At 59.7% G+C, this 57,671-nt stretch carries 52 protein-coding genes and 1 pseudogene (1 of these 53 running past the window's edge); 28 read left to right on the forward strand and 25 right to left on the reverse strand.

All coding sequences use genetic code 11. The features are described 5' to 3' along the window. The 5 genes from AC1DE4_RS21605 to AC1DE4_RS21625 all read left to right on the forward strand — a co-directional run. The coding region (locus AC1DE4_RS21605) for an aminotransferase class I/II-fold pyridoxal phosphate-dependent enzyme (protein WP_477882929.1) at positions 1–504 on the forward strand (504 nt) is incomplete at its 5' end. 359 nt (positions 505–863) lie between these two features. After that, positions 864–2,714: an ABC transporter transmembrane domain-containing protein gene (locus tag AC1DE4_RS21610; RefSeq protein WP_192303148.1), complete on the forward strand. Its 1,851-nt coding sequence runs from the start codon at positions 864–866 to the stop codon at positions 2,712–2,714. A gap of 283 nt (positions 2,715–2,997) precedes the next feature. Then, a complete protein-coding gene (locus AC1DE4_RS21615) occupies positions 2,998–4,026 on the forward strand; it encodes a class I SAM-dependent methyltransferase (protein WP_477882931.1) in 1,029 nt (342 codons plus the stop codon). A 254-nt stretch (positions 4,027–4,280) separates the two neighbouring features. Beyond that, positions 4,281–5,027 (forward strand): histidine phosphatase family protein, encoded by a 747-nt coding sequence (locus tag AC1DE4_RS21620; RefSeq protein ID WP_477882933.1) that lies wholly within the window; start codon positions 4,281–4,283, stop codon positions 5,025–5,027. A 395-nt stretch (positions 5,028–5,422) separates the two neighbouring features. Beyond that, the gene (locus AC1DE4_RS21625; RefSeq protein ID WP_477882935.1) at positions 5,423–6,136 is read left to right on the forward strand and encodes a DUF899 family protein; all 714 of its coding nucleotides are present in this window, start codon (positions 5,423–5,425) and stop codon (positions 6,134–6,136) included. A gap of 25 nt (positions 6,137–6,161) precedes the next feature. Here AC1DE4_RS21625 and AC1DE4_RS21630 read toward each other — a convergent pair whose 3' ends face one another. Further along, positions 6,162–7,052 carry an AraC family transcriptional regulator gene (locus AC1DE4_RS21630; protein ID WP_025661259.1) on the reverse strand — a complete coding sequence of 297 codons (891 nt, stop codon included), beginning with the start codon at positions 7,050–7,052 and terminating at the stop codon, positions 6,162–6,164. 203 nt (positions 7,053–7,255) lie between these two features. Here AC1DE4_RS21630 and melA (AC1DE4_RS21635) point away from each other — a divergent pair, with 203 nt between their 5' ends. From melA (AC1DE4_RS21635) to AC1DE4_RS21690, 12 genes are all read left to right on the forward strand, one after another. Beyond that, positions 7,256–8,722, forward strand: a complete 1,467-nt coding sequence (gene melA / locus AC1DE4_RS21635) for an alpha-galactosidase (RefSeq protein ID WP_477882937.1) — start codon at positions 7,256–7,258, stop codon at positions 8,720–8,722. 122 nt (positions 8,723–8,844) lie between these two features. Further along, a complete protein-coding gene (locus AC1DE4_RS21640; RefSeq protein WP_477882939.1) occupies positions 8,845–10,932 on the forward strand; it encodes an ABC transporter substrate-binding protein in 2,088 nt (695 codons plus the stop codon). 112 nt (positions 10,933–11,044) lie between these two features. After that, positions 11,045–12,052, forward strand: coding sequence for an ABC transporter permease (locus AC1DE4_RS21645; protein ID WP_018858448.1), 1,008 nt, complete (start codon positions 11,045–11,047; stop codon positions 12,050–12,052). A gap of 1 nt (position 12,053) precedes the next feature. Continuing rightward, positions 12,054–13,187, forward strand: coding sequence for an ABC transporter permease (locus tag AC1DE4_RS21650; RefSeq protein ID WP_018858447.1), 1,134 nt, complete (start codon positions 12,054–12,056; stop codon positions 13,185–13,187). Between the two features lie 10 nt (positions 13,188–13,197). After that, on the forward strand, positions 13,198–14,865 hold the full coding sequence (locus AC1DE4_RS21655; RefSeq protein ID WP_025661263.1) for an ABC transporter ATP-binding protein: 1,668 nt from the start codon (positions 13,198–13,200) through the stop codon (positions 14,863–14,865). Between the two features lie 21 nt (positions 14,866–14,886). Further along, positions 14,887–16,257 carry an alpha-galactosidase gene (gene melA / locus AC1DE4_RS21660; RefSeq protein WP_477882942.1) on the forward strand — a complete coding sequence of 457 codons (1,371 nt, stop codon included), beginning with the start codon at positions 14,887–14,889 and terminating at the stop codon, positions 16,255–16,257. A gap of 154 nt (positions 16,258–16,411) precedes the next feature. After that, a complete protein-coding gene (locus AC1DE4_RS21665; RefSeq protein WP_025661264.1) occupies positions 16,412–17,338 on the forward strand; it encodes an ArsR/SmtB family transcription factor in 927 nt (308 codons plus the stop codon). 106 nt (positions 17,339–17,444) lie between these two features. Next, complete coding sequence (gene arfA / locus AC1DE4_RS21670; protein ID WP_477882944.1) at positions 17,445–18,956, forward strand: arabinosylfuranosidase ArfA; 1,512 nt, start codon at positions 17,445–17,447, stop codon at positions 18,954–18,956. A gap of 245 nt (positions 18,957–19,201) precedes the next feature. Next, positions 19,202–20,302, forward strand: coding sequence for an ABC transporter ATP-binding protein (locus AC1DE4_RS21675; RefSeq protein WP_477882946.1), 1,101 nt, complete (start codon positions 19,202–19,204; stop codon positions 20,300–20,302). Then, positions 20,295–21,230: a carbohydrate ABC transporter permease gene (locus tag AC1DE4_RS21680; protein ID WP_169683416.1), complete on the forward strand. Its 936-nt coding sequence runs from the start codon at positions 20,295–20,297 to the stop codon at positions 21,228–21,230. Before AC1DE4_RS21675 ends, AC1DE4_RS21680 begins: the two co-directional genes overlap by 8 nt. After that, entirely contained in the window at positions 21,227–22,078 is an 852-nt protein-coding gene (locus tag AC1DE4_RS21685) for a carbohydrate ABC transporter permease (protein WP_025661268.1), read from the forward strand. Before AC1DE4_RS21680 ends, AC1DE4_RS21685 begins: the two co-directional genes overlap by 4 nt. Before the next feature lie 93 nt (positions 22,079–22,171). Continuing rightward, positions 22,172–23,497 carry an extracellular solute-binding protein gene (locus tag AC1DE4_RS21690; RefSeq protein WP_062376168.1) on the forward strand — a complete coding sequence of 442 codons (1,326 nt, stop codon included), beginning with the start codon at positions 22,172–22,174 and terminating at the stop codon, positions 23,495–23,497. A 93-nt stretch (positions 23,498–23,590) separates the two neighbouring features. Here AC1DE4_RS21690 and AC1DE4_RS21695 read toward each other — a convergent pair whose 3' ends face one another. From AC1DE4_RS21695 to AC1DE4_RS21720, 6 genes are all read right to left on the reverse strand, one after another. Continuing rightward, positions 23,591–24,790: an MFS transporter gene (locus AC1DE4_RS21695; RefSeq protein ID WP_477882948.1), complete on the reverse strand. Its 1,200-nt coding sequence runs from the start codon at positions 24,788–24,790 to the stop codon at positions 23,591–23,593. An 89-nt stretch (positions 24,791–24,879) separates the two neighbouring features. Then, positions 24,880–26,316, reverse strand: coding sequence for a M81 family metallopeptidase (locus AC1DE4_RS21700; protein ID WP_477882950.1), 1,437 nt, complete (start codon positions 26,314–26,316; stop codon positions 24,880–24,882). 8 nt (positions 26,317–26,324) lie between these two features. Further along, complete coding sequence (locus AC1DE4_RS21705; RefSeq protein ID WP_477882952.1) at positions 26,325–28,244, reverse strand: beta-N-acetylhexosaminidase; 1,920 nt, start codon at positions 28,242–28,244, stop codon at positions 26,325–26,327. Between the two features lie 25 nt (positions 28,245–28,269). Then, positions 28,270–29,046 carry an SDR family oxidoreductase gene (locus AC1DE4_RS21710; RefSeq protein ID WP_477882954.1) on the reverse strand — a complete coding sequence of 259 codons (777 nt, stop codon included), beginning with the start codon at positions 29,044–29,046 and terminating at the stop codon, positions 28,270–28,272. Positions 29,047–29,073: 27 nt separating this feature from the next. Next, the gene (locus AC1DE4_RS21715) at positions 29,074–29,937 is read right to left on the reverse strand and encodes a MurR/RpiR family transcriptional regulator (RefSeq protein ID WP_169683425.1); all 864 of its coding nucleotides are present in this window, start codon (positions 29,935–29,937) and stop codon (positions 29,074–29,076) included. Positions 29,938–29,959: 22 nt separating this feature from the next. Then, positions 29,960–30,349 (reverse strand): RidA family protein, encoded by a 390-nt coding sequence (locus tag AC1DE4_RS21720; RefSeq protein WP_169683428.1) that lies wholly within the window; start codon positions 30,347–30,349, stop codon positions 29,960–29,962. A 112-nt stretch (positions 30,350–30,461) separates the two neighbouring features. Between AC1DE4_RS21720 and AC1DE4_RS21725 the strand changes: the two genes are divergently transcribed. The 4 genes from AC1DE4_RS21725 to AC1DE4_RS21740 all read left to right on the forward strand — a co-directional run bounded on the left by AC1DE4_RS21725 (position 30,462) and on the right by AC1DE4_RS21740 (position 34,153). After that, on the forward strand, positions 30,462–30,947 hold the full coding sequence (locus tag AC1DE4_RS21725; protein ID WP_062376155.1) for a hypothetical protein: 486 nt from the start codon (positions 30,462–30,464) through the stop codon (positions 30,945–30,947). A gap of 19 nt (positions 30,948–30,966) precedes the next feature. Further along, positions 30,967–32,427 carry a M81 family metallopeptidase gene (locus tag AC1DE4_RS21730; protein ID WP_477882957.1) on the forward strand — a complete coding sequence of 487 codons (1,461 nt, stop codon included), beginning with the start codon at positions 30,967–30,969 and terminating at the stop codon, positions 32,425–32,427. 16 nt (positions 32,428–32,443) lie between these two features. Further along, the gene (locus AC1DE4_RS21735; protein ID WP_477882959.1) at positions 32,444–33,544 is read left to right on the forward strand and encodes a D-TA family PLP-dependent enzyme; all 1,101 of its coding nucleotides are present in this window, start codon (positions 32,444–32,446) and stop codon (positions 33,542–33,544) included. 312 nt (positions 33,545–33,856) lie between these two features. Next, positions 33,857–34,153 carry a hypothetical protein gene (locus AC1DE4_RS21740; protein ID WP_477882961.1) on the forward strand — a complete coding sequence of 99 codons (297 nt, stop codon included), beginning with the start codon at positions 33,857–33,859 and terminating at the stop codon, positions 34,151–34,153. Positions 34,154–34,180: 27 nt separating this feature from the next. Here the strand turns inward: AC1DE4_RS21740 and AC1DE4_RS21745 are convergent, their stop codons facing one another. The 6 genes from AC1DE4_RS21745 to scpA form a co-directional block, all read right to left on the reverse strand. Next, positions 34,181–35,314 (reverse strand): ABC transporter ATP-binding protein, encoded by a 1,134-nt coding sequence (locus tag AC1DE4_RS21745; RefSeq protein WP_477882963.1) that lies wholly within the window; start codon positions 35,312–35,314, stop codon positions 34,181–34,183. Positions 35,315–35,400: 86 nt separating this feature from the next. Next, a complete protein-coding gene (locus AC1DE4_RS21750) occupies positions 35,401–36,603 on the reverse strand; it encodes an ABC transporter substrate-binding protein (protein WP_210258366.1) in 1,203 nt (400 codons plus the stop codon). Positions 36,604–36,664: 61 nt separating this feature from the next. Continuing rightward, complete coding sequence (locus AC1DE4_RS21755; RefSeq protein ID WP_025661281.1) at positions 36,665–37,525, reverse strand: carbohydrate ABC transporter permease; 861 nt, start codon at positions 37,523–37,525, stop codon at positions 36,665–36,667. Next, a complete protein-coding gene (locus AC1DE4_RS21760; RefSeq protein ID WP_018858423.1) occupies positions 37,522–38,406 on the reverse strand; it encodes a carbohydrate ABC transporter permease in 885 nt (294 codons plus the stop codon). The genes AC1DE4_RS21755 and AC1DE4_RS21760 overlap by 4 nt, the downstream gene beginning before the upstream one ends. A gap of 13 nt (positions 38,407–38,419) precedes the next feature. Next, positions 38,420–39,577 carry a Gfo/Idh/MocA family protein gene (locus tag AC1DE4_RS21765; RefSeq protein ID WP_477882965.1) on the reverse strand — a complete coding sequence of 386 codons (1,158 nt, stop codon included), beginning with the start codon at positions 39,575–39,577 and terminating at the stop codon, positions 38,420–38,422. A 249-nt stretch (positions 39,578–39,826) separates the two neighbouring features. Further along, complete coding sequence (gene scpA / locus AC1DE4_RS21770) at positions 39,827–41,965, reverse strand: methylmalonyl-CoA mutase (RefSeq protein ID WP_477882967.1); 2,139 nt, start codon at positions 41,963–41,965, stop codon at positions 39,827–39,829. A 246-nt stretch (positions 41,966–42,211) separates the two neighbouring features. On the opposite strand from scpA, the gene AC1DE4_RS21775 reads away from it, so the two are divergent. Both AC1DE4_RS21775 and AC1DE4_RS21780 read left to right on the forward strand, forming a co-directional pair. Next, positions 42,212–43,237 carry a hydroxyacid dehydrogenase gene (locus tag AC1DE4_RS21775; RefSeq protein WP_169683445.1) on the forward strand — a complete coding sequence of 342 codons (1,026 nt, stop codon included), beginning with the start codon at positions 42,212–42,214 and terminating at the stop codon, positions 43,235–43,237. Positions 43,238–43,363: 126 nt separating this feature from the next. Then, positions 43,364–43,587: pseudogene (locus tag AC1DE4_RS21780) on the forward strand (IS630 family transposase); the annotation flags it as partial. A gap of 54 nt (positions 43,588–43,641) precedes the next feature. Here the strand turns inward: AC1DE4_RS21780 and AC1DE4_RS21785 are convergent. Further along, complete coding sequence (locus AC1DE4_RS21785) at positions 43,642–44,475, reverse strand: universal stress protein (protein ID WP_192241298.1); 834 nt, start codon at positions 44,473–44,475, stop codon at positions 43,642–43,644. Positions 44,476–44,628: 153 nt separating this feature from the next. Here AC1DE4_RS21785 and AC1DE4_RS21790 point away from each other — a divergent pair, with 153 nt between their 5' ends. After that, on the forward strand, positions 44,629–44,883 hold the full coding sequence (locus AC1DE4_RS21790; RefSeq protein WP_169683449.1) for a hypothetical protein: 255 nt from the start codon (positions 44,629–44,631) through the stop codon (positions 44,881–44,883). 19 nt (positions 44,884–44,902) lie between these two features. On the opposite strand, the gene AC1DE4_RS21795 is transcribed toward AC1DE4_RS21790, so the two are convergent. The 5 genes from AC1DE4_RS21795 to AC1DE4_RS21815 form a co-directional block, all read right to left on the reverse strand. Continuing rightward, on the reverse strand, positions 44,903–46,273 hold the full coding sequence (locus tag AC1DE4_RS21795) for an ATP-binding protein (protein WP_477882971.1): 1,371 nt from the start codon (positions 46,271–46,273) through the stop codon (positions 44,903–44,905). Continuing rightward, on the reverse strand, positions 46,270–46,947 hold the full coding sequence (locus tag AC1DE4_RS21800) for a response regulator (RefSeq protein WP_477882973.1): 678 nt from the start codon (positions 46,945–46,947) through the stop codon (positions 46,270–46,272). The genes AC1DE4_RS21795 and AC1DE4_RS21800 overlap by 4 nt, the downstream gene beginning before the upstream one ends. Continuing rightward, entirely contained in the window at positions 46,944–47,510 is a 567-nt protein-coding gene (locus AC1DE4_RS21805; protein ID WP_477882975.1) for a cytochrome b/b6 domain-containing protein, read from the reverse strand. The genes AC1DE4_RS21800 and AC1DE4_RS21805 overlap by 4 nt, the downstream gene beginning before the upstream one ends. 1 nt (position 47,511) lies before the next feature. After that, positions 47,512–47,778 (reverse strand): PepSY domain-containing protein, encoded by a 267-nt coding sequence (locus AC1DE4_RS21810; protein ID WP_192241294.1) that lies wholly within the window; start codon positions 47,776–47,778, stop codon positions 47,512–47,514. 453 nt (positions 47,779–48,231) lie between these two features. Further along, positions 48,232–49,131 carry a LysR family transcriptional regulator gene (locus AC1DE4_RS21815; RefSeq protein WP_192241293.1) on the reverse strand — a complete coding sequence of 300 codons (900 nt, stop codon included), beginning with the start codon at positions 49,129–49,131 and terminating at the stop codon, positions 48,232–48,234. A gap of 126 nt (positions 49,132–49,257) precedes the next feature. Between AC1DE4_RS21815 and AC1DE4_RS21820 the strand changes: the two genes are divergently transcribed. The 4 genes from AC1DE4_RS21820 (at position 49,258) to AC1DE4_RS21835 (ending at position 52,093) form a co-directional block, all read left to right on the forward strand. Beyond that, on the forward strand, positions 49,258–49,737 hold the full coding sequence (locus tag AC1DE4_RS21820; protein WP_192303062.1) for a carboxymuconolactone decarboxylase family protein: 480 nt from the start codon (positions 49,258–49,260) through the stop codon (positions 49,735–49,737). A 75-nt stretch (positions 49,738–49,812) separates the two neighbouring features. After that, positions 49,813–50,565 (forward strand): SDR family oxidoreductase, encoded by a 753-nt coding sequence (locus AC1DE4_RS21825; RefSeq protein ID WP_477882978.1) that lies wholly within the window; start codon positions 49,813–49,815, stop codon positions 50,563–50,565. Between the two features lie 23 nt (positions 50,566–50,588). Then, entirely contained in the window at positions 50,589–51,008 is a 420-nt protein-coding gene (locus AC1DE4_RS21830) for a cupin domain-containing protein (RefSeq protein ID WP_169683461.1), read from the forward strand. Between the two features lie 74 nt (positions 51,009–51,082). Further along, on the forward strand, positions 51,083–52,093 hold the full coding sequence (locus AC1DE4_RS21835) for a mechanosensitive ion channel family protein (RefSeq protein ID WP_477882981.1): 1,011 nt from the start codon (positions 51,083–51,085) through the stop codon (positions 52,091–52,093). On the opposite strand, the gene AC1DE4_RS21840 is transcribed toward AC1DE4_RS21835, so the two are convergent. The 6 genes from AC1DE4_RS21840 to AC1DE4_RS21865 all read right to left on the reverse strand — a co-directional run. Further along, the gene (locus tag AC1DE4_RS21840) at positions 52,076–52,564 is read right to left on the reverse strand and encodes an RrF2 family transcriptional regulator (protein ID WP_477883011.1); all 489 of its coding nucleotides are present in this window, start codon (positions 52,562–52,564) and stop codon (positions 52,076–52,078) included. The genes AC1DE4_RS21835 and AC1DE4_RS21840 overlap by 18 nt on opposite strands. Before the next feature lie 214 nt (positions 52,565–52,778). Then, complete coding sequence (locus tag AC1DE4_RS21845) at positions 52,779–54,398, reverse strand: FGGY-family carbohydrate kinase (protein ID WP_477882983.1); 1,620 nt, start codon at positions 54,396–54,398, stop codon at positions 52,779–52,781. A 2-nt stretch (positions 54,399–54,400) separates the two neighbouring features. After that, on the reverse strand, positions 54,401–55,129 hold the full coding sequence (locus tag AC1DE4_RS21850) for an SDR family oxidoreductase (protein ID WP_169683468.1): 729 nt from the start codon (positions 55,127–55,129) through the stop codon (positions 54,401–54,403). A 54-nt stretch (positions 55,130–55,183) separates the two neighbouring features. Continuing rightward, positions 55,184–56,443 (reverse strand): sugar ABC transporter permease, encoded by a 1,260-nt coding sequence (locus AC1DE4_RS21855; protein WP_018858412.1) that lies wholly within the window; start codon positions 56,441–56,443, stop codon positions 55,184–55,186. Further along, positions 56,440–57,261, reverse strand: coding sequence for an ATP-binding cassette domain-containing protein (locus tag AC1DE4_RS21860; protein ID WP_062376113.1), 822 nt, complete (start codon positions 57,259–57,261; stop codon positions 56,440–56,442). The genes AC1DE4_RS21855 and AC1DE4_RS21860 overlap by 4 nt, the downstream gene beginning before the upstream one ends. Before the next feature lie 84 nt (positions 57,262–57,345). Beyond that, positions 57,346–57,671, reverse strand: the end of a protein-coding gene (locus tag AC1DE4_RS21865; RefSeq protein WP_112643212.1) for an ABC transporter substrate-binding protein. It continues 760 nt past the right edge of the window; only the last 326 of its 1,086 coding nucleotides appear in the window; the start codon falls outside the window, past its right edge — the gene reads right to left on this strand; its stop codon occupies positions 57,346–57,348.

The raw sequence follows: 57,671 nt of genomic DNA on the forward strand, positions 1-57,671 counted from the left end.
CTGACGGTCATCGAAGGCACGCTCGGCAAGGCATTCGGCGTCATGGGCGGCTACATCGCCGCCTCGACGGCGCTGTGCGACTTCATCCGCTCGTTTGCCTCTGGTTTCATCTTCACGACGGCGCTGCCGCCGGCGCTGGCTGCCGGTGCGGTTGCCTCGATCCAGCATCTGAAGGTCAGCCCGTTCGAGCGCGCACGCCACCAGGATCGGGTCCGCAAGCTGAGGGCGCTGCTCGATCAGCGCGGCATTCCGCACATGCCGAACCCGAGCCACATCGTGCCGGTCATGGTCGGCGATGCGGCCAAGTGCAAGTGGATCTCCGACCTGCTGCTCGACAATTGCGGTGTCTACGTGCAGCCGATCAACTACCCGACGGTGCCGAAGAAGACGGAGCGGCTGCGCATCACTCCGACGCCGCTGCACAGCGACGCCGACATCGAACATCTCGTCGAGGCGCTGCATTCGCTCTGGGCGCGCTGCGCGCTGGCGCGCCACGTTGCCTAGCCAGCGCTATTCGGACTGGCAATTGCGAGCGATGGTGCTCGTCATTGCCCGTGGATGATCAAGGATTTCGCTCATTCGAAATGAGCCATACGCTACGGAAACCAAAACGCAACCCGCGACGGACAAGGCTCTGCCAGGGCGGGGATGCTTGGAGATACTATTGGCGACTGTTCCCGGCCCTGTCGACTGCCTCCTGCCAACCTGAAGAGGGTGTCAGTCGCCGGCGGGCGAGGAAACCACACCCGTTCGGCAGCCCCGGCATGGCCAGAAGGCCCGCCAATAATTGATCGCGATCAAAGACGTCTTGGTCCTTCCGGTGGACAAGACGTTATCGAATTCCTCAGGAGAAGACGGCCTTGATGATAGCTCAACACGACCGGCAAGCTGCCATCGCGCAGAATGATCAAGCAGATGGAAAGGAAGGTCCGGCGCCGTCGAGGCGGCAAGCCCTGGCACACCTGCGGCGGCTTGTTCCTCTTCTTGGAAGCCACCGACGATTGACAATCGGCGCGACGCTTGCCCTCACCGCCGCAGCCTTGATTTCACTTGCGCTACCGATGGCCGTTCGGCGCATGATTGACAACGGCTTCGGGCAGGGCGATGGCGAATTCATAAACCGCTACTTCCTGATGGCAATGGCTCTGGCAGTGGCTTTGGCAATTGCCAGCGCTCTTCGATACTATTTCGTGACGGCACTGGGAGAACGCCTGGTAGCCGATCTCCGGAAGAAGGTCTTTGGCCACGTCCTGTCACTTCCCGCCCAGTTTTTCGATTCGAACCACTCCGGCGAAATTGCCTCGCGTCTCACCGGTGACACTGCCCAGATCAAGACGGCGGTCAGTCTGACAGCTTCGGTGGCGTTGAGAAACTCAATCCTGTGCGCGGGCGCCCTCGGCATGATGTTCGTGACAAGCCCTGGCCTGTCATCGATCGCCCTCGCGGTGATCCCGTTGATCCTCGCACCGCTGATTGTCTTCGGCCGCTCAGTCAGGAAAAAGTCCCGAGCGGCCCAGGACTCGCTTGCAGGCGCCTCCGCCTATGCCAGCGAAATCATCGCGGCAAACCGGACGGTGCAGTCTTTCAACGCCGAAGATACTGCCCGTCAACGGTATGTCTGCGACGTCGAAATGTCCTATGGCAAATCCGTTGCGGCGGCACGCTCGCGCGCTTGCCTGACAGGCTTTGCCATCGCACTCATATTCGGCAGTGTGGTCGGCGTCCTCTGGCTTGGGGCGCACAGAGTCCTCGCCGGCACGCTCTCGCCAGGAAGTCTCAGTCAGTTTCTGATCTACTCGGTGATTGCAGCCGGCTCCTTGGGCTCTCTATCGGAAGTCTGGGGTGAGCTGGCGCAGGCAGCAGGAGCCGCCGGTCGGCTTTTCGAGCTGCTGAATGAACAAACCTATGATCGCGAGCCTGAGGCAAGCATGCCGCTTCGCGGCCCCGTCCGCGGTGGCATCGAGGTATCAGATCTGCATTTCTCCTATCCCAACACCCCGCAGAAAGAAATCCTCGCCGGACTTTCCATGACGGTCTCTCCGGGAGAGACGGTCGCTCTCGTCGGGCCATCGGGTGCCGGAAAGAGCACGGTCTTTTCGCTTCTGCTCGGATTCTATGACGGCAGCGCCGGACGCCTTTCCATCGATGGACGAGACGTGCGCTCCATCGCCCCGCGAGACCTCCGCAAGGAGATTTCGATCGTGCCACAAGAGGTGACGATTTTCGCGACCACCATTTTCGAAAACATCGCGTTCGGAAGACCCGAAGCAACGCGGGACGAGGTCGTCGCAGCCGCGATCAAGGCCCAGGCGCATGGTTTCATCACCGGCCTTGAGAATGGATACGACACTGTCGTTGGCGAAAGGGGTCTGACCCTTTCTGGAGGACAGCGGCAGCGGTTGGCGATTGCCCGCGCTATACTGAAGGACGCCCCTGTCCTCCTGCTCGACGAGGCAACCGCGTCGCTTGACGCCGAGAACGAGCAGCTCGTACAGGAGGGCTTGGAACAGCTCATGGACAATCGATCGACCATCGTGATCGCTCACAGACTTGCGACCGTTCTCAAGGCCGACAGGATCCTTGTGGTCGACGCGGGCCGGATCGTCGAGCAAGGAACGCACGCCTCTCTAATGCGCAACGGCGGCCTCTACAAACGGCTGGCCGAACTCCAGTTCAAGGGGCCCGCCACCGACTCCGAGCTGGACGCAGCGTGAGGCGCCATCCAAACCGCACAACGGTCGATGCAGCTATGCGAGCCAGTTCGACTGCGAGCGAGGGTGGAATGACGAACCAAACCTTGTGACCGGCGCAGGGAAGTGGTGCGCCGAGGTCGTGGTGACGCGCAGGACGTGGGATGAAGGCGTTTCTGTGTTGGCAAAGCCTTCAGCCACTGTTTGGGGATTGGCTCGCCATTTTGGGGTCGGTTTGTTAAGCTGCCGCTAAGCCAAGCGAGGCTCGGACATGCCAAACGATCCACCGCGATCTCATCTGGCGGCAATGAAAGGAGACGGCTTCTACAACCGTCATTCCTCAATGCAGGCCACTGGCATTTCAGCACTCCTTTCATTGTGGGAAACGGCGTGCCGGACAATCGCCGCGGGCGAGGGTCCCTTCACCATCGTCGATTATGGTTCCTCACAAGGCCGCAATTCGATGACCCCCATGCGCGTGGCGATTAGGGCGTTGAGGCTCCGGTCGGGACCGTCCGTGCCAATCGAAGTCGTCCACACTGACCTTCCCACGAATGATTTTTCGGCTCTGTTTGAAGCGCTTTCTTCAAGCCCTGACAGCTACATGAATGAAGCTTCTGACGTTTTTCCCTCTGCGATCGGCAGGTCGTATTTCGAGCCATTGTTCCCACGTCAACGCGTGGATCTCGGATGGTCGACGTGGTCATTACAGTGGATGAGTACCGGAATGATCGAAGCGCCTGATCACATTCTCGCCGGAATGAGTGCCACGCCTGAAGTGATTTCTGCGGTAAAGCGACAACAGGCGAAAGATTGGGAGCGCTTTCTGGTCCTACGGTCACGGGAAATGCGCCCTGGCGGGAAACTCGTGGCGGGCTTTACGGCCCGCACAGCCGACATCACGGGTTGGGAATGGCTCCTTGGCGAACTCTGGTCGGCATTGTGTGACATGAGGACGGATGGCTGGCTTTCGGAACGAGAGCAGACCCGCATCACAATACCGATCGGCATACGGACCTTGGATGAGATCAGGAAACCGTTCTTGAAAGTCGAAAATTTCGCCGATCTAGAACTCGAGCATCTGGATCTCGTCAGGCTTGCGGATCCTTGTTGGGAGCAATTCGAAAGGAACGGCGATGTGTTGGCGTTTGCCAAGCGTCACACGGCAATGATGCAAGCCTGGTGCGAGCCGACAATCGCGAGCTTGATCGAGCCATCTCGCAATCCGGCCGCATTTGTCACTGAACTGTTCAACCGGTTTGAGCGTAGACTGGTTGAAGGTCCCCGGCCTCACGAACCCTACATGGCAGCCGTGGTGTTATCCAAACGAGCCTAGCCAGAGAATTGGCGCGCGGCGGAAATTTGACATTCTCGATGATCCTTATGCCGACAAATCTCTTTGTGCCAATACGGGGATGTTCCATCCGGGCAGCCCTCTTGCGAGAGGCTCTGGAGGTCTTTTCCGTCCCGTCTTCCCCGAAATCCGGCCCGGTGAATGGCGGGCGCACATGAGCTTGCTGCGTCTTCTACATTGCAGCCAGCCGGCTCTCACTTCATGATAAGCGCATCGGATATCGAAAGCGGCGGCTAATGCATATCTTCCTCGTTCGACACGGCGAATCGCTAGGCAATATCAATGAACAAGCCTACCGTCAGTTCGGCGACCATAATGTTCCGTTGACGCAGTGGGGGTATCGGCAAGCACTGGCGGCCGGGCGAGCGATCGCAGCCTATCTTGCCGAATTGCCGCGCGGACAGATACGACAACTTGACGTCTGGTATTCTCCCTATATGCGGACGCGGCAAAGCAAGGACGCCTTGCTGGAGGCGCTGCCTCCCGGATTGGTCAGAAGCGTTCGTGAGGACTACCTGTTGCGCGAGCAGGATTTCGGTCTCTTCACCGAAATCTATGACCACGCGGAGCGAAGACAGAAATTTCCTGATGAGTTCGAGAAATGGGCGAGATTGCGGAGCAACAGCGGGAAGTTCTATGCAAGGCCACCGGATGGCGAGAGCAGGGCGGATGTGGCCCAGCGGCTTCGTCTATTCCTTCAAACCGTGACGAGCGACGTGCGCGACGGCAACAACGACCTGATCATCGTCGGCCATGGTGTCACCAACAGGGCGTTCGAAATGAACTTTCTCCAGCATGCCGTCGATTGGTTCGAGCACTCCGACAATCCGGGAAATTCCGACGTGACCTTGATCGCCGGGACACACGCGCGCGGCTTCAGATCAACCCTGTTGCACAAGGCCGAAGACCGCCGAACCGGAGATGAAGAGTTGCGCGATGCCTATGGATCCGAACTGACGATCACGCCGAAAGCCACGCCATAGCTCAGTGCCGCAAACCCGCCGCTATCGCATGAGCCAGAAAAGTGCGACTGCTTCGAGCCAGCGCATGAAGGGCCTCCATTGGAGGGAGGGTTCGAAGCACCGGTTGCCACGATGCCTCGAAGCCTCCCTCGTCCTTCCAGGAGATGAAGGACAAGAAGGACATAGGTCGCAAATCGGAGCGGGGAAGGGGGCCAAAGCCTGAGACAAGCGAATATGGTCCATCTGCAAGGCGGATAGTAGGCTAGCAAAATCAAGCACCTGGCAAATGAACCCTTGCGGGACCATCAAAAAGTCAGAACGTGTTGTCGATTTTTGCCGTCCCCAAACGTTCCTTGTTGGACGGCGGTTTCGAAATCCGCCCAGTCGTCCTTTCAATGTCAGGAGGAGTTGATGTGATGGATGCGAACAATCTTGTTTCCGCGCGGGAGCTGGCCAGAAGAAACGGCCTCAGTTTTCCGAACGAAAGCCCCGAGTATCGGCAGGCCCGCGATGAATTGCTCGCCGAGGAAATCGAGTTGCGCCGACATATCGAACGCGTTGCCGAGCAACGCCGCGCGCTGCCTCCAGGCGGTCAGGTCCGGAAGGACTACCGCTTCCAGGGGCCCGATGGCCAGGTTACCTTGAGAGACCTGTTCGCGGACAAATCCACATTGGTGATTTACAGCTACATGTATGGGCCGCAACGCGAACGACCATGCCCGATGTGCACGTCCATGCTGTCGGCGTTCGACGGAGAAGTCCCCGATATTTGCCAGCAGGTCGCCTTTGCCGTCGTCGCACGCTCGCCGATTGAACGTTTATTGGCGTTCAAGAAGGAGCGCGGCTGGCATCACTTGCCGCTCTACTCCGACACGACGGACGAATTCAGTCGCGACTATCATGCCATTGGTCCTGATGGCGGCGATGGCGCTGCCTATAACGTCTTCACGATCAAGGATGGCGTCATCCGTCACTTCTGGAACCCGGAAATGGGCTTCGCAACTGCCGATCCCGGCCAGGATCCGCGCGGCGCGCCGGATTTCATGCCGCTGTGGACCGTGCTCGACACAACGCCGGATGGGCGGCCGCCGAGCTGGTATCCGAGCCTTACCTATAGCAGTGGGCCGTAGGGCAGGGCCGTCAGTAGGGCGGGCGTCAGCCTTGCCTGCCGACGCTCGCATACATGCCCGTGGTACGAAACTCGGTCGGGTTCGTGCCATAGATGCGCCGAAAGACCTTGGAAAAATAGTTCGCGTCCTCGAAGCCTGAGCGGATTGCGACCTCCTTGACGGGCATGTTCGCGGTCTTGGTCAACAGTTTGACGGCCCGCTTCAGTCGTTTCTGCAGGACGAACTCGGCCGGCGGCAGGCCCTCGTTGGCTGCGAACATTCGCGAGAAATGTGCCCGGCTGAGGCCTGCGACCCGCGCAAGATCCTCGACAGGCAGAGGACGTTCCAAATTCGCCATGATGTAGTCAATGACATGCTGCATCGTCCGGTATTCTTCACTGAAAACAGGATGCGAACCGAAGACATCGTCGTACAGCGCCATGGCCGCCTCATAGGCGATTGCCGAAGCCAGGCCTGGCGTCTCCGCGCCATTGATCAGCCGGAGACTGCAATCTGCCAGATGCTCGATCGTTTGCGGTTGCAGTTTCAGGATCGGTCCGGTCACCGCGAGGATCGAGCGGTGGATGCGCAGCGCCTCCTCGCCGTTCATCGAAATCCAGAAAAATTCCCAGCGGTCCCCATCTTCAAGCCAATAGCGGTGATTGTGCGGGACGAGCACGAGCAGTGTCTCGCCTTCTTTCACCCGAAGCTGGCGATTCTCGTAACGCAGGTTGCCCGCGCCTTTGATCGTGTGCTGCAGGACGGTGAACGGTGTTTGGCCCCGCTTTCTGCCATCCCAGTCGTAGGTCGCATTCTCCCGGATCTCGTAGCCTGTGCTGGTCGGCATTGTGTGCAGGCTCTGGCGGCCACGCGGCAGCGACACGGTCCTCATGACCGGCCCGTTGTCAATCAATTTTTGCAGCACAAAATTACCCATGAAAGCATAATCCTTCTCTGGCGGCCCCGCCGAATATGCGCATAATCCGCCCCCAAGAGAGAGAACACCGCCTGCACCGAGGAGCGGCAGGGAGGAGAATAAGCCGGATTTCTGGCCTTTTTTGGCTTCGGGCGCAAGTCCGGGTCCATTTCTTCTTCTCATCGTTCAGCGCCGGCAAATTTGATCGCATTGAGGCAAGGATCATGAGTTTCAAAATCGCTATCATCGGCGCAGGCAGCGTCGGCTTCACAAAAAAACTGTTTACCGACATCCTCTGTGTGCCGGAATTCCAGGACGTCGAGTTCGCGCTTACCGACATGAGCGAACATAATCTGCAGATGATCAAGCAGATCCTCGACACGATCGTTTCGTCCAACAAGCTGCCAACCAGGGTTACGGCGACGACGAACCGCCGCGAGGCACTGACGGGTGCGCGCTATATCATCAGCTGCGTGCGCGTCGGCGGCCTGGAAGCCTACGCCGACGACATCCGCATTCCGCTGAAGTACGGCATCGACCAGTGCGTCGGCGATACGATATGCGCCGGCGGCATTCTCTACGGCCAGCGCAATATTCCTGTCATTCTGGATTTCTGCAAAGACATCCGTGAAGTCGCAGAGCCGGGTGCGAAGTTCCTGAACTACGCAAACCCGATGGCAATGAATACCTGGGCCGCCATTGAATACGGCAAGGTCGATACGGTCGGTCTCTGCCATGGGGTCCAGCATGGCGCCGAACAGATCGCTGAGGTGCTCGGCGCGAAATCGCCTTCCGAACTCGACTACATCTGCTCTGGCATCAACCACCAGACCTGGTTTGTCGATCTCAAACTCAACGGTCGCAAGATCGGCAAGGACGAGCTGGTTGCCGCCTTCGAAGCCCATCCCGTCTTCTCGCAGCAGGAAAAGCTGCGCATCGACGTGCTGAAGCGGTTCGGGGTCTATTCCACGGAAAGCAACGGCCATCTGTCCGAGTATCTTCCCTGGTACCGCAAGCGCCCCGACGAGATCACCAAGTGGATCGACATGTCCGACTGGATCCATGGCGAAACCGGTGGATATCTGCGTCACTCCACCGAGACCCGCAACTGGTTCGAAACCGAATTCCCGCAATTCCTGGAGTCGGCATCGAAACCGATCGATCGGGCCAAGCGTTCGAACGAGCATGCGAGCCATATTCTTGAAGCCCTCGAAACCGGACGTGTCTACCGCGGCCACTTCAACCTCAAGAACAACGGGGTCATCACGAACCTGCCAGCCGATGCGATTATCGAGTCCCCCGGCTTCGTCGACCGCTTCGGCATCAACATGGTTTCCGGTATCACGATCCCCGAAGCATGTGCGGCCACCTGCATTGCGTCGATCAACGTTCAACGCATGTCGGTTCATGCCGCCGTCAGCGGCGATATCGACCTTTTGAAGCTCGCCGTTCTGCACGATCCGCTGGTCGGTGCCGTCGCGACGCCGGAGGAGGTCTGGCAGATGGTCGACGAGATGGTCGTCGCCCAGGCGAGCTGGTTGCCGCAATATGCGGATGCAATCCCGGCTGCCAAGGAACGTCTGGCGAAATCGACTGTCAAGACCCGCGACTGGGCAGGTGCCGCCCGCCGCAATGTCCGTTCCATCGACGAGCTGCGTGCCGAAAAGGCTGCACTCAAGCAGGCCGTCTAAAGCTTCCGGACACGGGTGGCGATGGGGCTCCGGGAGGGAACTCATCGCCGAAGGCCCGTCGCCGGATCGTTTGAGGAGAAGCGGGGCTGCCACAAGCACCCCGAAAAACAAAGGGAGAGACGATGAGTAATATCCGCAACCTTGGCATTCTTGCCGGACTGGCGCTGAGCGTCTCGGTCTCGGCATTGAACGCCTATGCTTCCGAGCCGACGACACCGCCTGTTCCGCCGCAGTTTCCGGCGGAAGGCAAGATCAAATACGTATCGAGAGACTCCATCGAGGAATTCAAGGCTCTTCCGGAGTATCACGAGCCGGACTGGGTCACGAAGAACTTCGTCGACAGCGGCAAGCTGCCGCCCGTCAAGGATCGACTGCCAAAGGAACCTCTCGTCTTCAAGACCGACAACATGGTCGACGGCATCGGCGTTTATGGCGACACGATGCGCCATGTCATCGGCGGCCGGCCGGAAGGCTGGAACTATGGCGCCGGCCAGACACAGGGTTGGGGCGGCATCGATATCGGCCTGTCGGAGTGCCTGACGCGCACCGCGCCGCTCTTCCAGGTCGAAGCAAAGGATACCGAGCCGCTTCCCAACCTCGCCAAGAGCTGGGACTGGTCGCCGGATGGCCACAAGCTGACCATGCATCTGGTTGAAGGTGCCAAGTGGTCGGACGGCGCGCCGTTCAACGCCGACGACATCATGTTCTACTGGGACGACGAAGTCATCGATCCGAACGTTTCGCCGCTTGGAGGCGGCGCATCGCCTGAGGCCTTCGGCGAGGGAACGACGCTCAAGAAGATCGACGATTACACCGTCGAATGGACCTTCAAGGATGCTTTCCCGAAGCAGTATCTCTACACCATGGCCTATCCGAGCTTCTGCCCGGGCCCGTCGCATATCCTGAAGCCGCAGCATCCGAAGTATTCGAAGAACACTTACGACCAGTTCAAGAATGCCTTCCCGCCGGAATTCATGAACATGCCGGTCATGGGTGCCTGGGTGCCGGTCGAATACCGTCCCGACGACATTATCGTCATGCGCCGCAACCCCTACTACTGGAAGGTCGACGAAAAGGGCAACCAGCTGCCCTATCTCAACGAGTTGCACTACAAGCTGTCCACCTGGGCTGATCGTGACGTGCAGGCCGTTGCCGGTTCCGGCGACTTCTCCAATCTTGAGCAGCCCGAAAATTTCGTGGCTTCGCTGAAGCGCGCAGCCGAAAAGACGGCACCGGCACGTTTGGCCTTCGGCCCACGCCTGATCGGCTACAACATGCGCATGAACCTCTCCGCAAACGGATGGGGCGACCCTGATGCCCGCGGCCAGGCCATCCGTGAACTCAACCGGAACGAAGACTTCCGCAAGGCAGTCACCATGGGTCTCGACCGCAAGGCAATCGGCGACTCGCTGGTCAAGGGTCCATTCACGGCGATCTATCCCGGCGGCCTCTCATCGGGCACGAGCTTCTATGATCGCAACTCCGTGGTCTATTATCCGTTCGACCTCAAGGGTGCGAAGGAACTGCTCGCCAAGGCCGGCCTGAAAGACACCGATGGCGATGGCTTCCTGAACTTCCCGGCGGGAACGGAAGGCGGCAAGAACATCGAAATCGTGCTTCTGGTCAACAATGGCTACGCCACGGACAAGAGCCTTGCCGAGGGTGTCATCGGCCAGATGGAAAAGCTCGGCCTGAAGGTCATTCTCAATGCGTTGGATGGCCCGAAGCGTGACGACGCCCATTACGCCGGACGCTTCGACTGGTTGATCCAGCGCAGCTCGCCCGAGCTTGCCTCGGTCGTCCAGAACACCGAACAGCTGGCGCCTGTCGGTCCGCGGACGAGCTGGCAACATCGTGCCGGCAAGGACGGCAAGGTTGACCTGATGCCTTACGAACAGAAGATGGTCGATATCATCACGAAGTTCCAGAGCAGTCAGGACAACAACGAGAAGGTCGAGCTGATGAAGCAGTACCAGAAGGTTGCGACCGAGAATGTCGATACGGTTGGCCTCACGGAATATCCGGGTGCCCTGATCGTCAACAAGCGCTTCTCGAACGTCCCTGCGGGTACTCCGATCTTCATGTTCAACTGGGCCGAGGATTCCGTCATCCGCGAGCGTCTGTGGGTGGCCGCCGACAAGCAGGGCAAATACGAGCTGTTCCCCGAACAGCTGCCTGGCAAGCCTGGCGACAAAGGTCCGAACAACTAAGAGCTCCCCTCCCAACGAGGACTCCGGTCGCGCGTGAAGCGCGGCCGGGCAATATCAACAAGCCAGCCGCACCGACAGGCGCGACCGGCGGCAAGGAGAAGCGAACCGTCCGATGTTACGATTCCTGCTCGTGCGCATAGCCTCTGCGATTCCCGTCCTCATCATTTTGAGCATCGTGACATTCGCGATCATCCAGGCTCCGCCCGGTGACTATGCCGACTACATCCGTTCGCAGCTGATCAATCAGAGTGGTGCCTCATTCGCGCAGGCGGATGAACAGGCCCAGGCATACCGGATCGCCCACGGCCTCGACCAACCGATGGTCATCCAGTACGTCAACTGGATCAAGGGCATCATTACCCGCGGCGATTTCGGCTACAGCATGTTCTACAACAAGCCTGTTGCCGATGTCGTGGCCGAACGCCTGCCGCGCACGCTGGCGCTGGCCCTCGTCTGCCACATCTTCGCATCCGTGCTCGGCATTGGCTTCGGCATCTGGGCCGCAACCCGCCAGTATAGCTGGATCGACAGCCTTCTTTCCGGCATCTCCTTCCTTGGCATGACGGTGCCGCGCTTCCTGATGGCGCTGATCATCGTCTACCTCCTGGTCTTCCAGTTCAACGTCTCGGAAATCGGCAGCTTCTTCTCGCCGCAATTTGGCGGGGCGCCGTGGTCCTGGGCAAAGTTCGTCGATCTCGTCAGCCATGTCTGGCCGGTCGTCGCCATCGCCACCTTCGGCGGGCTCGCCTACAACATGCGTGTCATGCGCGGCAATCTGCTCGATACGCTGAACGCGCAATATGTTGAAACGGCTCGCGCCAAGGGCCTCTCCGGCAGTGCTGTTGTCATGCGCCACGCGGTGCCGAACGCGCTGCATCCGCTCGTTATGTATCAGGGCGTCGTGCTTCCCTACATGCTGACCGGCGAGATCGAGACCGCGATCATCTTCTCGCTGCCGACCGTTGGACCGGCGATCGTCGGCTCCATGGCAATCGGCGACGTCTATGTCACGGCCACCTTCATGATGGTGCTTTCCGCCACGCTGATCGTCGGCAACATCATCGCCGACATGCTGCTTGCCATGCTGGACCCGCGCGTCCGCCAGTACGGAGGAGCCTGACATGCTCGCCTTCGATTCAGCTCCTCCGCCACCGCACGAGGAAATCACCAAGCACCCGCATAACGGCAATGAAAGCTATCTTTCGCTCGTCTGGCGCCGGCTGCGGCGTTCCTGGACAGGCATGATGGGCCTAATCCTCGTCGGCCTGCTGCTCTTCATGGCAATCTTTGCGGATTTCTTCGCGCCGATGGATCCAAAGGCGACCGATGTTGGCTTCGCCCCGCCTCAGCTTGTCAGCCTGCGCGACAAGGACGGCAACTTCGCCTTTCCGCCGCGCGTCTATGCGCTCGGCGAATCCGAGGAACTCGATCCGGTCACGTTCCAGCCAATCGTCGGGCCGGACTACAACAACCCGCGCTATCTCGGCTTCTTCGTGAGAGGCGCTGAATACAGGCTCCTCGGCCTCATTCCTGCCGACCGCCACTTCTTCGGATCGGTCGATGGCCAACCGGTCCATTTCCTCGGAACCGACAAGTTTGGTCGTGACATCCTCTCGCGTGCCATCATCGGCTCACGCATCTCGCTGATGATCGCGCTGACCGTGGTCTTCATCGTCACCATTGTCGGAACAACCGTTGGCATGGTCTCGGGCTATTTCGGCGGAACCTTCGATGCCTGGGTGCAGCGCTTCGTGGAAATCGTCCTGGCCTTCCCGCAGTTGCCGCTTTATCTGGCCCTGACGTCGCTGATCCCGGTCACCGCACCAACCAATGTGTTCCTGGCATTTGTCATTGTCGTCATGTCGGCACTCGGTTGGGCGCAAATGTCGCGCGAAGTTCGCGGCAAGACGCTGGCACTCGCCCGTATAGACTATGTGCGCGCCGCCATGGCGGTTGGTGCCACTGACCGGCGCATCATCTTCCAGCACATTTTCCCGAACGTGATGAGCCACGTGATCGTTGCGGTCACCCTGCATATCCCGAGCGTCGTGTTGCTGGAATCGTTCCTCGGCTTCCTCGGCTTCGCCGTAAAGCCACCGCTGATTTCCTGGGGCCTGATGCTTCAGGATACCGCAAATTACTCCGTGATCGGGACCTACCCCTGGATCCTGGCGCCTGTCGGCTTCGTGCTGGTCACCGTCTTCGCCTTCAATGCACTGGGCGACGGTCTGCGCGACGCGGTCGATCCTTATTGAGGTGATGAAGATGGCTCTCTCACTCGTCAATTCCTTCGCTCCGCCCGTGCGCCACGACCACGAGGCGCATCAGGAAAAACCCGTCATCGACGCCCGCAATATCGGCGTCAAGTTCAAGGTCGAGCACGGCATCGTCGACGCGGTGAAGGATATATCCTTTCAGCTCTACCGCGGCGAAACGATCGCCATTGTCGGCGAGTCGGGTTCCGGCAAGTCTGTGACTGCCCGCACGGTCATGGGCCTTTTGTCCAAGCGTGCAACCGTCTCGGACAAGTCGAGCGTCCACTATGACGGCAACAACATACTGACATTTTCGGAACGTCAGCGTCGCAAACTGCGGGGCGACCGGATCTCGATGATCTTCCAGGAGCCGATGAGTTCACTGAACCCGATCTACACGATTGGCAGCCAGATCATCGAAGCGATCCGTGTCCACCGCAAGATCAGCCGCAAACAAGCCGAGGCACGGGCCCTGGAGCTGTTGAACCATGTACAGATTCCCGATCCGGAAGCGCGGCTGAAGCAGTATCCACATCAGCTGTCGGGCGGGCAGCGCCAGCGTGTGATGATCGCCATGGCTCTTGCCAACGATCCTGATGTGCTGATTGCAGACGAACCGACGACGGCGCTTGACGTCACCGTGCAGGCCCAGATCCTCAATCTCATTCGCAGCCTCCAGACGGAACTGCGAATGGCGGTGATCCTCATCACTCACGACCTCACGGTGGTGCAGAAGTTCTCCGACTATGTCTACGTCATGCAGCATGGTGAAATGCGCGAGCACAACACGACGGAGCGCCTCTTTGCCAATCCGCAGCACGCCTATACCAGGCATCTTCTTGGCTCCGAGCCGCGTGGGCAGGCCAATCCGTTGCCCGAAGGATCTGACATTATCCTCGAGGCGCGCGACGTGAGGGTCTCGTTCATGATGCGCCACGGCAGTTTCTTCAAACCGCAATTGAAGGAACTGGTCGCCGTCGACAGCCTGAACCTGACGCTACGACGTCACGAAACGCTGGGTCTCGTCGGCGAGTCCGGCTCCGGCAAGACGACCTTCGGACAGGCGCTGCTGCGACTGAACGACCCTGATGGCGGAGAGATCTTCTTCGACAAGCTGCCGATCCATGGCAAATCCCGCGCCGAGATGCGGCCGCTTCGCTCACGCATGCAGGTCGTCTTTCAGGATCCTTTCTCCTCGCTCAACCCGCGCATGACGATCGGCCAGATCATCGAGGAAGGGTTGGTCGTCAACCAACTGGGCGCGACCAGGGCAGAGCGGCTCGATCGTGTTCGCGAGGCGCTGATTGCGGCAGGCATGCCGGGCAATATCCTGTCGCGTTTCCCGCATGAATTTTCCGGCGGTCAACGCCAGCGTATCGCGATCGCTCGCGCCATCGCGCTCGAGCCGGAGTTCATCCTGCTCGATGAACCGACCTCGGCGCTCGACCTTTCCGTCCAGGCCCAGATCATCGAACTGCTTCGCAAGCTGCAGGACGAGCGCGGCCTCAGCTACCTCTTCATCTCGCACGATCTCAAGGTCGTGCGCGCCCTCTGCCACCGTGTGATCGTCATGCAGCATGGCAAGATCATGGAAGAGGGCCCCGTCAACGAAGTTCTCACCAATCCCAAGACCGCCTACACGGAACGGCTCGTCAAAGCCGCTTTCGAAGTCGCCTGATTGCACATGCCGGAGGTTATAATGGCAAGAAATCCAAAGATTACGTTCATCGGAGCTGGCTCCACCGTCTTCATGAAGAACATCGTCGGCGACGTGCTGCAGCGCCCGGCGCTGTCGGGTGCGACCATCGCCTTGATGGACATCAACCCGCAGCGGCTTGAAGAAAGCGCCGTCGTTGTCAACAAGCTGATCTCGACTCTTGGCGTCAAGGCCAAGGCGGAGACCTATTCAGACCAGCGCAAGGCCCTGGCTGGCGCCGACTTCGTCGTCGTCGCCTTCCAGATCGGCGGCTACGAGCCCTGCACAGTGACCGACTTCGAAGTTCCGAAGAAATACGGTCTGCGCCAGACGATTGCCGATACACTTGGCGTCGGCGGCATCATGCGGGGCCTGCGAACAGTGCCGCATCTCTGGAAGATCTGCGAGGACATGCTCGCTGTCTGCCCCGAGGCGATCATGCTGCAATATGTCAACCCGATGGCGATCAATACCTGGGCGATCGCGGAAAAATATCCCACGATCAGGCAGGTCGGTCTCTGCCACTCCGTGCAGGGCACGGCAATGGAACTGGCCCACGACCTCGACATTCCCTACGAGGATATCCGTTACCGTTCGGCCGGCATCAATCACATGGCCTTCTATCTGAAATTCGAACATCGCCAGCCAGATGGCTCCTACAAGGATCTCTATCCGGATCTCGTGCGCGCCTATCGCGAAGGCCGTGCGCCGAAGCCCGGCTGGAACCCGCGTTGCCCGAACAAGGTCCGTTACGAGATGCTGACCCGTCTCGGCTACTTTGTCACTGAAAGCTCGGAGCATTTTGCCGAATATACGCCTTACTTCATCAAGGAGGGCCGCGAGGATCTGATCGAGAAGTTCGGCATTCCGCTCGACGAATATCCGAAGCGCTGCATCGAACAGATCGAGCGCTGGAAGGGGCAGGCCGAGGCCTACCGTTCGGCCGACAAGATCGAGGTCAAGCAGTCGAAGGAATACGCGTCCTCGATCATCAATTCGGTATGGACGGGTGAGCCGTCCGTCATCTACGGCAACGTCCGCAACAATGGCTGCATCACGTCGCTGCCGTCCAATTGCGCCGCCGAAGTGCCGTGCCTCGTTGATGCATCCGGCATCCAGCCGACGTTCATTGGCAACCTGCCGCCGCAGCTCACAGCACTCATGCGCACCAACATCAATGTCCAGGAGCTGACGGTCCAGGCGCTGATGACGGAAAATCGCGAGCACATCTACCATGCCGCCATGATGGACCCTCATACGGCGGCCGAACTCGACCTCGACCAGATCTGGTCGATGGTGGACGAACTGCTGGCCGCCCACGGTGACTGGTTGCCCGCATGGGCGCGCACCGGCCGCAAGGTTCAGGCCGCCTGACCATCTCTCTCCCGGTCACGGCCCCAAGAGGTCCCGCGGCATCGCCGCGGGACTTTTGCTATCGGGCACATAAAATCGACGGCCCGATTGATTAAATCAATATCTCTGATATAGAACCAATTGCGTAATCTTGTCCTGTGCCGATCGGAGCCCCATGAGCCGCAGCTTCCTTGTCGTCGACCCCGAAGAGGGTATGCCTATCCTCAAGGGACTGGCATCGCCGGCTCGCGTGGCGGTGTTGAAGCTTCTGCACGAGAAGGGCGCGCTCAACGTCAACGAAATAGCTGATATCCTTGATCTGCCGCAATCCAGCGTGTCGACCAACGTCCAGATGTTGGAAGAGGCGGGGCTTATCCACACGGAAACCCAGAAGGCCCGCAAGGGCAATCAGAAGGTCTGCCGCAGCGTTTATGACGAGATCCTTGTGGTCTTCAAGAATGAAATCAAGGAAACTGAACCAGACGCGATCGAGGTATCGATGCCGCTTGGTCTCTATACGAGCTTCGAGGTGACGGCGCCTTGCGGACTTTGCTCGGCCGACGGCATCATCGGGTTGCTCGATGTGCCCAATACCTTCCTTGATCCCGACCGCATGAAGGCGGGGCTCATCTGGTTCACACGCGGCCATGTTGAATATCAGTTTCCCAACAATGCGCGATTGACGAATACCAGCATCCGCGAAATCGAGTTCCTGATGGAGCTAAGCTCCGAGGTTCCCGGTACCAGCGCCGACTGGCCCTCCGACATAACCCTGACGGTCAACGGGGTCGATATCGGAACCTGGACGTCTCCGGGTGATTTTGGCGACAAACGCGGTGTATTCACCCCGGATTGGTGGAAGCTGAAGGGATCTCAGTACGGCAAGTTGAAGAACTTCCGCATCAATGACGACGGCGCCTTTGTCGATGGACTGCGCATTTCCGAGATCACGCTCGCTGACCTGAAGCTCGACGAACATCATTCGATCCGCTTGCGCATCGGTGTGCGCGACAACGCCAAGCATCCTGGCGGCATCAACATCTTCGGGCGCGGATTCGGCAATTACGACCAGGACATTCTGCTGCGTCTCAAGACTCGGTAAGTCTGTCCGATTTTCTGCATTTTGGTCTTGACCACGCCCCGGGCTTCCGCTTTATTCATCTCAAATTGTGATACAAATCACAAATGACGATACAGTGGAGGATCTCATGAAGGCCGCGGTTACAGCACACAGCAAATACACGATCTCGGACATCGACCCGCGCCTTTACGGCTCGTTCATCGAGCATCTCGGTCGGGCCGTCTATACGGGCATCTATGAGCCGGATCATGCGACCGCCGACGAGAACGGCATGCGCAGGGACGTCATCGATCTCGTCAAGGAATTGAATGTTCCGATCGTACGCTATCCCGGCGGCAATTTCGTCTCGGCCTACAATTGGGAAGACGGTATCGGCCCCAAGGAAGACCGTCCGACTCGCCTCGACCTTGCCTGGCATACATCCGAAAGCAACCAGGTCGGCATCCACGAATTCGCGGAGTGGTGTGTCTCGGCGAATACGGAGATGATGCTGGCCGTCAACCTCGGTTCGCGTGGCCTCGACGAGGCGCGCAACTTCCTCGAATATGTCAATCATTCTGGCGGCAGCGAGTGGAGTGACAAGCGCATTGCCAACGGAAGAAAGGAGCCCTGGGACGTCAAGCTCTGGTGCCTCGGCAACGAAATGGACGGACCCTGGCAGATCGGCCACAAGACGGCGGACGAATATGGCCGTCTGGCACATGAAACCGCCAAGGCCATGCGCGCCTTTGACAGCTCCCTCGAACTCGTCGTCTGCGGCTCGTCCAACGCACACATGCCGACCTATCCGGAGTGGGAGGCAACCGTCCTCGACCACACCTACAATGAGGTCGACTACATCTCGCTGCACATGTACTTCGAAAACCGCGCAAAGAACACGGCCAACTATCTCGCCCGCAGCATCGAGCTGGACAATTACATCGGCACGGTCGCAGGCGTCATCGATTACGTCAAGGCGAAGAAGCGCTCGGCAAAGAACGTCTATATCTCCTTCGACGAGTGGAACGTCTGGTACCACTCCAAGGAGCGCGACAAGGCAACGCTTGCCGGCGCCAATGGCTGGCCGCATGCGCCGGCCCTTCTGGAAGATGACTACAACTTCGAGGACGTGCTCCAGGTTGGCTGCATTCTCAACACCTTCATCAATCGCGCCGATGTCGTCAAGATTGCCTGCCTGGCGCAGCTCATCAACGTCATTGCACCCATCATGACGGTCCCGGGCGGCCCGGCGTGGCGTCAGACAATCTTCTATCCCTACTATTTCGCTTCCGTCTACGGGCGTGGAACTGCGCTGAAACTGATGGTCGACAGCCCGAGCTACAAGGTCGACGACCTTGGAGATGTGCCCTACCTCGACGTATCGGCGGTCCATGATGCGGACAAGAAGACGGTGACCTTCTTCATCGTCAACCGCCACGGAACCGAGACGCTCGATCTCGATGCGAGCCTGCTCGAATTCGGCGCCTTGCGGGTCATCGACGATCAGGTCGTGGCCCATGCGGATCTCAACATCACCAATACCGCCGACAAGCCCGACAACGTCGTGGCGAAGGCCGTCACGGGCACGAGCTTTGCCGATGGCAAGCTCAGCGCCAGGATCGCGCCGCTCTCCTACAGGATGATCCGCCTGCAGGCATAATATAAATCCGCTTTGCTGATACATATCAAACGATGTGTTGACAAAGCAATTGTATGATTTAACGTCAGCGCACCGGTTTTGACGTGCCACTGGGAGGAAGAGATGGGAGCGACAGCTTCTGTTCTGGCACTATCACTGACTGAGGGACATTCGCCGATAAAAGCGGATGCATACTCGCTCTCAGCACGCCTGCCATGTGTCCATATCGGTTTTTCGGGTTCTGACTGCAATCCAGGAGCAGCCGGATGACCGCGAATATCGAAATTCAGAATGTCACCAAGCGCTACGGCTCGATGACCGTCCTCGACGGATTGTCACTGTCGATCAAGGCCAACGAGTTCCTGGTCTTCCTGGGGCCGTCGGGCTGCGGAAAATCGACGCTGTTGCGCATGATCGCTGGGCTGGAAAGCGTGGATGACGGCACGATCTCCATCAATGGCGAGCGCATCGACACGTTGCCGCCCGGTCAACGCGACATCGCCATGGTGTTCCAGTCCTATGCGCTTTACCCGCACATGACGGTGGCCGACAACATGGCCTTCGGACTGCGCAACATCAACTTATCGAGCGATGTGATCTCGAAGCGAATTGCCGAAGCAGCCCGCATGCTCGAGATCGGCCACCTCCTGGAGCGCAAGCCCGGCCAGCTGTCCGGCGGCCAGCGCCAGCGCGTCGCCATTGGCCGCGCCATCGTCAAGGAACCGAAGGCGTTCCTCTTCGACGAGCCGCTGTCCAACCTCGATGCGGCGTTGCGCGTTCGCACCCGCGTCGAACTCGCCCAGCTGCGCAATCGGGTGAGATCGACGATGATCTTCGTGACGCATGATCAGATCGAGGCAATGACGCTCGCCGACCGCATTGTCGTCATGAACAATCGCAAGATCGAGCAGATCGGCACGCCGATGGAGATCTACTCGCGTCCGGCCAGCCGTTTCGTCGCCACTTTTGTCGGCTCTCCGACCATGAACTTCCTGAGCGTCGCCCTGTCGGAAGAAAACGGTTTCCTGCGCGCAAAGCTTCCCGACGGCACGCAACTCAAGACCGCCATCCGCGCAGCTGGGGTCAAGGGTGGCGAGTACTCGCTGGGCATTCGTGCTGAGGCCGTCAAGCTCGCCAACGGCGTTGCTGCGACGACGACGGGCAAGGTGGATGTCCTCGAGCGTCTTGGTGATCGCACCCTTCTTTATACGCGCCTCAAGGATGGCAGCGTCGTCATTGCCGAGGACATCGGCAACAGCCGCGTGGCAATCGGCGACGAGGTGGGGCTGACGCTCGACGGGACGCGCACGCATCTCTTCGATGATGCCGGTCACGCCTGGCACAATGAGGAGGCCGGTCATGGCTGAGGCCGCACTCGATCGTGCCGAGGCGACGGCTGCGGCCGCCGAACGGCGCAACATCCAGAACATCAATGCGCCGCAATGGCGCAATGCCCTCTTCGTCGCGCCCTATCTCCTCGTCTTCGTGGCCCTTCTCGTCGTGCCGCTCTTCTGGGGCATCTGGCTGAGCCTGCACAAGGCGGACGCCTTCGGCGTCGGCAAGTTTGTCGGCCTGACCAACTATATCCGCCTCTATAACGACCGTATCTTCCTGCAGGCGATCGGCAACACCTTCTATTTCGTCTTCCTGACGGTGCCGGCGCTGGCGATCATCGGCCTGCTTCTGGCGCTGGCTCTGAACCGCCGCACCCGCACCGCCGCCGTGCTGCGCGCCTTCTATTTTTCCTCTTCGGTCCTGTCGGTGACGATCGTGACGCTGATCTGGCGTATCGTCTTCATCGGCAATTTCGGTTTGCTGGCGACGATCTATGGCTGGTTCGGAGCGACTGCGCCCGCTTTTCTCTCTGATCCGCGGATTGCCATGATCGGCATTGCGATCGCCACCGTCTGGTGGTGCATCGGCCTGCCGATGATGCTCTTCCTTTCGGCTCTGCAGCAGGTGCCTGGCGAGATCTACGAGGCGGCAGCTCTCGACAATGCCAGCCGCTGGCGCACGCTCTGGTACATCACGCTGCCCTCGATCAAGCGCACCTTCGTGCTCGTCGTCATCATCCAGATCGTCTTGCAGTTCCAGCTCTTCGGCCAGGCGCGGCTGATGACGAACGGTGGCCCCAACAACGTCTCCAAGCCGGTCGTCCTCTACATTTACGAGGCCGCTTTCACCAAGTGGGACCTCGGGCTCGGTGCTGCCGCTTCCGAAGTCCTGTTCATGATGATCCTGATTGCCGCCATGGCGCAGTACATCGCCACGCGGCGCAAGGGAGAAGAGGGATGAGCGGATCTGTCTCGGGCAATATCGTCGGCCGCACCTTGGGTGACCGCATCATCCTCGGCCTGGTGATCGCGCTGGCCCTCGTCATGGTGGCGCCGGTCGTCTGGGTGGTGGCGCTCTCCGTGAAGGACAACAAGGAACTCATGCTGGACATGAACTCCGTCTTCCGCGCGCCCTACACGATCAAGAACTATATCGATGTCATCGGCACCTCCTCGGTTTTCCGCTGGGTGTTAAACAGCACCATCGTTTCGGGCGGCCTGACGCTCGCGACGCTGGTCCTTTCCTCGCTTGCCGGCTATGGCTTCGCGCGGCTGAACTTTCCTTACCGCAACGTGCTTTTCGTCATCGTGCTGCTCGGCCTTGCCGTGCCGGAACAGGCCGTGCTGATTGCCCGCCAGCAGATCTTTGGCTGGCTGAAGCTCCACAACACCTATCCGGGGCTGATCCTGCCGGGGCTTTCGGCACCCTTCGGCGTCTTCCTGATGACGCAGTATTTTCGCGCCATCCCCAAGGAGCTGGACGAGGCGGCCCTGCTCGACAACGCCAGCCGCTTCAAGATCTTCTGGAAGGTGCTCCTGCCGCTCACCATTCCGGCACAGGCAACGCTTGGCATCTTCACCTTCTTCAGCGCCTGGAATGACTATCTCTGGCCGCTGATTTCAGGCACCCGCAAGGAGATGTTTACGCTGACCGTCGGGATCGCCTCGACCCAGATGAATTTCGCGCAGTCTCAAGGTCTCGGCTTCCTGATGTCCCAGGCAGTCTTCGCCAGCGCGCCGATCCTTATCCTTTACCTGTTCTTCCAGAAATACATCGTGACGGCCGTATCCGGCACCGCCGTGCGCTAGGGCTGGCGACAGAGACCACGTTTTAAGTGCAACCGGCTCCCGAGGAGGGGGCTCACGTCAAGGGGTGGGGAACCCCAAAGAGGAGGAGTTGGAATGACGCATACTTTCAGAAAATACATGCTTGCGGCGGCCTCGGTGATTGCCCTTGCCGGCGCAAGCCCGGCCTTTGCCGCCACCGAACTGACGGTTCAGCGCTTCTTCGGCGCGTGCGATGCCGACTTCGGCACCAATACCGATGTCAGCAAGGCTGTCGGGGAATGCGGTATCATCACCTCGCTTATCAACAAGTTCAACGCGGACAATCCGGATGTGCATGTGACGGTGACGACCGTCGAATGGCCGGGTTATGACCAGCTGACGGCACAGTTCGCTGCCGGCGACCCGCCGGATATCGTTACTATCCACCAGTCGGTACTGGCTGACTATCAGTCCAAGGGCCTGCTGATGCCGCTGGACGACGTCCTGAAGTCCGTTGGCGTTGCGTCTTCCGACTTCACCGATGCCAGCTTGAACGGCGTGACCAAGGACGGCAAGATCTACGGTCTGCCGATCGACAACTGGACCATGCTGTACCACATCAACTTGGACCTTTTCAAAAAGGCCGATCTCCTCAACGCCGACGGCACGCCGAAGTTGCCGACCAGCGTTGATGAACTCATGGCTCAGGCCAAGCAGTTCAAGGAAAAGACCGGCAAGCCATACTTTGTCCAGAACCTGGCGAACGAAGTCGCGCTTTATACCCGCAATCTTTATACCTACCTGTTCCAGCAGGATTCGAACTTCTTTGCCGATCCGAAGCAGGTGAAGATCAATACGCCCGAGGCCAAGAAAGTCCTCGAGATGTACAAGGCGATCTACGACAACGGTTATACCACCAAGGATCTTGACTATGCGGCCGGCATCAACGCCTTCCTCGCAGGCGAGGGCGGCGTTCACCTGAACGGCACCTGGGTCATCGGCGACTATACGGCATCCTCCGAAAAGGCAGGTACCGCGCTGAACGCCGGCGGCTATGCCGTTTATCCCTATCCGCAGCTCTTCCCGGGCAAGAAGGCGCAATATGCCGACGGCCACAGCTGGGCAGTGTCGCAGAAGGACCGCAGCGACGAGCAGACAGCTGCCATCGGCAAGTTCCTGAAGTTCTTCCACGACAACGACTTCGACTGGTCGCGGACCGGCCACCTGCCAGCTGTCAAGGCGGTTCTGGCTTCCGATCAGTTCAAGGCTCTGCCGCATCGTGACACGATTTCAGCAATCGCCACGCTCGGCACTCCGCTGCCGTCGACCGTCCAGCGCCAGTTTGCGATCCAGGACATTATCGGCCAGGAAATGAGTGCTGCGATCACCGGTCAGAAGGAGATCGATGCAGCGCTCACCGATATGGAACAGCGCATCAACGAGTTGCTCGCCAACATCTGAGGCTTATTCTCCCAAGCCAAGAGAGCAAATGCCCGCCGCGCTCCGCGGCGGGCATTTGCAGTTGAAGGGGGGCTGGTTGGAGATTTTCCGGTCTCAGCGCCGTTTGTCCCCGTCAAAGAAAAGCAGCAGGAAAAGCCCGCAAAGCCCTGCTGCAGCACCGATGATTGCCGTACCGGAATAGCCGCTGACGCCAGTGCCGATCGCAAAGAGAAGGGCGCTCAGCCCCGCGCTGACAAAGATGTTGACGGATATCAGCGCACTGCCAAGGCCCGGCCGCTCTGCGATCAGATCCTGCAGGTAGGTGATCGGAATGCTGATGAGTGCTGCCGCGCCGACACCACTGATGAGGGTCAAGGCGTAAACATGCCATGGCGCAGAGGCAAAGCCGAGCAACAGAAGGTACACGACATAGATGATCGTGCCGATCGCCAGCGCCGTAACGTGGCTCATGATCCGTTGGGCACGGCCCCAGACGACGATGAAGACCACCTCGAGCAGGGCAACGATGCCAACCAGGATCCCGATATCGCCGACCGTCCCGTGTGCGGGGCCCGTAACGATCAGTGGCAGGATGGCACCGTTCACGTGAAGGGTGCTGCTGATCAGYGCCACCGCGATCACGCGGACGAAGACGCGAGGTGAGATGACTTCTGCGAGTGCAGCAAGATAGGAAAGATGATGCGTGGCTGCATTGTCGGTTCCGCTCTGGCGTGGCAGGAACGCGGCGATCAGGCAGAGGCACACCAGGCAGGCAAGGCTTGCGAAGAGATAGGCGGGCAGCATGCTTGTTGACCGCGACAGGAGTATACCGACAAGCCCTGGGACCAGCACCCAGGAGAGTGAAATCATCGCTCTCACGCCGGAGTTTACCGTCGCCACGTCACCGCGTGGCATACCGTTGGTGGTGGCGCGCACATTGGCAAAGAGCAGGGAATTGAGCGCGTTGTAGATTGGCAGGAGCAACAGCGCACTGAGGACAAAGGTTGCCGGTGCCGGAAAGACGTAGACCGCGCCATAGCCGAAGATGCCGAACACGGCGACCGACAGCATCAGCCTGCGGAACTCACCAAGTCTGTCCGCAAGATTGCCGAGCAGGATGCTGACGGTGACATTGACGGCTGCTGCAGCAAAGATCAGCGCCGAGTAGAGGCCATTGCTCAGGCCAAGCTCGCGGATCGCGATGACCGCTTGATATGGCGAGGTCGCCGCGCCGGCAAAGCCAAAGGCGAAGATCGCAAGCATGCTGACCCGAACTGTCGGGTTGCGGAATACATCAGGCAGAAAACGGGTCATGATGGGTCGAGGGAAGGAAATCAACCGGCGATGCGGATCGAGACGCCTTAACAGGTTCGACGCGAGGCCGAAACCTGCCAGGAAAAAAATCAGTCTTTCCACCGCGCCGAAAGGCGTGCCTGCGGCGTATAGGCAAAGTCGCGGTCAAAGGGAAAGACCGGCCGGATGCGTCGTTTGCTCACCAGAGCTTCGATGTCCTGGTTCACCACCCCCTCAGTCAGCGCCATCAGGTTTGGGTTGGCGATCGGCGCAAGTTCTGGAGAAAGGTAGCCCGACTTCACCACCAGCATGCGCACTGACTTTGGATCGAGCCCAAGGCGCGTGAAATCGGCGATGTTGTGATAGGGCCGCCGGCGGCCAGCAAGCACGACCGTAATCCCTCCCGTCCGCACCACCGCCTGACGCTCGTCAAAGGCGCCGGGATCATCGAGGAAGACAACCTCTGCTTCCACGTGGACAGGCGAGCTCGACGGGTCAAGCGTCGCACCGATATCGAGCCCGATCCTTGCGCCCTTGCCGGCGGCAAAGCACGCCTCGACAGCCGGCCGATCCGTAATGCCGGCAAGCAGCGCCCCGTCGAACCGCCGCTCCAGCAAAGCCTTGAGCACATCAGCGCGATCCCCGACACCGCCCCCTGTCGGATTGTCGGCTGAATCCGCTAGGATCACAGGCGCTGTAGAGGCTTCCTCCGCCAATTCAAGCATCTGTTCGAGCGGCCCGGTCATCGGCCCAAAAACAAAGTTTTCCCGCGCATTCCAATAGGATGCGGCGATCTCTTCAGCTGCTCGTGCCGCCGCCTGTCTGTCGGTCGCTGTGACAACCGCGCAGGCGCTCGCCCGCGGTTCGTCCGCCCAGACATAGCCGATCATCAGATTTGCATCGAGAATGCCGGCGCGCCGGTCGATGTCAGGCAGAGCCTTGTAAAGGCTTCTTGCAGGCTCGTCCTCGGTCGAGGTTCGCTCGCCCGGCCAGAGCACCGGCACCGGTGTCCAGGCCACACCGGGTCGTCTGCCGGATCTCAAGGCGTCCACAAGCATCGACCAGGCACGTATCATTGTGTCCCTGACGTCGATGTGCGGTGCGGTTTGATAGGCCGCGAAAATGTCGAGTTGGTCGACGATCTTCTGACTGACATTGCCATGCAAATCATAGCTTGCAGCGACCACGCAGTCCGGACCGACGACGGAGCGGGCCGCCGCGATCCAGTCGCCTTCGGCATCCTCCATGCCCTCGACATTCATGGCGCCATGCATTGCAAGGTAAAGCCCGTCGACCGGCAGGACAGCCTTCAATCGATCAAGGAACTCCGCCTTGAACGCCTCATATGCAACAGTGGAAACCGGGCCACCGGGCACGGCGCGTGCGTGAAGTAGCGGGAGATGTTCAACCCTTTCAGCATCGAGAAAACTGAAATAGTCGGAAGCAAGGAGATCGGCCGCACGCAGGACGCGAAAATCGTCGACCGCCATCAGCACCGGCGAATAGGTGCTGCATTCCGTATGAATTCCGCCAACCGCAATCCGCATCGCCGGCCTCACAGTTTTGGGCTAAGGGGAACGATCGCGGCGAAGCGATGCCAGTCCTTCATCGCCCGCGGCGTCCACGCGGCCTCGGCAATTGCCGGCAACCGTGGGAAGACCAGCCGGTTGAAATAGCCGCGCGACAGAAAGTGTTCCGACCAGATACAGGCCTGAACGCCCTTCATCCTGTCCTTCAGTTCTTCCGGAAATTCACCTTCTGCCTCATAGGCATAGGTGTGGGCCGGCGGCACTGTCCCGGCCCAGCTTGCACCGGGCTCCTGAAAGGCCTCCGCCTGCACCATGTCGAGATAGTAGGCCTGGCCAGGGGTCATGACGACCTCGTAGCCTTGCCTGGCGAGATCGATCCCGACCTGCGGGTTCTCCCAAGCCATCAGCAACGTGTCTGCGGCGGCGACACCGCCGCCATGAGCCACTTCGTTCCAACCGGCCAGTTTGCGACCACGCGCGCTCAGCATGTCCTTCACGCGCTTGAGGAAATAGGATTGTAGCGCAAACGTTCCTGAAATCCCCTCCTTCTCCATCAGCGCCTTGGCAAGCGGGGAGGCAAGCCACGAGCCGTTCGCCACCTCGTCACCACCGATGTGGAGATAGGAAGAGGGGAAAAGCTCGACCATCTCGTCGAGCACGTTCTCGAGGAATTCGTAGGTCCCGGGCACGGCTGGATTGAGCGCGTTGTTCGGATAGCCCTGCACGGAGTGATAGCTGTCCGGCGCCTCCTGTCCGTCGGACAGATCAGGCAGCGCCGTCAAGGTGGCCGTGCTGTGGCCCGGAATATCGATTTCGGGGATGATCTCGACGTTCAAGCTCGCGGCGTGAGCGACAATGTCGCGAACGTCCTCCTGGGAATAAAAGCCGCCAACCGGTTCGGCACTGTTGCCGAGTTGAGGCAGGAGCGGCTCATCCGGCCCTCGCAAGACGCCCGTCGTCGTCAGTTCCGGATAGGCCTTGATCTCAAGCCGCCATGCCTCATCGTCAGTCAGATGCCAATGGAAGATGTTGACCTTCAACCAGGCAAGGATGTCGATCAGGCGTTTGATATCAGCGACCGGATAGAACTGCCGCGAAACGTCGAGATGGCACCCCCGCCAACCGTATCGCGGCTTGTCGGAAATTGTCCCGGAGACGGGAAAGCGGAAGGTCTGTGGATGGCTGCGGGCGCCATGCAGGAGTTGCGAAAGCGAAGTCAGCCCGTATTGACGTCCGGCAGCGTCGGCAAAGGATAGCGTGATCGTCGCAGGCGAGAAGGCAAGCTTGTAGCCTTCCGGAGCTATCGTCGGATCAACCGAAAACTGCAGGGCCCGGCCCTGCGGCGAGGCCACGAGATTGTAAGGTGCGTGGTCGCTCTCAAAGAGGCGCCGGAAGAGCGAAAGGGCAGTTGAGACGGCGCGCACGTCGTCAGCCGAGGATCCTTCGGCGGGATAGAGAACGACAGGAAAGCCATCGCCGGGCCTGGCGTCGATTTCTGCCGGCCATGGCTGCAACGAGAATGGAAGCGTGAGCCTGCCTTCCGGGAGAAGCATCGGCGGCGGTTCATTGACGCGACCTTCAAGCAGCAGATCGGACACTCCAACCGTGACATGCTTGCCATCAGCCAGCGTCACATAGGCGGACTTGGCGCCATCGGTGCAGTGGCGCGCGGGCCTGTGCAGGCCACTGACGGTGAAAGTCCAGCTCTTGCCCGGTTCGAGGGCGAAGTCGGTTGGCGGTGCAAACTCGTGAAAATTGGCATTGCGGCGCACAAAGGTGGCATTTTCGCAGGCCTTGGCATCGATGACACGCGTCAGCGAGGTGTAGACCAGCGTGAAGCCGGAAAGCGCAACATCGGAAAGATTGAAAAGGGAAAAGGTAAAGCGGCCGTTCGGGCCACCATCCGGCTGCCACGAACTTTCCAGGCGGTAGGGCGCCACAGTCATATCTGTTCCTCTCTTGCTATGTCTTTCAGTAGTGCTCGGATTGCGAAAAGGTACGGGCAAGTTCCGCCTGACCGGCGGTCAGGCCGCAGTCCACCGGCAGGCAGACGCCGGTGATGGCGGCGGCCTGCGGGCCAGCCAGGAATGCAACGGCATTGGCGACATCCCGGGGATCGACAACCCGCTGTAGCGGGTACCAGCGGCGCGCTTCCTCAAAGACATTAGGATTGGCGGCAGCACGCGCCTCCCAGGCCTGCGTACGCACGGTGCCGGGCGCAACCGAATTCGAGCGGATCCCGAGCTTTCCATATTCCACCGCAATCAGTTTGGTCAGATGCAGCAGTCCGGCTTTCGCTGCGCTGTAGGCAGGATGGCCGAAGACGTTCATGCCGTTGACGGATGCAATGTTGACAACCGAGCCCTTCGTCGCTTCGAGCTGTCCCTCGACGGCGCGGAAGCAGAGGAACGCCGCCTCCAGATTGAGGGCATTGTCCATCCGCCAGATCTCGGCCGTGGTATCGTGCAGGCTGACGGCGCGCGCAGCACCGGCATTGTTGACCAGCGTCCTGACGGCACCGAGCGTCGCGGCACGCTTCGCCATCTCGGCAACACTTGCCTCATTCGTTACATCACAGCCACACGCGATGAAGCGTTCGGCCGCGCCCAGCGTGCGGGCGGCCCTCTCGGCGGCGGCAAAGTCGATGTCGACCATCAGGATGGTATCGTGATCCTCGGCAAGCCGCTCGGCAATCGCACGGCCTATGTCACCCGCAGCACCGGTCACGATTGCTACCGTCTTTGTCATTCTCTACCCCTCTTTGGCATGGAATGGTCAGTCCCCGAGCAGTTGCCGGTCATCGCCATCGCGGTGGGCAACGAGCTGCTGCTTGATGCGGCGCAGCGCCACTGCCGCCTTTGGCTGGATGGCATAGGCGACGAGGCTGGCGAGAATATCGACCGCCGCCAGATAGGCGATGCGCGTGGAGGTGGGCCGGAAGATATTGTTGCCCTCTTGCAAATCGATCGGCACGACGATTTCGGCTGCTTGCGCGACCGGGCTATTGCTCTGGGTGAGCGCGATCGTCGTCACCTTCGACTCGCGCGCAAGAGCGAAGGCACGCACGAGCTCGGTGTTGCGCCCGGTGAAGGACGAGCCGATCAGCACGTCGGTCTGCTTGGCGGCGGCGGCCATCATCAATTGCATGCCGTGATCGGAGCTTGCGGTGACATGCAGGCCGAAGCGAAACAGGCGGTTTTGCAATTCACTGGCAATCATTGATGAATTGCCACCAGAGCCGAAGGCATAAATCATGTCGGCGCGTGCAAGTCGCCCGGCGGCAAGCTCGATGGCAGCAAGATCAAGTGAACGATGAAGCAGGAAGAGAGCGTTCTGGGCCTTTGTTATGATGTCTTGCGCGACATCGCCCGGATTGGTGCTTTTCGGCTCAGGTTTCAGGTACCGCATCCCGACATAGGCTGTTCGGGCAAGCTGGACCTTGAAATCGGAGAAGCTTTCGCAGCCAAGCCGCCGGCAGAAGCGCGTGACCGTCGGCGGCGATACGTCAGCCTTTTCGGCAAGCTCGATGATCGAGGCGTTCACCGCGAACTCGAAGTCATTGAGAAGGATATCCGCGATACGGTTTTCCGAGGGCGAAAGCCGGGGCTTCTCTTCCTGCAATGTAGAGAAAATGTCCAACCGAGCTCTCCCGTCGTTTGCGCTATTGATCCTTCGGCTTATACGCTACGCAGTCGATTTCAACCTTGCAGTCGACCATCATCGATGACTGGACGCAGGCGCGCGCCGGCGGGTGGTCGCCGAAATATTGCTGATAGATGGCGTTGAAGGTCCAAAAGTCGCGAGGGTCGTCGAGCCAGACGCCGCACCGCACCACATGCTCGACGCCGTAGCCGGCTTCGTTGAGAATCGCGATCACGTTCTCGATCGTCTTGTGCGTCTGCGCGACGATGTTTCCATCAATGATCTCGCCATTGTCCATGGCAACCTGGCCGGAAACATAGAGCCATCCGTCTGCTTCGACGGCGCGGGCAAAGGGGAGGGGCTTGCCGCCGGCACCTTTTTGAACCGTGCCATAACGCTTGATGGACATTGGTCGATCCTTGCAAATTATTTTCGTATTAAGTTGACAAGTCACCATAGAAAGCGGAATTTGACCAGCGAAAAACAGCATTCATGAAAAGAATTTCAATGCGGGGGAGATAATGCGCGATCCTTTCAAAAATCCGTTTCCTGCTTCGGACGCTGCCCGCCACTCGATCTGGGAGATGCTGGTAGCGCGCGATATCGACGCATTCCTGGCTGCCGACTGGTCGATGGTCGAGCATGATTTCGTCGAGGAAGGCTTCCTCGGCATCGACGGACGCAAGCAAGTCAGCCCCGACAAGTGGCGCCTGGCGTTTCCGACTTTGTCGGCCTACCGTGACGAGTGGCTGCGTCAGGCACGAGACTTTGCAACACAATCCTTCTCTGAGGACACCCGTAGCGCCATCTTCACGACCACCACGCTTGAGGACATCGAGATCGAAGGTGAAATGGCGCTGGTGCGCAAGAAGTTCGATGGCGGCCTTACCAAGGCCGATGGTACGCGTGATGTGATGCAGTGGCAGACGCTCTATTATTGCCGCCTGCATGAAGGCCGCTGGAAGATATGCGGCTTCACCGGCTACCTGCCGAACCCGATGGGCTGATCAACACAAAGGCAAACCCTTGCGCATTTTTACGGCGGCGCTCGCAACCGAGACCAATACGTTTTCCCCGATCTGCGTCGATCGGCGGGCGTTCGAGGCGTCCCTTTATGCGCCTCCAGGGCAGCACCCGGAAACCCCGACCCTCTGCACGGCGCCAATCACCGTAGGGCGGCGTGTTTGCGCCGAGAAGGGATGGGAGCTGATCGAGGGTACGGCGGCGTGGGCGGACCCGGCCGGACTGGTGAACCGCTCGACCTATGAGGGGCTTCGCGATGAGGTGCTGACCCAGCTTGAGGCCGCGATGCCGGTCGACGCCGTTATCCTCGGCCTGCACGGCGCCATGGTCGCAGCCGGCTACGAGGATACTGAGGGCGACATACTGGCGCGTGTACGCGCGATTGTCGGGCCTGATGTCCTTGTCTGCGCCGAACTCGATCCGCACAGTCATCTTACAGCCAAAAGGCTGCRGGCCGCCGACTTCTTTGTCTACTTCAAGGAGTTCCCGCACACCGATTTCGTCGATCGTGCGGAGGATTTATGGCGCATTGCCAGCCAAGCGCTGGAGGGTCGATCAAAACCCGTCATGTCCGTCTTCGACTGCCGGATGATCGATGTCTTTCCCACCTCGCGCGATCCGATGCGCTCCTTTGTCGACAAGATCATGCGGCTTGAGAAGGAGGACGCTGATATCCTCTCGATCTCGGTCATTCACGGCTTCATGGCAGGCGACGTGCCGGAAATGGGTACGAAGCTGCTTGTCGTCACCGACGACAAACCGGAGAAGGGTGAAGCCCTGGCGCGTGAACTCGGCCTCGAGCTGTTTTCGAAGCGTGGTACCTTCATCATGCCGCAGATCGACGAGATTGAGGCCGTAACGCAGGCAGTGGCAGCAACGTCCTGGCCGGTCGTCGTCGCCGACGTCTGGGACAATCCGGGCGGCGGCACTGCCGGCGATGCCACCGTCCTGTTGCAGGAACTCCTTGCAAGGGGTGTGAGAGATGTTGCGATCGGCACGATCTGGGACCCGATGGCGGTGCAGATCTGCATGGCGGCGGGAGAGGGGGCCGAAATTCCCCTGCGCTTTGGTGCCAAGTCCGCACCCGGCACCGGCAACCCGGTCGATGGCGTCGTCAAGGTCGTGAAGCTCATCACGAATGCTGAGATGCGTTTCGGCGAGAGCTTTGCGCCATTCGGCGATGCAGCGCACATCGTACTCGACGGCATCGATATCATTCTGAATTCGACCCGCGCCCAGAGCTTCGACCCAAGCCTTTTCTCGGTCATGGGCATCGATCCGATGTCCAGGAAGATCCTGGTCATCAAATCGACCAATCATTTCTACGCATCCTTCTCCAAAATCGCTGCGGAGATCATTTACTGCTCTGCCGGAACGCCTTATCCCAACAATCCGGCCAAGACACCCTATCGTCGGGCGCCGAAGAACATCTGGCCGATGGTCGAAGATCCCCACGGCCGCTAGCGCGGAGAGCCGTCACATGCAGCAAAATTCGTTTGCCGTCGTCGCCAAGCCGGGCGACAGGGTCGCCGACCTTTCAACGCCGCGGCCGATCATCGATGAGGAGCGACTGGCGGCAAATATTGCCCGCACACAGGCCTACATGGACAGGCACGGCCTGAACTTCCGTCCGCACATCAAGACGCACAAGATCCCCGCGCTTGCCACCGAGCAGATCGCGGCAGGTGCCAAGGGCATCAATTGTCAGAAGATCAGCGAGGCGGAAGTGTTCGCCGCGGCCGGCTTCGAAGATATCCTGATCACCTTCAATATCCTTGGCGCGCAAAAGCTCGAGCGCCTTGTCGCGCTCAACGACAGGATCTCGGCTCTGAAGGTCGTTGCCGATAGCGCCGTGACGGTCGACGGCCTGTCCTCTACCTTTCAATCCCGCAAGCCGCTGACCGTTCTTGTCGAATGCGACACTGGTGGCGGGCGCTGCGGTGTCCAGACGCCCGAAGAAGCGAAGAACCTTGCCAAGCGCATTCACGACGCACCGGGGCTTTCCTTCGGCGGCCTCCTCAACTACCCGAAGCCCGCTTCCGCCGAGGCTGTGCAAGCGTTCCTCGGCAAAGCATTGCTGCTCTTGAACGCTGACGGCATTGCCTGTCCAATTGTCAGCAACGGCGGCACGCCAAGCCTGTTTGAGGCGCATCTCGTGAGCGCTGCGACCGAGCACCGCGCTGGCACCTATATCTACAACGATCGCTCCATGGTCCGTGCCGGCCACTGCAGCGAGGCCGACTGCGCCATGCATGTACTGGCAACCGTCGTGTCGCGCCCGACCGCAGATCGCGCCGTCATTGACGCCGGATCGAAGGCCCTGACGTCCGATCTGCTCGGCTTCTCCGACTTCGGAACAGTCGTCGGCTATCCCGAGGCGGTGATTGCTGGTCTCTCCGAGGAGCATGGCGTCATCGACCTTTCAAAATGCGGCGACAAGCGTCCTGAGATCGGCGAGAAGATCCGCATCATTCCGAACCATACCTGCGTTGTTTCCAATCTCTTCGACACGATGGTGTTTCATCGTGACGGCGTGGTGACGCGCGTCGAAAACGTGGCTGCGCGCGGTCTTGTCTGGTAGGGCCGTGGGTGCAGGGCCTTGGGTGCTTTCCCAACCAGCCTCGTTCGTGTGGAGGTTTGCGCGCTGGCAACCTCTTTGGTGCGCGCTGACAACTGAGCTCGCGACCTTCAATGGCGCCGAGCAACACCGTCTGCGAGGCCTGCATTACGTGAGGCGAGGCACGCTTTCCATTGGCTGCAATTGAGAAGCGCCCCGGCAACATGACCTGTGATGCCAGACGCCGCGCCTTCCTTTGGTGTAGGACACTTGACCTTACGCGATTGAAAAGCATCTTCTTTTGTGCGGGCGTTAGGCACGCGGGAGGTCACGTCGATGAGAGTTTCGGTTGCATTGGGAATGGCAGCAAGTCTGTTGGCAATATCGGCGGCCGAGCCGCCCTGGCAATGGCAGAACTTTCACGGCGTACGGATGGATTCCGATCCCGTGCGGCTTTCGCAGTTTGACAAGGTCTATCGCTATTGCTTGCCCGAAGCCAACTATCGCGGTTCACCCTATCCGACAAATGCCTGGCACGTTACAGCGCTGAGAAGCTGCATGTACCGATTCGGGATCGTGGACCGGGGGGCTTATTCCTATCCTGCCAACAGGCTCTTCTATCCCCTTTATTGAGGTGGAGCGCCCGCACGGGGCTGGTGGTCACGCAGCCGTGGGGTTGAGGAGGTTCATGTCGATACTCGTCAGCTCCACATGGCGCTCGAACGAGATGCCCACCTCATCGAACAGATGGCAGTCGGCAACATTGATCCCGGTGGAAAGTGGCTGATCCGGGTGAACCGCGGCGCGCCCATGCAGCGTCGCGCAGAAATTCTCGCTTTCGCCGTCGAGCGACGCATAGGCGACCGTCTGGGCGCCAAGGCGCTCGATGACAGACGGCGTAACGGTGAAGGCGATGTCGCCAGACCCGATCTGGATATGCTCCGGACGCACGCCCAAGGTCAGCTGTTTGCCAATAGCGCCGCCTCTTGGCGTGACAGGGATCACCGCCTTCTGTCCTTTGTAGTCGATTTCGATGCCGGCATCGCTGATACCTGTGCAGGTGACGGGCAAGAAGTTCATCTTGGGATTGCCGATGAAGGCGGCAACAAAGATGTTGGCAGGCTTGTGGTAGAGTTCCAGCGGGGCGCCGGTCTGGGCGATCTCGCCGGCATTCAAAACCACAATCCGGTCCGCCATGGTCATCGCCTCGATCTGGTCGTGCGTGACATAAATCATCGTCGCCTTCAGCTGGCGGTGCAGTTTGGCAAGCTCGATGCGCATGTCGGCGCGCAAGGCAGCGTCGAGGTTGGAGAGTGGTTCGTCAAACAGGAATATCTTCGGTTCGCGCACGATCGCGCGGCCGATTGCAACGCGCTGACGCTGGCCGCCCGAAAGCATGCCGGGCTTCTGCTGCAGGCGCTGGTCGAGGTGGAGAATGCGCGCTGCATGCTCGACCTTGGCCTTGAGCTTTTCCTCCTTCATCTTTTCCACCCGCAGCGGGAATGCGATATTCTCGAACACAGACATGTGCGGATAGAGGGCATAGGATTGGAACACCATGGCGATGCCGCGCTTGACCGGCGGCAGGTCGTTGACCCTCAGCCCGTCGATGACGATGTCGCCGCCGGAGGTTGCGTCCAGGCCGGCAATCATGCGCAGCAAGGTGGATTTGCCGCAGCCTGATGGCCCGACGAAAACTACGAACTCGCCGTTCCTCACCTCAAGCTGAACACCCTTGAGAACCTCGAAGTCGCCGTAGAACTTCTGAACCTTGTTGAGAAGAAGCTGTCCCAAAACCTGTCTCCGGTCACCGCCGCTGCGGCACTGTATGCGATAGTCAAAGGGATCGCGGTTGTTGCGCCCGCGATCCCGACAAAGGCTTACTTGAACGCTTCGATCTCGCCAGCAGCCTTCTTGAGAGCATCGGCCGGCTCGGCCTTGCCCGTCACGACAGACTGTACCATTTCGATCATCGAATTCTGGAAGCCCTTGTAGTCGGTGAAGAGCGGCTCGGGACCGCCGAAAGTGATACCGTCGATGAACGGCTTCCACGACGGATCAGCCTTGACGAACTCATCGACCTTCGGTGACGGACGCAGCGGCGTCAGGCCGGCACCACCCTGAAGTTCGTATTCGCCTTGCGGGCCCGGCGAGGTGATGAACTTGGCGAATTCGATCGCCTTGTCTTCCACACCCGTACCCTTGAAGACCGCCAGGCTGTCGGTGATGAGCAGCGTGCCTTCACCCTTGGCCGACGGGCCGAGCGGCAGCGGTGCGACGCCCCAGTTGATCTTGGTGTCCTTCAGGCGGGCAGCAGCACCCGAACCTGCCTGGATCATGCCGACCTTGCCATCGAGGAAGATGGCGCGGATTTCGTTCTGCTCGTAGGCGGTTGCGCCTTCGACGGAGTAGGGCGTGATGTCCTTGTAGGCCTGCAGGGCGGCCAGGACTTCCGGGCTGTCCATGACGATCTTATCACCGTCGATCACCTTGCCGTTGTTGGTGTAAACCCAATGCATGAACTGATGCATGGTGTTGTCGAAGGTCTTGGCCGGGAGGCCGTAGCCTGCAATGCCGGTCTTTTCCTTGATCTGCTTGGCGGCGGCAATTTCCTCAGCCCAAGTCTTCGGCGGGTTCTCCGGGTCGAGGCCGGCCTGCTTGAAGATGTCCTTGTTCCAGTAGAGTGCCTTGGTCGAGAAGGCGACCGGCACGCCCCACTGGTTGTTGTCGAAGGTGACGGTGTCGACGATGTTCGGGTAGTAGCTCTTCTTCTCGTCGTCGGTCATCGGCACCGGAACGATCAGATCGTTCTGGGCGAATTCCTTCAGCGTACGCGAACCGACATAGGCCATGCCGACCGGAGTGCCGGCAGCAGCCAGCGTCGTGGCCTTGTCCTGGCACTGTTCCCAGCCGACAACCTCAGGCGTGACCTTCCAGCCTGGGTTCTTGCCTTCCCATTCCTTGATGTATTTCTCGTGGATCGGATCGATCTTGTCGCCGCAATAGATCCAGCTGATCTCCTTGTCAGCGGCGTGCGCGGTCATTGCGCCGAGCGCGGTAGAGCCGAGCAGGGCAAGGGCCATCAGCCCGGTCTTGAATTGAATTGTCACGTTGTTAGCTCCCGTTTTTTCTCTGGTGGTTGACTTACTGTTTCACCGCGCCCGCGGTCAGACCGCTGACGAGATACCGTTGAAGGAAGAAAATCACGATCATGGCCGGCGCAATGCCGACGAAACTTGCAGCCATCAGTTCATTCCACACGACTTCCTGGCGGCCGAAATAGGCGAAGAGTCCGACCGGCAAGGGCGCAAACTCGGTCTTGGAATTGAAGGTGAGCGCGAAGATGAACTGCTGGGCATAGGAGCCGATGAAGGTGGTGATCGCAACTACCATGATGCCCGGCATGGCGATCGGCAGGATGACCCGGCGCAGGGTATAGAAATGGCTGGCGCCGTCGACGAATGCGGCTTCGTCCAGCTCCCGCGGAATGCGCATCATGTAGGTTCTGAGCAGCCAGATCGCCGAAGGGATCAGGAAGGCAACGCCGGGAACCATGATGGCGAAATAGGTATTCAGCAGGCCGAGCGTTCGCATCAGCCGGAAGAGCGGGATGAGCAGCACCGCGCCCGAAAACATGTTGACGGCCAGGAACGCGCCGAGCAGCAGCCCGGCGCCTTTGAATTCAAACCGCGCGAACGCATAGGAGGCAGGGATGACGAGCACCAGGACAACGGCGGTGACGATGGTCGAGATAAAGAAGGAATTGAAGATGTAGCGCGCAAAGCCCGGCACGCTTACCCACATGGTCCGATAGGCCTCGAACGAACCGTTCTCGGGGATGAACCGGTAAGGCGATGAAAAGAGCTGGCTGAGCGGCTTCAGCGATACCAGGAAGCCCTCGACGAAGGGCGCAAGCACGAAGGTAAGGAACACCAGGATGCCGGCATAGATGCCGATGATCTCATACCATTTGTACCGATGGATCAGCAGATGCGGCTGTTTCATCGCTTGTCTCCGGAAGTAAGGCGGCTGGTCACGCGGAAGTAGCAGACGCAGAAAATCGACAGGAAGATGCAGATCAGCACGGCGCGCGCGGCGCCTTCCCCGTATTTGTTCGAGCCGATCGCGGTTTTATAGGTGTCGATGATCATCGTCGTCGTTTCGCCGCTCGGGCCGCCACGCGTCAGGATCCAGATGATGTCGAATGAGTTGAACGTAGCGATCAGCGACAGCATCGACATGGTGATCATCGACGGGACGATCAGTGGCAGGGTAATGCGCCGGAAGCGATAGAAACGGCCGGCCCCGTCGGTCCAGGCGGCCTCATAGAGATCCTGCGGAATTGCCTGCATGGCCGCGAGCATATAAAGCGTGACCAGCGGAACGCCGATCCAGACATCGGTGATGATCGTCGCCCAGAACGCCGTGGACCCCTGCGCGAGAAATGCGACCGGCGCGTCCACCAGCCCGAAGCGCTGCAGCATGCCGGAAATCATCCCGAACTGGCCGTTGTACATCCAGCCCCACATGAAGATGCCGATCGCCATTGGGACAATCCATGGCGGCATGGTCAGGACGCGGAAGAGCGCCCTGCCGGGAACCGCAGAATTCAGCATCGTTGCGCCGAACACACCGATGATCATCTTGATGGAGACGGAAAAGAACGTCCAGATGAAGGTGCGAATGATGACTTCGGCGAAGGTAGCATTGAAGATCTTGCTATAGTTCACCCAGCCGACCCAGTTCGTCGTCTTCTTCAGCGACGCATCGGTGAAGGAGAGGATGAATGTGTCGACCAGCGGATAGGCGACGATCACTGCGACATAGAGGACTGCCGGAAGGAGAAGTATCCAGGCAAAGATGACTGCGTTGCGTTGGACGCTCATCTTGCCGCCCTCCTCAAGCCGCTCTTGCGTGCAGGGCTTCGTCGAACCTGTCCCAAATCGGGCGCAGATCGATCACCGCCTTTTTCATCCTTGCCTCGTCCATCGATAGGGCAAGGATGCCGGCCTCAAGGGCATTGAGTGTCGAAACAGGAAGTTCGGTACCGGTACGCACGCTGTCGAGCAAATCCGCTGCCATCTGTTCGTCGGCACCGTAGTGCTGCGAGAGCTCGGTCGCCACGTACTTGTTCTCAATCACCTTCTTGCCCGTCAACTGCTCATGGACGTCGAGATAGCCGCGGACGAAATCGCCCTCCGCCATGCCGCGCGATCCCATGATGGCAAAACGGCGGAACTGGTCGGGAACGTTGAGGTTGGTATGGAAATTCATGCCGACGCCATTGGCATATTCGACGATCGCCACCTGATAGTCGATGATGTCGCCGTCGCTGTCGAAAACCTTGTCGGATCCCATCCAGCCGCTCGGCTTGCGGTGAAAGAGCTCCAGGTCGTTGATGCCTTCGCGCGCGGGATCGTTGGCGGGAATGAAGCTTTTGCGGCCGCCGAAGCTTGCAACGCGCTCCGGACGAGCGCCGACGACGCCGTTGTAGAGATCAAGGTCGTGGCAGCACTTTTCCAGCATGAAGCTGCCCGAATAACGCTCGTAGCGACGCCAATCGCGCATGAAGAAAGCGCCGTGGTAGGGCTCGATATGCTCCGAGGCCTCGATCGAGACGATCTGTCCAAGCTTGCCTGCAGCCTGAATGGCGCGAAGGTCCTTGTAGAGGGGCGAATAGCGAAGGACGAGACCAACCATCAGTCGCTCATGACCGAACTTCGCCATCAGACGGGCGAGCTCAATGCTTTCGGCGACCGTCGTGACGATCGGCTTTTCGCAGAAGACCTTCAGGCCACTTTCAAGACCCAGCCTGATATGATCGAGATGCATGTGGTTCGGCGAACCGATCATCAGGAGATCGAGCTTTTCCCTGGCGATCAGCTCCTCAGGGGAAGCATAGGCCGTGCCGGCAGAGATGCCTTTTTCGACAAGACCCGGAAGACCTGCCGGATCGGGGTCGACGTAACCCACGATCTCGAAGCTTTCATCGACGGACTTGAAGACGTAGCCAAGGTAGCCGAGCCTGAAACCTAGCCCGATAATTCCCACTTTCATGCTCTTCTCGTTCCCATTCACGTAATTTATTTTCGTCAAGTTGGGACAAAATTTCGAACTCGTCAACACGAATCCCGCGAAAAGTTGCACGCATGAAATTAATTTTCATAACCGCCCGTTTTCCAGCTTCACTCGCCTTCAAACGGGCATGCACGCCCATTTCGGCTGCGTGCAAACGCCGAACGATCGCCTCAGATGCTGCTGGAAGGACGGCAACGCCTAGAGAGGGCCTTGTCGCACGGCTCGAATCTAGCGGTTTCGCCGCTTGCCCTCAAGCAGGTCAAGCACGGAATTTGCGGCATCGAGAACGTTCGTGCCCGGGCCGAAGACCGCCGCAACCCCGTGGTCCATCAGGTACTGGTAATCCTGCCGCGGAACGACCCCTCCCACCACGACGATGACATCGCCGGCGCCCTGTGCCTTGAGTTCGTCAACCAGTTGCGGTGCCAGTGTCTTGTGGCCAGCCGCCAGGGACGACATGCCAACCACGTGTACCTTGCTGGCGACCGCGAGGTCGGCGGCTTCCTTTGGCGTCTGAAAGAGGGGGCCTGCCAGCACATCAAAGCCAATATCGCCAAACGCCGAGGCGATCACTTTGGCGCCGCGGTCATGACCGTCCTGGCCAAGCTTGGCAACCATGATTCTCGGCCTCTGACCGAGGACCTTGCCGACTTCGACCATGCGGTCCTTCAGTACTGCCAGCTCCGGCTCGTTGCGGTAGGCTTGACCATAGACGTCCCTGATGACCTCGGGCTCTGCTGCGTGGTCGCCGAAGGCCTGACGCATGGCATCCGAGATCTCGCCAACAGTTGCCCGCGCGCGCGCCGCTTCGATGGCTGCCGTAAGCAGGTTCCCCTTGCCGCTGCTTGCGACCTCCTCAAGCACCTTGAGGGCCGCTTGTACTGTAACGCCATCGCGGCGGCGTTTCGTGTCTTCGATCCGCGCAATCTGGGCGGCGCGCACGGCTGCATTGTCGATCGCCAGGATCTCGAGCTCTTCTTCCGTGTCGAGACGATATTTGTTGACGCCGACGATGACCTCTTCACCCTTGTCGACCGCCGCCTGGCGTCGCGTCGCCGCTTCCTCGATGAGCCGCTTGGGCAATCCCTCGTTCACCGCCTTGGTCATGCCGCCGAGTGCCTCGACCTCTTCGATCAGGGCCCAGGCCTTGTCGGCAAGCGCCTTTGTCAGGCTCTCGACATAGTAGGAGCCCGCAAGCGGATCAACGACATTGGTTACGCCCGTCTCATGCTGAAGAATGAGCTGCGTGTTGCGGGCGATGCGGGCAGAAAACTCCGTCGGCAAGGCGATTGCCTCGTCGAAGGAATTGGTGTGGAGCGACTGAGTGCCACCCAGAACCGCAGACATTGCCTCGAAGGCGGTGCGGATGATGTTGTTGTAGGGATCCTGCTCCTGCAGCGAGACGCCCGATGTCTGGCAATGCGTGCGCAGCATGAGGGAGGACGGTTTCCTGGGCTCGAACTCCTCCATGATGCGCGTCCAGAGCAGGCGCGCAGCACGAAGCTTCGCTGCCTCCATGAAGAAATTCATGCCGATGGCGAAGAAGAAGGAGAGGCGGCCGGCAAAATCATCGACGTTCAATCCCTTGGCGAGCGCGGCACGAACATATTCGCGCCCGTCGGCGAGTGTGAAGGCGAGTTCCTGGACAAGCGTCGCGCCGGCCTCCTGCATGTGATAGCCGGAGATCGAAATGGAGTTGAACTTCGGCATCTCCCTTGCCGTGTATTCGATGATATCCGCAACGATGCGCATGGAGGGCTCCGGCGGATATATGTAGGTGTTGCGGACCATGAACTCCTTGAGGATGTCATTCTGTATCGTCCCCGAAAGCTCGGCCCGGGACACACCCTGTTCCTCGCCGGCAACGATGAAACTCGCAAGTATCGGAATTACGGCGCCGTTCATCGTCATCGAGACCGAGATTTTCTCCAGCGGGATGCCATCGAACAGGATCTTCATGTCTTCGACGCTGTCGATCGCAACTCCTGCCTTGCCGACATCGCCGACGACGCGCGGATGATCGCTGTCGTAACCTCGGTGGGTTGCAAGATCGAAGGCCACGGAAACGCCCTGCTGGCCGGCAGCGAGCGCCTTGCGGTAGAAGGCGTTGGAGGCCTCTGCGGTGGAGAAACCGGCATATTGCCGAATCGTCCAGGGGCGGCCCACATACATCGTGGCACGCGGCCCGCGAGTAAAGGGTGCAAAACCCGGCAGCGACCCGAGGTGCTCGGCACCCTCTATATCGCCCTCGGTATAGAGCGGCTTGACGTCTATCCCTTCGGGCGTGTGCCAGACGAGTGCGTCGGGGGAAGCCTTCAGCTCTTTCTCGGCAAGAGCCTGCCAGTCGCCAAGCGTTTTCTTCGTCATGCTATCCTCCGGCATTCTTCTTTTGCCGCAGGCTAGCACTTTAACGACGCGAGGCGCGATAGAGCTTTAGGATATTTTATGAAGAAGCTATTCCAGAAAACTTGCTGGTCTGAAGGGGGCCTTAGGCAGCCCCAAAAAGTTATCAGGCAGCCGCTGCGATGCTGCACGAGACTGAACTGGTTCCCGACGCTGTGATTCTTTCAACATTCCACTACTATAGCCATCCTTTATTCGATGGGAGGAAACATGAGCCGCGCCGTAGTCATCGTCGATCCATTGCCACGTACCCTTGACCTAATCATGGAGCCCGACGTCCGCGCGAGGTTGGAGCGGCTAGGGGAGGTCGTCGTTTCAGAGGACAAACCGATGCCCTCGGCACTCGTAGACGAGCTCCTGCCAGATGCCGTGCTCATCTTCGGGCAAACGGACATGCCAAGGGAGCGCCTGGATCGAGCGACTAAATTGAAGGCGATTATCAACGTCGAATCCAACTTCTTGCCCAATATCGATTACAAGACCTGCGTGGAGCGAGGGATCTGGGTCATCACGCCAGCTGCAGCCTTCGCGCCCCCGGTAGCCGAGGCGGCGTTGGCCATGGGGCTCGATCTTGCGCGCGGTATCACTCAGGCGGACCGAGACTTCCGGGCAGGCGTCGAACAATATGGGTTGGCTGGTAACCACGCGACCTTCAGGTTCGCGGGAGCGCCGGTCGGCATCATCGGGTTCGGCGATCTTGGGCGACAGTTCAGAGACCTGATCCGGCCGTTCAAGAACACAGTGCGGGTTTTCGATCCGTGGCTCCCTCGGGAGATCATCACCAATGCAGACTGCATTCCGACGCCTTTGGAAGAAGTGCTGACAGAAAGCCAGCTGGTTTTTGTCTTTGCCAGCGTGACGAGTGAAAACCAATCATTTCTGGGCAGGCGAGAGTTCGCAATGATGAGGAAAGGCGCTGCTTTCATTCTTATGAGCCGCGCCGCGGTGGTAGACTTTCCTGCGATGTTGGCAGCTGCCGAATCCGGTCACATCCGTGTCGCGACCGATGTCTTTCCCGAAGAGCCGGTGCCTGCAAATGATCCCGTGCGTTCCGTACCGGGGATCCTTCTTTCGGCGCATCGCACCGGTGGAACGCGCGATGCTTTCTATGCCCTGGGCTCCATGGCCGTCGCCGATGCCGAACTGATAATGAGAGGATTGCCTCCGCAACTTTGCCGACGGGCAGATCTGGCGACGGTCAGTCGGCTCCGGTCGAAGCCTGTGACGGTGTCCTAGTCATCTTGGACCTGACGCTACATTGCTCGGCCTCTTCATGGGTGATTGAGCAATGGCAAACGCGACTGGTCGACACAATCGGCCGCTGGTTCCCGGTATGGCCAAGAATAGCCAAATCCAAGCACGCAGCCACTGTTGCCGAGGAGGTCTGGCGTCCATGAACGGCGCATGCATTCTTATGTTCGGCATGGCACAACGACGTTGTTTGCAGCTTGCGAAGTCGCCGCCGGTATTGTCTCGGCACATGCCATAAGCGGCATCTTGCCACCGAGTTCCTGGACTTCCTGACAGCGATCGATGCGACTGTGGCGCCCGATTTGGACGTGCTAGACAACCTTCGCGGACACAGGCACAGCACGGCCATCTGCCGGCCAGGCCACGTAACCGGCCGCCAGCCTTCGACATTACCGCGACAGGAAGAGCGGGATCCGGCTTTCTTTCAGCATCGAACGGGTCACACCTCCAAACAGGCGCTGCTGTATCCGTGGGTGGTTGTAGGCGCCCATGACGACCATGTCGGCTGTCACGTCCGTCGCGTGTTGTCGCAAGGCCTCGTCCACGCGCCGCCCGCCGGTGGCCACCTGGTCAACCACCACCTTCACGCCGTGGCGGGTGAGGAAGGTGGCGATGTCAGATCCGGGCTCTTCGCCTTTCTCCAAACTTCTCGCGGCGGGGGCCACGATCGTCACATGCACGGAATCACAGCCCTGCAAGAATTCCATGGACTGGTGGGCGGCCCGTGCGGCCTCGTCGCTCGAGTCCCAAGCGAGCAGGATCGACTTCGGAAACGAGCATACAGCCTGCTTGCGGGGGTTGATCAGGATCGGTGTCGGGGACCGGAACAACGTGCCATCGATGATACGCCTCTGAAGGGCCTCATTGCCGGCGGCTTGCGCGCCAACAAGGACGAGATCGGCATAAAGCGCATGCTCAGCAATGTCTTCCTCAGCCCATCCGAACTCAGTGTAGATCTCCTTAACATCAAACGACAGATTGGCTTTTTCTAGAACCTCTATGACCGCATTCGTTTCCTCGGCGAGGTGGCCGATTTCCCTTTCCTGGCCATCGAGCCAGCTCGTCGATATCGCTTCATAGGTGCCGACCGATGGAATGCCCCCCATGCAGATCACAAGGGCGCTCATATGAGCGCCCTGCGTTTCGCAAAACTCTATTGCCGACTTGACGTCCTCGTCCCAGCAATCGACGTCAAAGACACACATAGCGGTTTTGATGCTCATCACAGTGCCTCCTTCCTGACGGCTGTGATCGTATCACGTTCCAGGAAAGTTTCCTTGCTCTTCGTCGACGTCGGTGGGGTCCCAAGTCGGATTGAGAACTCCGGCGAGAACCGCTGGGCGTGAGCCTGTTTTAAGAGGCGATTAGCGCTCATCATGTCGAGCCGCATGCTTCCGGCGAAGCGGACAGAAAAGCTCTCTTGTCGCCCAGTCGAGCGTTCGCGGCGACATCATCGCGACGACCCAATGGTCGTCGTCCGCCCGTTCGAGCAGGTTCTCGCCTTCGCTTCTTCTGGCGGGAGGCAGGGCTTTGCGGCGGCCGTACCCGACGCGGCAGTGACCGACATTGCTGCACGTTCTGGCAAGGACGAGAAAGCCTTGCTCCAGACATTGGTCTCGTTGCCTCGTTAAGGCCGGAAACCATAGTTTCTTACGCCCGACCCCATCGCCGGCCGGCGATTTCGGGCGTGCCTTCCCCGCTCTTCCTTTCGAAACCAATCTCGAAGGCAAGACCCAGCCTGGACTCGGACTGGTGAAGCGAGGCCCGGTGCAATTCAGCAATCCGCCTGACGATCTTCAACCCGATGCCGAGGCTGCCATTGCTGTCGGACGCACTGATTTCTCGACACATACCACCTGGATACCGATCCTCGACACGGACCATATTGCTGCCTACCGTCACAAGAACATCAGTGCCCGCCGGCGTATGGCGTACTGCATTCTCGACGAGATTACGCACGGCGTCTCGCAGTAGCGCGGGCGCCCCTTGGACAATGGCGGTTTCTACTTGAGGACAGAACGCCAGAGAGTGGTTGTTCTCATAGACCCATGGTGCCAGTTGCTCGACGACGGAGGACGACAGTATAACGAGGTCAACGGCCTCAAAGGTCCCGTGGTCGAAGCCATCAAGTCGGGCGAGGGTCGTCAGTTCAGCGACGAAGCGTACGAGGTCGTCCAGATCGATTTCCGCCCTGCGGGCACGCGGATGGTCGATGTTTCCCAGCTCAAGCTTGATCGCCGCAAGTGGGGTACGAATTTCGTGCGCGATGCCCGATGTGAGAACTTTCTGTGACGTCATCAGTTCGCCGACGCGCTCGAAGGCGCGATTGATAGCGATGGCGAGATGGGCGACCTCACGCGGCATCTCGTCGAAACTCAGGTGCGAATTTGCGTCCATCGGATCAATCTTGTCGGCGGCGTTGGCTGCTGCACGCACCGGCTTCAGGGCCTGTCGTACGGAGAGCAGGGTGGCACCGAGAACGAGGACCAGCAAGATACTCATCGGCACCAGCATATGTTCGACCACCTCCTTCCAGAAGACGGAGGAGACGACGTCTTGCGGATCGTCGATCGTTGCGACGTCGACGACGAACCGTTGATTTCCAACCACGAATGCGCGACCGCCGACCAGTGACAACGGCTTGCCTGGCTTTAGAGACCTCAGCCAAAAATCCGGCGGGTTTACATCCGCTGGAAGAAACCGGCTTTCGCAGGCCTCGTCGCAGGACTCGAACACAAGTGCGCCGGTAGCATCGCGTATCCTCGCGACATAGCCCGATGATCGCTCTTGGTAGCGATGTCTGACATTATCGGGAAGCTGGTATCGGACGCTTTTCCCATCCACGGTTATGCCGGAGGCTAGACGCTCGGTTTCCTGCTCGACAAACAGGCGCGACAGCTCGCCAACGTTCCAATAATAGTCGGAGAATATTACGGAGAGTTGCAGGACCATTGCGAGTACTGCAAAGAACGCAATCCGTCTGGTCAGGATTGCACCGAGGGTAGGACGTGAACGGCTCACGCGCGCTCCTCTCGTATCATGTAGCCGACTCCTCTTACAGTTTCGATCGACGAGCCCGTCCGATGTCTTTCGAGCTTCTTGCGTAGCCTCGAGATCGTCAGTTCGACAGCATTGCTGCTTCTTTCATCGCCGTATTCTGAAAATGCTTGCTCTATCTTGATTTTGGAGACCACCTTGCCGCCATTGCGCATCAGAAGTTCGAGTAGATCCTTCTCCGATGGGGTTAGTGCGATCTCTGCGTCGGCGCAGCTTACTCGTCGCGAAGCGATATCGAATTGGATGTTAGCGAATTCCAATGTCGGCATCGTGGTGACAGGAGCCCGCCGCATGAGAGCGCGAATGCGCGCGATCAGCTCTCCGTTATGAAAGGGCTTCGCGAGGTAGTCATCCGCGCCTGCATCCAGGCCAGCGATACGCTCGTCGATCGCGCCGCGCGCCGTCAGCACGAGAACGGGCGTCTGAACCTTTGCACCTCGCAGTGATATCAGAAGATCGATCCCGTCCTCGTCTGGCAGGCCGAGATCAAGAAGGAGAAGATCGTAGTCCGCGCCCTCAGCAGCGAGCCGTCCCTCCTGCGCGGTCGCGAAGGCGTCGATTTTCCAACCGACGCGTCTGATGGCCTCGCAAAGCAGTTCGCGAAGACGTGCGCTGTCCTCGATGAGCAGAATTCTCATGCCTTCTTCCGACCAGTAACCATGGACCAGACGAGATTTTCCCGGTGCCTCCAGCTCTCGAAAACGGCGGCGCCGGCGTGGATGAACGCCAGGACCATGATGCTGTTGGCGATTGCGCCGTGCAATTCCTCAAGCCACTTTTCTCCCCAGAAGGCATCGAGCGTCGTCATCCAGCCCGTCAGCGCCGTAGCCGCCAGCAATGCCATCAGGCAGAGCATCATCACCGAAGCTAGAGGGTTGTGGCCGATGTAGCGCTTTTCATTCCGATCGCGGATGTCCACGATGTGGGCCATCACCTTCGAAGGCGTTGGCACGAAATCACTGAAGCGAGAATGTTCGGTACCGACGAAGCCCCAGACAGTACGGACGACAATCGCGGCGGCAACGACATATCCTGTGACACGGTGCCAGTACTTGCCCTCCTCAAGTATGAAGAGGTTGAGCATGCATGCCACGACGACCGTCCAATGAAATGCCCGGACGACGGGATCCCACACCTGGATCGTGCACGTGGCAGTGGTGGAGGGCCTTGAGCCCTCCGTCATCGATGAGACCCGCGTCATCTCAGTCTCCGTTCTGGACAATGGCACCAGAAACCGGGTTGAAATAGACCTCGGCCCGACTGCCGTTCTTGTCCCGGCCGTAGATTTCGTAGCAGTTGCCCGTGATTTCGAACGTCTTGACCTTGTAGCCCATGGCGTCGATCTTTGTCTTCATGGCTTCTTCAGACATCCATTTGGACTTCGGTTCACCGGTGCAGCTCGGGCTTGCGAGCGCCAAGGCCGGCGTTGCGGATGTGATAGCGATGGCGGCGATAAGTTTCAGTTTCATGGAAGATGTCCTCTGTTGGTAACCCGTTGCGGGAGACGGGGATACCGATACGACTGGGAAGCTGTCGGTTTCCTGTCTGACGAACTATCATCCAACGAGCGTCGTTGCTCGCTTTGAGCCAGTGCCCCGTCGCGCTTTGGCCTGGCAGCGGTCTACGGCAGAAGGCGCACATCCGGCCGGAAGGCTCGTTAGTGTCGCGAAAATTCGGGTTCTCAGGGCATTCCAGCTTCAAACACATCTCCGTCCGAACGAATGCCCACGCGTCGCTTCACGCCGGGCTTAGCATTCCTGAGCTCAATTGATGCCGCGCCTTGAGCTTCTGCATGATCCTCGCTGGCACGGTCAGGACGAAAGCACCGGCAGCCGTAGATCACCCCACTTCACTTCGCATTGGAGACCGAACCGGCAGAGGCCATCGACTTCAACGACCTCGACCACGACGCGCGGCAAATCCTAGGAGGCCATCAACGGGTCGTCCCTCACCGTCTGCGCCAGGAAATCAAGGACCGCGCGGACCCGCAACGGCAGGTTCTTGCGCGATGGGTAGACGACGTTGATCGGCAGGCGTGCCGGAGGAAAATCGGGCATCACGTTTATCAGCCTGCCGGCCTCGATGTCGGGGCAGGCGAGGATGTGCGAGAGCACTGCAAGACCGCCCCCGGCCAGTACCGCGCGATGCACCGCGACCGCATTGTTGGCAATCAGGCGTGGCGCGATGCGCACCGAGGTCTCGTCGGAACCATTGGAAAATGTCCACGACCGCAAATCTCCGGCGCGGCTGTAGCAGATGCAGTCATGGCCGCCGACGTCGTCGGGCGTTTCGGGCATGCTTCGTCGTTCGACATAGTTCGGTGCCGCAACGAGAAAGGCGGTCGTCCATCCAATCCGCCGGCACATCAGATTGCAGTCAGAGACGGGACCGAGGCGCACTTCAAGGTCGATGCCATCGCCGATCAGGTCGGACGGCTCCTCGCGAAAAATCAACTCGACGGAAAGCCCGGCATGGCGATCGAGCAGACCGGCAAGACGCTCGCTGACGTAAAGACCAAGCGGCGCGGGCAGGGTGAGCCGCACCCGACCGGATACCGTGGTGGCCTCGGCACAGGTCGCTTCGTTGAGCGCGTCCACCGCTTCGACCACCTTCAGCGCCATCGCAATCATCTGCTCGCCCTCGACCGTCAGGGCAAGTGCGCTCGTGCTACGATGCAGCAGGCGCGTGTTGAGATGTCCTTCCAGAGCGGAGACCTGCCGGGAGACCGCCGGCTGTGTCAGGTCAAGGTCGATCGCCGCTGCAGAAAAGGAGCCCGTCTCCGCAACCCTTAGAAAGGCTCTCAGTGCAGATACGATGTCCATTCGTCCCCCATACATTTCGACATAAGCCTTATGCAGCAGTCTAGGTCGGAAGCGCTTTACTGTCCAGCAATTACGGATATCTTATGTCCATAAGGATACATGATATCCTTAATTAAGGAGACCGACATGTCGCAGCGCCTCAACTACGCACAGCATTCCCCCGAACTCTTCAAGAAGATCTCGGATCTCAGCATGAGCTTGAAGGACAGCACCATCGAGCAGAAAATCCGCGATCTCGTGAACATCCGGGCTTCCCAGATGAACGGTTGCGCCTTCTGCCTCGACATGCATGTCAAGGAAGCCAAGATCCACGGCGAAAGCGAACTGCGCCTCTATCATGTCGCGATCTGGCGTGAATCGAACCTCTTCGTTCCGCGCGAGCGGGCAGCTCTTGCCTGGACCGAGGCCGTCACGAAACTTCCGGAAGGCGGAATTCCCGACGAACTCTACGAGCGGGTCCGTGGTCAGCTCTCGGAAAAGGAAGTCTCCGACCTGACCTTCTCGATCATGGTCATCAATGCCTGGAACCGCGCGAGCATCGCCTTCAAGGCAGTGCCCGGCTCCGCCGACAAGGCCTATGGCCTCGACAAGGCCGGCCTCAACTAGGCTGGCCTCAACTAGGCCTGCAACCTCATAGCCATCAACACCGCGGCCGGCGGCCGCTCGAAAGGGAGAAGTCCCATGAAGATTGTCATCATCGGCGGGACCGGCCTTATCGGCTCCAAGACAGTGGACCGCCTGCGCAAGCGGGGACATGAGGTGATTGCCGCCTCTCCGAACACCGGTGTCAACACGATCACCGGCGAAGGACTGGCCGCCGCACTTGCCGGTGCAGAGGTCGTCGTCGATCTCGCCAATTCGCCGTCCTTCGAAGACCGGGCCGTGCTGGAATTCTTCGAAACCTCGGGACGCAATCTGTTTGCGGCTGAGAAGACCGCCGGCGTCAAGCACCATATCGCGCTGTCAGTCGTCGGGACCGAGCGGCTGCAGGCAAGCGGCTACTTCCGCGGCAAGCTCGCCCAGGAAAGGCTGATCAAGGCCTCCGGCGTTCCCTACACGATCGTTCATTCGACGCAGTTCATGGAATTCCTGAGCGGTATCGCGCAGTCGGGCACGGTTGGCGACAAGGTTCATCTGTCACCGGCCTATGTGCAGCCGATCGCCTCCGACGATGTTGCCGACGCGATGACCGATGTGACCCTTGCTGCCCCCGTCAACACAACGATCGAAATCGCCGGGCCGGAACGCTTCAGGCTCACCGAACTCGTCGCTCGCTACCTCAAGGCGATGGGCGATCCACGCAAGGTCGTGCCGGATCCGCAGGCGCCTTACTTCGGCGCCCTGCTGGAGGATGGTTCACTGGTCTCGGACAACAACCCCCGCCTGGGACAGATCACCTTCGAGCAATGGTTCAAAACATCCGCGCGAAAATAACCACCCACGAAAGGAATCTCGCAATGATGAAGTCGCTTTTTGTCGCGGCTGCGCTCGCAGCCGCATCATTCAACACAGCCTTTGCCGCCGAGGCAGGCGGCAAGGCTGCCAAGGTCACCCTCGTCTATGAGCATGAACTGCCGAACGCCCCGGGCAAGAGCATCAAGGGTGTTCTGGTCGAGTATGGTCCGGGCGGCTTTTCCGAGGGGCACACGCATCCGAATTCCGCCTTCATCTATGCAACGGTGCTGGAAGGCTCGATCCGCAGCCAGGTCAATGATGGGCCGGTGAAAACCTACAAGGCCGGCGAGAGCTTCTCGGAGATGCCGGGCGACCGTCATGGCGTCAGCGCAAACGGCAGCAAGGCAAAGCCGGCCAAGCTCCTTGCCGTTTTCGTGGTTGACACCGACCAGAAAGAGCTGACCTATCCCTTGAAGAAGTAAGCGAGGACGGGGCCGGGTGTCGATCGCGCACTCGGCCCCCCCAAAGCGCAGCAATTATCGCGATCGGAGCTGCCATGTTCAACGACCCACTTTCGTTGCCGCTTGTTCTGATCAACATTCTGGGCGTAGCCGGCATTGTTGTCTGGCATCTCCAGGGCCGTGACCGCCCGACTGCGCGGCTGATCGTCCAGATCCTCTTCTTTGCAGGCATGACCGCCGTCCTCGTTATGGCAGGCATCCTGCCTCATCGCGTTGAGGAGACGCAGCTTGTCGGCGTGATGGCATTCCTGTCCATCTCGGCAAGGGTATTGTGGTGGACACATCTGGCATGGACCCTCATCGGCTTCGTACGGATCTATATCGTTCTGGAAAAGAGGCCGCGGGAAGCGCGGCTGTTGCAGGATCTGATCGTTGCCGTCGTCTATCTCGGTGTCGCGCTGTCCATCCTGGGCTTCGTTTTCAAAGCGCCCATCGGCACCCTGGTGGCAACGTCGGGCGTGGTTGCCATCATCTTCGGCCTGGCGCTGCAAAATACGCTTGGCGACGTGTTCTCGGGGATCGCGCTGACATTGGGGCGGCCCTTTGCCATCGGTGACTGGATCTTGCTTGGCGACGGCACCGAGGGCCGCGTCATCGAGAACAACTGGCGCTCCACCTTTCTGCTCACCGGCGCTCACAATGTCGTCATTCTGCCCAATAGCGTGCTGGCGAAGGTGGGTCTTACCAACCTCAGCCGTCCCGATGAAACGCATCAGATCACGCTGCTTGTCCGGATCGCGGCAAACCATAGCCCGCAGCTTGTCGAGGAGGCGCTGCGAACCGCGTTGCAATCAAGCACGCGCATCGTCCAGGATCCACCGCCGATCGTCGCTCTCAAGGGGATCGATGCTGTCGCAATCGAGGCAGAATTGCAGTTTCGCGTGACCAGTCCAGCAAACAGGACGCCGGCGCGCAACGAAGTGATCGATCTCGTCCACAGCCACTGCCGGGAAAGCGGGCTCTCGCTCGCAATGCCCCCACAGAGCTATCTCTACGCATTGCCCGACGCAAGCGAGGTCAAGCTGCGATCAGCCAGCTCGCTCTAACACCCACTCGAAGCTGTTCTTCCAAAGGTCTTGCGGAATATCTCTCGCCAGGGTCTCGATCAGATCGGAAAAGCTGACGCTGCGCAATTTCTGGCGCCACGCTTCGTCAGCGTCCCACATGACGCGCGCCACCGCGCATGGACTGCTTTCGCAATAACCGTGAGGCCGACAGGGATTGTTGGCTCTGATGTTGTTGCAGACAAAGGTCTGCGCCTTGCCTTCGACTGCCTCGACGATGTCGAGAAAGGTCAGATCGGCGGGTGCTCTTGCCAGTCTGTAGCCGCCAGATGGGCCGAGCGTCGTATGAACGAGACCTGCTTGAGAAAGGCTCTGCAGCGCCTTCGAAAGATATTCCTTCGGAAGTCCGTGGAACTCGGCCAACGCCTTCGTCGACAGGTAACGGCCTTCGGGCAGACCGGCAAGTATGGCGCAACAATGCAGCGCCCATTCGACTTGGCTTTTCAGGATCATCATTTCCGTCCGAAAGGGTACCGAGCGGCACCTATTAAGGACAGAAAATATCCCTATTTCGTGGCAAAGTAAACGGGACAAGAAAGCAACAAGCGTCCAGGTCGCCAGCAATCAGCCAGCGACCAGCCGTGAAGCCCGGGACCGATCTGCTCCGGTATTCAGGCACCCCCGGGCTGCAACATGGAAGCAAAGAATGTGGACGGCACCAGCCTTGTCAGACCATCTCTCGCAATCGACGACCCGTTTCCTGCAGCAGCTTGAACGCCTGATATCGCCGATCGTGTTTGTCTCGAAGCGCCCCCGAAACAGGGCGATAGACCTTTGCAATACGCGACATGACAGCCATCGCGCTGGAAAGGTCCGGGTAGTGCCCGCCGGCGACCGCCCCGAGCATTGCAGCCCCAAGCAGCACCGGCTCAGGGCTTGTCACGCTGGCCACCTCCGTTGCCGTGGAATCCGCGATCATCTGCAGGACGAGGGGGCTGTTTGCCGCTCCACCACTGGCCATGATCAAGTCGATATCGATCGCCTTGTCGGCCAATGCGTCAAGCAGTTGCCGCAGCCCGCAGCCGAGACCTGCAAGGCCCGCCACGTAAAGTGCGACAAGCGAAGCCTCGCTTTCGTCGAGCGTCAATCCGGCGATCAGGGCTCGCGCATCAGGGTCGGCAAAGGGCGCCCGGTTGCCGAGAAATTCGGGCACGACGACAATGCCGTCGGCGAGGTCGGCAACACCATCCCCTGCGCGAGCGGCTGCTCGCTCCAGATAGCCGACGAGCGACAGTCCCTCCGCCTTGGCACGCGCCTCGATTGCGCCGGCGGCCGGGTGCATGCGCACCAGATAGTCGATCGCGGCGCCTGCCGCCGACTGTCCGCCCTCGTTCAGCCAGAGGCCTGGAACCATCGCGGAAAAATACGGACCCCAGACCCCGTCGACGAAGGTGGGTTGCCCTGTTGTCGCCATCGAGCAAGCCGAGGTCCCGAAAATATAGGCGAGCCGTCGGCCGATGTCGGCGCTTCGTTCTGTATCGATCTCACCTGCGCCCAGCGTTCCAATGCCTCCAGCATGCGCATCGATGAGCGCGGCGCCGACAGGCGTGCCGACCGGCAGGGCGAGATCGGCAGCCGCTTCGACGGAAAGCCCGGTGCCGAGCGCGACGCCCGGCGCGACAATATCCGTCCCGATCCGCCTGAATTCATCGGCGGCCAGATCCTCCAGGCCGATGGCCCGAAAATAGTCGGCGTCCCAACGCCCTTCATGGGCGAGATAGGTCCATTTGCAGGTCACCGTGCAGACCGATCGTGCCAGGCTTCCCGTGGCACGCCACGTCAGATAGTCGGAAAGGTCGAAGAAGTGGGCGGCCGCCTCGTATTGCTCGGGGAGGTGCCGCTTCAGCCACAGGAGTTTCGGGGTCTCCATCTCGGGCGAGATGCGGCCACCGACATAACGCAGCACCGCATGCCCGCCGTCGTTGATTTCGTCGGCTTCCGCGACCGCCCGGTGATCCATCCACACGATGATGTTTCTGTCGGGGTCACCGGAACGGCTGAGGCTGATCGGGGCTCCGCCCCTGCCGACAGCCACCAGCGAACAGGTGGCGTCGAAGCCGATGCCGGCGATCAAGGCCGGGTCGATGCCCGCATCTGCGACGGCCTGACGAACAGTGCCGGACACTGCCCGCCAGATATCCTCGCTGGACTGCTCCACGACACTGCCAGCCTCATGCCAGATGGCAATCGGCTGCTTGGCTGATGAGAGTAGATCACCGCTCTCGTTGAATACACCCGTGCGCGCGCTGCCGGTACCGACATCTATGCCGAGAAAATAGCGTGCCATGTCTAGAGATCCGTGCTGTGAGGCAAAATGACGAGGTCGCGAATTGTCACGTTGCGCGGTCGCGTCAGCATGAACATGACGGCGTCGGCCACTTCGCTGGCCTCCATCAGACCGCCTGCTGCGATGGTCTCCTCGAGCTTGGCCTTCGGCCAATCGCTGATCAGGGCGGTGACGACGGGGCCCGGCGCGACGGCGCCGACGCGGATGCCGTGCTTCATCACCTGTCGCCGAACAGTGTGAACAAACGCCTGCACGGCGAACTTGGAGGCAGTGTAGATCGGCTCCCAAACCACCGGAACCAGGCCCGCGATCGAGCTCGTCATGATGATGTCGCCGGTCTGCCGTTCAACCATATGCGGCAAGACGGCCTGAACGGAGCGAAAGGCAGCATTGACGTTCAAGTTCAGCATGCGATCCCAGGCATCGGGATCCCCTTCGACGACATCGCCGCCGATATAGGCACCGGCATTGGCGTGGAAGATGTCAAGCTTGCCGAACTTTTCCAGGATCTGCGGCATCATCGTTGCAACGCTTTGCGGGTTCGTCAGATCGATGACCAGCGGAAATGCCTGCGGGCCGAGTTCAGAGCAGATATTCCTCAGTGAATCCTCTGCCCGATCGATGAGAACGACACTGACGCCCTCGGTAAGCAGCGCCTTGGCGCATTCAAGGCCGATCCCCGAAGCCGCGCCGGTGACCGCTGCGACCTTTCCCGAAAGTTCCTGTCTCATAGCATTCCTTACCTTTTATCTTGGACCTTTATCTTGGGACCTTTTATCTTGGGTCTACGCGCGTCCGTGCGACACTCTTGAACGGCGTGCGAGTGAATCGACGATGACGGCAATGGCAAGAACGGCGCCCGTGATCATGTAGCGAAGCGACGACGACAGATCGAGCAGCGTCAGTCCGTTGGCGATCGACTGGATGACGATGATGCCGAGCAGGGCCGAATAGGCACTGCCGCGACCGCCAAACAGGCTGGTTCCGCCGATGACGGCAGCAGCGATGGCATTGAGGTTGACGTCGCCCGTTCCGGCCTGCTGGCTTGCCGATGCAAGACGAGCCGCAGACAGCACGCCACCCAGCGCAGCCAGTATCGAGCAGAGCATGAAGGCGCTCGTGTAGATCAGGCGGACATTGATGCCGGCACGGCGCGCAGCCTCGCGATTGCCGCCAACAGCTGTCATCGAGCGCCCCCACTTAGTCCGGGTCAGCGCGTAGCTCATGGCCACGACCAATCCCACGAAAAGGCCGAACATCCACGGAATGCCACGGTCCTGGTTGAGATAGAAGACGATAAGCTCCAGCACAACGGTGATGAGGATTGCACGCAAGACGAGGCTGCCGAGCGAGCGTGAGGACAGGCTTGCCTCACGTCGGCGAACGACGGTCCGGTAGCCGGTCACGAACAGCACGATCCCTGGGATGGCGGCGAGCACATAGGAAACAGGATCGGGCATGACGAGCAGCTGTCCGAAATTTACGACCGCCGAACCGTAAGGCAGGTTGATCGAGCCGGTCGCGCCGAGAAGATAGAGTTGCATGCCGAGAACCGCGAGCAACCCGGCCAGGGTCGAAACGAAGCTCGGCATTCCCAGGCGATTGAACAGCAATGCGTAGAGAGCCCCGATGAGGCCACCTGCGACAAGGGCGGCAAGGATCGCCAGGGCAACCGGCCAGCCTTCGTTGACCCACAGCATACCGACGAGTGCCGAGGCAAAACCGCTGATCGAGCCGACGGAAAGGTCGATCTCGCCGACCATCAGGATGCAGACTATGCCGAGCGAGATAACGCCAACCGTGGAAGCGTCGAACAAAAGGTTGACGAGATTGTTGGCCGAAAGGAAGATCGGATTGAGCGAGGCGAACACTGTCCAGATGAGAACCAGCCCGACGACAACAGGCAATGATCCAAGGTCGCCCGATCGCACGCGATCGGCGAAAGCCCGGACGGCGCCGCTGACGCCGGTTTCATGTTTGACGCGAACGTCGCTTCTATCCAGCAACGGCGCCGACGGCGCGTTCTGATTGGCGTTGCTGCTCATGGGCTGTCTCCATCAGTGATCTCCCGAGACAGCTGGCGTCGGCTTGCCCTGCGGGAGACGGAATTGTCGGCAGCTCCAGTGATGGCACTGACGAGTTCCTGGTTGGTTGCGTCGGGATAGAATATTCCATTGTTGCGACCGAGGCGCAGGACCACGATGCGGTCCGCCACGGCCCGGACGTCTTCCATGTTGTGGCTGATCATGATGACGCCGAGGCCACGGTCGCGGACCCGTTCGATGAGGTTCAGGACCTCCGCCGTCTGGGCCACGCCAAGTGCGGCCGTCGGTTCATCGAGCATGATGAGCTTCGGTTCCAGGAGCAGTGATCTGGCGATCGCCACCGTCTGGCGCTGACCACCGGAAAGCGAGGCGATCGGGATGCGAACGCTTGGGATGCGCGCCGAGAGTTCATTCAGAAGCTTCCAGGAACGCACCTCCATCGACACTTCGTCGAGCTGCAGCGGACTGGTCTCCCGGCCAAGGAAGATGTTGGCGACAACATCCAGATTTTCGCAAAGGGCGAGATCCTGAAACACCGTCGCAATGCCCAGATCAAGCGCGGTGCTGGGGTCGGAGAGCGTCACCGGCTTGCCTGCGAAGGTGACCGTGCCCGATGTCGGCTGGTGCACGCCGGCAAGAATTTTGACGAGCGTCGACTTTCCAGCACCATTGTCGCCGACCAGAGCCACGACCTCTCCCGCATGGACGTCGAGATCGATATCCGTCAGGGCCGACACGGCGCCGAAATTCTTGGAGACGCCACGCAGGCTGAGCACCAGCTCGCCGGTCGGCGGCGCGTCGTGTTGATTGTTCGTCATCGAGGCAAGCCTTTCCGTATTTTCACATGATACCTGCAATGAGCCCCCCGACGACAAGCGCCGGAGGGCCCTCGGGAGGAGCTGTCAGCTGCCAATGCCAAGCTTCTTGCAGCCTTCCGCGTAGCGGTCGCCGCAAAGCTGTTCGGGTGTCTGGATCGGCTTGCCGTTGACCGTCTTGTCGATGATTTCGGCCTTGAGGTTTTCGGCCGTCACGAGTGCCGGCGTGAACAACTGTGTCGGCGTGTCGAACAGCTTGGTATCGGCCTTCGGCGTTTCGCCGGCAAGCAATTGCATCGCGACGTTGGCCGCAGCGGCAGCAACGATCTCGCTCGGCTTGGAGATGGTGTTGTACTGGTCTCCGGCGATGATCAGCTGCAAGCCGGCAATCGTCGCATCATTGCCTGTCACTG

It is taken from the genome of Rhizobium sp. 10N414, from assembly GCF_056394785.1.

Bases quoted from the DNA above. Each gene is read 5' to 3' on its own strand.
- AC1DE4_RS21610 (WP_192303148.1), top strand. From the start codon at position 864: ATGATAGCTCAACACGACCGGCAAGCTGCCATCGCGCAGAATGATCAA.
- AC1DE4_RS21615 (WP_477882931.1), top strand. From the start codon at position 2,998: ATGAAAGGAGACGGCTTCTACAACCGTCATTCCTCAATGCAGGCCACT.
- AC1DE4_RS21620 (WP_477882933.1), top strand. From the start codon at position 4,281: ATGCATATCTTCCTCGTTCGACACGGCGAATCGCTAGGCAATATCAAT.
- AC1DE4_RS21625 (WP_477882935.1), top strand. From the start codon at position 5,423: ATGGATGCGAACAATCTTGTTTCCGCGCGGGAGCTGGCCAGAAGAAAC.
- AC1DE4_RS21630 (WP_025661259.1), bottom strand. From the start codon at position 7,052: ATGGGTAATTTTGTGCTGCAAAAATTGATTGACAACGGGCCGGTCATG.
- melA (WP_477882937.1), top strand. From the start codon at position 7,256: ATGAGTTTCAAAATCGCTATCATCGGCGCAGGCAGCGTCGGCTTCACA.
- AC1DE4_RS21640 (WP_477882939.1), top strand. From the start codon at position 8,845: ATGAGTAATATCCGCAACCTTGGCATTCTTGCCGGACTGGCGCTGAGC.
- AC1DE4_RS21645 (WP_018858448.1), top strand. From the start codon at position 11,045: ATGTTACGATTCCTGCTCGTGCGCATAGCCTCTGCGATTCCCGTCCTC.
- AC1DE4_RS21650 (WP_018858447.1), top strand. From the start codon at position 12,054: ATGCTCGCCTTCGATTCAGCTCCTCCGCCACCGCACGAGGAAATCACC.
- AC1DE4_RS21655 (WP_025661263.1), top strand. From the start codon at position 13,198: ATGGCTCTCTCACTCGTCAATTCCTTCGCTCCGCCCGTGCGCCACGAC.
- melA (WP_477882942.1), top strand. From the start codon at position 14,887: ATGGCAAGAAATCCAAAGATTACGTTCATCGGAGCTGGCTCCACCGTC.
- AC1DE4_RS21665 (WP_025661264.1), top strand. From the start codon at position 16,412: ATGAGCCGCAGCTTCCTTGTCGTCGACCCCGAAGAGGGTATGCCTATC.
- arfA (WP_477882944.1), top strand. From the start codon at position 17,445: ATGAAGGCCGCGGTTACAGCACACAGCAAATACACGATCTCGGACATC.
- AC1DE4_RS21675 (WP_477882946.1), top strand. From the start codon at position 19,202: ATGACCGCGAATATCGAAATTCAGAATGTCACCAAGCGCTACGGCTCG.
- AC1DE4_RS21680 (WP_169683416.1), top strand. From the start codon at position 20,295: ATGGCTGAGGCCGCACTCGATCGTGCCGAGGCGACGGCTGCGGCCGCC.
- AC1DE4_RS21685 (WP_025661268.1), top strand. From the start codon at position 21,227: ATGAGCGGATCTGTCTCGGGCAATATCGTCGGCCGCACCTTGGGTGAC.
- AC1DE4_RS21690 (WP_062376168.1), top strand. From the start codon at position 22,172: ATGACGCATACTTTCAGAAAATACATGCTTGCGGCGGCCTCGGTGATT.
- AC1DE4_RS21700 (WP_477882950.1), bottom strand. From the start codon at position 26,316: ATGCGGATTGCGGTTGGCGGAATTCATACGGAATGCAGCACCTATTCG.
- AC1DE4_RS21705 (WP_477882952.1), bottom strand. From the start codon at position 28,244: ATGACTGTGGCGCCCTACCGCCTGGAAAGTTCGTGGCAGCCGGATGGT.
- AC1DE4_RS21710 (WP_477882954.1), bottom strand. From the start codon at position 29,046: ATGACAAAGACGGTAGCAATCGTGACCGGTGCTGCGGGTGACATAGGC.
- AC1DE4_RS21720 (WP_169683428.1), bottom strand. From the start codon at position 30,349: ATGTCCATCAAGCGTTATGGCACGGTTCAAAAAGGTGCCGGCGGCAAG.
- AC1DE4_RS21725 (WP_062376155.1), top strand. From the start codon at position 30,462: ATGCGCGATCCTTTCAAAAATCCGTTTCCTGCTTCGGACGCTGCCCGC.
- AC1DE4_RS21735 (WP_477882959.1), top strand. From the start codon at position 32,444: ATGCAGCAAAATTCGTTTGCCGTCGTCGCCAAGCCGGGCGACAGGGTC.
- AC1DE4_RS21740 (WP_477882961.1), top strand. From the start codon at position 33,857: ATGAGAGTTTCGGTTGCATTGGGAATGGCAGCAAGTCTGTTGGCAATA.
- AC1DE4_RS21750 (WP_210258366.1), bottom strand. From the start codon at position 36,603: ATGGCCCTTGCCCTGCTCGGCTCTACCGCGCTCGGCGCAATGACCGCG.
- AC1DE4_RS21755 (WP_025661281.1), bottom strand. From the start codon at position 37,525: ATGAAACAGCCGCATCTGCTGATCCATCGGTACAAATGGTATGAGATC.
- AC1DE4_RS21760 (WP_018858423.1), bottom strand. From the start codon at position 38,406: ATGAGCGTCCAACGCAACGCAGTCATCTTTGCCTGGATACTTCTCCTT.
- AC1DE4_RS21765 (WP_477882965.1), bottom strand. From the start codon at position 39,577: ATGAAAGTGGGAATTATCGGGCTAGGTTTCAGGCTCGGCTACCTTGGC.
- scpA (WP_477882967.1), bottom strand. From the start codon at position 41,965: ATGACGAAGAAAACGCTTGGCGACTGGCAGGCTCTTGCCGAGAAAGAG.
- AC1DE4_RS21775 (WP_169683445.1), top strand. From the start codon at position 42,212: ATGAGCCGCGCCGTAGTCATCGTCGATCCATTGCCACGTACCCTTGAC.
- AC1DE4_RS21785 (WP_192241298.1), bottom strand. From the start codon at position 44,475: ATGAGCATCAAAACCGCTATGTGTGTCTTTGACGTCGATTGCTGGGAC.
- AC1DE4_RS21790 (WP_169683449.1), top strand. From the start codon at position 44,629: ATGTCGAGCCGCATGCTTCCGGCGAAGCGGACAGAAAAGCTCTCTTGT.
- AC1DE4_RS21800 (WP_477882973.1), bottom strand. From the start codon at position 46,947: ATGAGAATTCTGCTCATCGAGGACAGCGCACGTCTTCGCGAACTGCTT.
- AC1DE4_RS21805 (WP_477882975.1), bottom strand. From the start codon at position 47,510: ATGACGCGGGTCTCATCGATGACGGAGGGCTCAAGGCCCTCCACCACT.
- AC1DE4_RS21810 (WP_192241294.1), bottom strand. From the start codon at position 47,778: ATGAAACTGAAACTTATCGCCGCCATCGCTATCACATCCGCAACGCCG.
- AC1DE4_RS21815 (WP_192241293.1), bottom strand. From the start codon at position 49,131: ATGGACATCGTATCTGCACTGAGAGCCTTTCTAAGGGTTGCGGAGACG.
- AC1DE4_RS21820 (WP_192303062.1), top strand. From the start codon at position 49,258: ATGTCGCAGCGCCTCAACTACGCACAGCATTCCCCCGAACTCTTCAAG.
- AC1DE4_RS21825 (WP_477882978.1), top strand. From the start codon at position 49,813: ATGAAGATTGTCATCATCGGCGGGACCGGCCTTATCGGCTCCAAGACA.
- AC1DE4_RS21830 (WP_169683461.1), top strand. From the start codon at position 50,589: ATGATGAAGTCGCTTTTTGTCGCGGCTGCGCTCGCAGCCGCATCATTC.
- AC1DE4_RS21835 (WP_477882981.1), top strand. From the start codon at position 51,083: ATGTTCAACGACCCACTTTCGTTGCCGCTTGTTCTGATCAACATTCTG.
- AC1DE4_RS21840 (WP_477883011.1), bottom strand. From the start codon at position 52,564: ATGATCCTGAAAAGCCAAGTCGAATGGGCGCTGCATTGTTGCGCCATA.
- AC1DE4_RS21845 (WP_477882983.1), bottom strand. From the start codon at position 54,398: ATGGCACGCTATTTTCTCGGCATAGATGTCGGTACCGGCAGCGCGCGC.
- AC1DE4_RS21850 (WP_169683468.1), bottom strand. From the start codon at position 55,129: ATGAGACAGGAACTTTCGGGAAAGGTCGCAGCGGTCACCGGCGCGGCT.
- AC1DE4_RS21855 (WP_018858412.1), bottom strand. From the start codon at position 56,443: ATGAGCAGCAACGCCAATCAGAACGCGCCGTCGGCGCCGTTGCTGGAT.
- AC1DE4_RS21860 (WP_062376113.1), bottom strand. From the start codon at position 57,261: ATGACGAACAATCAACACGACGCGCCGCCGACCGGCGAGCTGGTGCTC.